The organism is Bowmanella yangjiangensis, from assembly GCF_018531185.1.
Classification (GTDB): Bacteria; Pseudomonadota; Gammaproteobacteria; order Enterobacterales; family Alteromonadaceae; genus Bowmanella; species Bowmanella yangjiangensis.
This window is the reverse complement of sequence record NZ_JAHDJU010000003.1, coordinates 1-57,671: the sequence shown is the minus strand read 5'-3', so window position 1 is coordinate 57,671 and position 57,671 is coordinate 1. Positions and strand designations below refer to the sequence as shown.

At 49.0% G+C, this 57,671-nt stretch carries 55 protein-coding genes (1 of these 55 running past the window's edge); 39 read left to right on the top strand and 16 right to left on the bottom strand.

Annotated elements, in window-relative coordinates:
* The 4 genes in view from KJY73_RS15830 to KJY73_RS15815 are tightly spaced (at most 60 nt apart) and all read right to left on the bottom strand, a layout consistent with a single transcriptional unit that may run on beyond the window.
* A protein-coding gene (locus KJY73_RS15830; protein ID WP_214344721.1) for a hypothetical protein crosses the window boundary here: on the bottom strand, positions 1–2,085 show its 5' portion. Its footprint begins 321 nt before the window's first position; only the first 2,085 of its 2,406 coding nucleotides appear in the window; the start codon lies at positions 2,083–2,085; its stop codon lies beyond the left edge, outside the window.
* Positions 2,086–2,145: 60 nt separating this feature from the next.
* Positions 2,146–3,423, bottom strand: a complete 1,278-nt coding sequence (locus KJY73_RS15825) for an anti-phage deoxyguanosine triphosphatase (protein WP_214344720.1) — start codon at positions 3,421–3,423, stop codon at positions 2,146–2,148.
* Between the two features lie 3 nt (positions 3,424–3,426).
* On the bottom strand, positions 3,427–3,981 hold the full coding sequence (gene yfbR, locus KJY73_RS15820; protein ID WP_232848740.1) for a 5'-deoxynucleotidase: 555 nt from the start codon (positions 3,979–3,981) through the stop codon (positions 3,427–3,429).
* 38 nt (positions 3,982–4,019) lie between these two features.
* Positions 4,020–5,246 carry a pyridoxal phosphate-dependent aminotransferase gene (locus KJY73_RS15815; protein WP_214344718.1) on the bottom strand — a complete coding sequence of 409 codons (1,227 nt, stop codon included), beginning with the start codon at positions 5,244–5,246 and terminating at the stop codon, positions 4,020–4,022.
* A gap of 231 nt (positions 5,247–5,477) precedes the next feature.
* Between KJY73_RS15815 and KJY73_RS15810 the strand changes: the two genes are divergently transcribed.
* Positions 5,478–5,996, top strand: coding sequence for a hypothetical protein (locus KJY73_RS15810; protein WP_214344717.1), 519 nt, complete (start codon positions 5,478–5,480; stop codon positions 5,994–5,996).
* 153 nt (positions 5,997–6,149) lie between these two features.
* Positions 6,150–6,944, top strand: coding sequence for a DUF2189 domain-containing protein (locus KJY73_RS15805; RefSeq protein WP_214344716.1), 795 nt, complete (start codon positions 6,150–6,152; stop codon positions 6,942–6,944).
* Positions 6,945–7,005: 61 nt separating this feature from the next.
* Here KJY73_RS15805 and KJY73_RS15800 read toward each other — a convergent pair whose 3' ends face one another.
* The 6 genes from KJY73_RS15800 to ubiG form a co-directional block, all read right to left on the bottom strand.
* The gene (locus KJY73_RS15800; RefSeq protein ID WP_214344715.1) at positions 7,006–7,350 is read right to left on the bottom strand and encodes a hypothetical protein; all 345 of its coding nucleotides are present in this window, start codon (positions 7,348–7,350) and stop codon (positions 7,006–7,008) included.
* Between the two features lie 158 nt (positions 7,351–7,508).
* Positions 7,509–7,769 carry a class I ribonucleotide reductase maintenance protein YfaE gene (gene yfaE / locus KJY73_RS15795; RefSeq protein ID WP_232848739.1) on the bottom strand — a complete coding sequence of 87 codons (261 nt, stop codon included), beginning with the start codon at positions 7,767–7,769 and terminating at the stop codon, positions 7,509–7,511.
* Positions 7,770–7,785: 16 nt separating this feature from the next.
* Entirely contained in the window at positions 7,786–8,916 is a 1,131-nt protein-coding gene (gene nrdB / locus KJY73_RS15790) for a class Ia ribonucleoside-diphosphate reductase subunit beta (RefSeq protein WP_206595136.1), read from the bottom strand.
* A gap of 63 nt (positions 8,917–8,979) precedes the next feature.
* The gene (gene nrdA, locus KJY73_RS15785) at positions 8,980–11,295 is read right to left on the bottom strand and encodes a class 1a ribonucleoside-diphosphate reductase subunit alpha (RefSeq protein WP_206595137.1); all 2,316 of its coding nucleotides are present in this window, start codon (positions 11,293–11,295) and stop codon (positions 8,980–8,982) included.
* 344 nt (positions 11,296–11,639) lie between these two features.
* Positions 11,640–12,353 (bottom strand): HAD family hydrolase, encoded by a 714-nt coding sequence (locus KJY73_RS15780; protein WP_232848700.1) that lies wholly within the window; start codon positions 12,351–12,353, stop codon positions 11,640–11,642.
* The gene (ubiG, locus tag KJY73_RS15775; RefSeq protein ID WP_232848699.1) at positions 12,310–13,053 is read right to left on the bottom strand and encodes a bifunctional 2-polyprenyl-6-hydroxyphenol methylase/3-demethylubiquinol 3-O-methyltransferase UbiG; all 744 of its coding nucleotides are present in this window, start codon (positions 13,051–13,053) and stop codon (positions 12,310–12,312) included. The genes KJY73_RS15780 and ubiG overlap by 44 nt, the downstream gene beginning before the upstream one ends.
* A gap of 294 nt (positions 13,054–13,347) precedes the next feature.
* On the opposite strand from ubiG, the gene gyrA reads away from it, so the two are divergent.
* From gyrA to pyrF, 9 genes are all read left to right on the top strand, one after another.
* Positions 13,348–16,023, top strand: coding sequence for a DNA topoisomerase (ATP-hydrolyzing) subunit A (gene gyrA / locus KJY73_RS15770; protein WP_214344713.1), 2,676 nt, complete (start codon positions 13,348–13,350; stop codon positions 16,021–16,023).
* 107 nt (positions 16,024–16,130) lie between these two features.
* Entirely contained in the window at positions 16,131–17,216 is a 1,086-nt protein-coding gene (serC, locus tag KJY73_RS15765; RefSeq protein WP_214344712.1) for a 3-phosphoserine/phosphohydroxythreonine transaminase, read from the top strand.
* Complete coding sequence (gene aroA / locus KJY73_RS15760; protein WP_214344711.1) at positions 17,216–18,499, top strand: 3-phosphoshikimate 1-carboxyvinyltransferase; 1,284 nt, start codon at positions 17,216–17,218, stop codon at positions 18,497–18,499. Before serC ends, aroA begins: the two co-directional genes overlap by 1 nt.
* A gap of 141 nt (positions 18,500–18,640) precedes the next feature.
* Positions 18,641–19,324, top strand: a complete 684-nt coding sequence (cmk, locus tag KJY73_RS15755) for a (d)CMP kinase (protein WP_214344710.1) — start codon at positions 18,641–18,643, stop codon at positions 19,322–19,324.
* A 96-nt stretch (positions 19,325–19,420) separates the two neighbouring features.
* The gene (rpsA, locus tag KJY73_RS15750; RefSeq protein WP_214344709.1) at positions 19,421–21,094 is read left to right on the top strand and encodes a 30S ribosomal protein S1; all 1,674 of its coding nucleotides are present in this window, start codon (positions 19,421–19,423) and stop codon (positions 21,092–21,094) included.
* A 73-nt stretch (positions 21,095–21,167) separates the two neighbouring features.
* On the top strand, positions 21,168–21,458 hold the full coding sequence (ihfB, locus tag KJY73_RS15745; protein ID WP_206596308.1) for an integration host factor subunit beta: 291 nt from the start codon (positions 21,168–21,170) through the stop codon (positions 21,456–21,458).
* A 130-nt stretch (positions 21,459–21,588) separates the two neighbouring features.
* Positions 21,589–21,843, top strand: coding sequence for a lipopolysaccharide assembly protein LapA domain-containing protein (locus tag KJY73_RS15740; RefSeq protein WP_206596307.1), 255 nt, complete (start codon positions 21,589–21,591; stop codon positions 21,841–21,843).
* A gap of 5 nt (positions 21,844–21,848) precedes the next feature.
* Positions 21,849–23,018 (top strand): lipopolysaccharide assembly protein LapB, encoded by a 1,170-nt coding sequence (gene lapB, locus KJY73_RS15735; RefSeq protein WP_214344708.1) that lies wholly within the window; start codon positions 21,849–21,851, stop codon positions 23,016–23,018.
* The gene (gene pyrF, locus KJY73_RS15730; RefSeq protein ID WP_214344707.1) at positions 23,019–23,714 is read left to right on the top strand and encodes an orotidine-5'-phosphate decarboxylase; all 696 of its coding nucleotides are present in this window, start codon (positions 23,019–23,021) and stop codon (positions 23,712–23,714) included. It begins immediately after the preceding gene.
* Positions 23,715–23,809: 95 nt separating this feature from the next.
* On the opposite strand, the gene rne is transcribed toward pyrF, so the two are convergent.
* Positions 23,810–26,815, bottom strand: a complete 3,006-nt coding sequence (gene rne, locus KJY73_RS15725) for a ribonuclease E (protein WP_214345293.1) — start codon at positions 26,813–26,815, stop codon at positions 23,810–23,812.
* A gap of 615 nt (positions 26,816–27,430) precedes the next feature.
* Here rne and rluC point away from each other — a divergent pair.
* Complete coding sequence (rluC, locus tag KJY73_RS15720; protein WP_214344706.1) at positions 27,431–28,378, top strand: 23S rRNA pseudouridine(955/2504/2580) synthase RluC; 948 nt, start codon at positions 27,431–27,433, stop codon at positions 28,376–28,378.
* A gap of 1 nt (position 28,379) precedes the next feature.
* Positions 28,380–29,027, top strand: a complete 648-nt coding sequence (locus tag KJY73_RS15715; protein ID WP_214344705.1) for an HAD-IA family hydrolase — start codon at positions 28,380–28,382, stop codon at positions 29,025–29,027.
* Here KJY73_RS15715 and KJY73_RS15710 read toward each other — a convergent pair.
* Positions 29,024–29,614 carry a Maf family protein gene (locus KJY73_RS15710; protein WP_214344704.1) on the bottom strand — a complete coding sequence of 197 codons (591 nt, stop codon included), beginning with the start codon at positions 29,612–29,614 and terminating at the stop codon, positions 29,024–29,026. The genes KJY73_RS15715 and KJY73_RS15710 overlap by 4 nt on opposite strands.
* Positions 29,615–29,737: 123 nt before the next feature.
* Between KJY73_RS15710 and yceD the strand changes: the two genes are divergently transcribed.
* The 19 genes from yceD to KJY73_RS15615 all read left to right on the top strand — a co-directional run bounded on the left by yceD (position 29,738) and on the right by KJY73_RS15615 (position 46,579).
* Complete coding sequence (gene yceD, locus KJY73_RS15705; RefSeq protein ID WP_214344703.1) at positions 29,738–30,265, top strand: 23S rRNA accumulation protein YceD; 528 nt, start codon at positions 29,738–29,740, stop codon at positions 30,263–30,265.
* A gap of 3 nt (positions 30,266–30,268) precedes the next feature.
* Positions 30,269–30,439, top strand: coding sequence for a 50S ribosomal protein L32 (gene rpmF / locus KJY73_RS15700; protein ID WP_088328389.1), 171 nt, complete (start codon positions 30,269–30,271; stop codon positions 30,437–30,439).
* Positions 30,440–30,450: 11 nt separating this feature from the next.
* A complete protein-coding gene (gene plsX, locus KJY73_RS15695) occupies positions 30,451–31,476 on the top strand; it encodes a phosphate acyltransferase PlsX (protein ID WP_206594458.1) in 1,026 nt (341 codons plus the stop codon).
* A 2-nt stretch (positions 31,477–31,478) separates the two neighbouring features.
* The gene (locus tag KJY73_RS15690; RefSeq protein ID WP_214344702.1) at positions 31,479–32,438 is read left to right on the top strand and encodes a beta-ketoacyl-ACP synthase III; all 960 of its coding nucleotides are present in this window, start codon (positions 31,479–31,481) and stop codon (positions 32,436–32,438) included.
* A 146-nt stretch (positions 32,439–32,584) separates the two neighbouring features.
* Entirely contained in the window at positions 32,585–33,508 is a 924-nt protein-coding gene (gene fabD / locus KJY73_RS15685; protein WP_214344701.1) for an ACP S-malonyltransferase, read from the top strand.
* 13 nt (positions 33,509–33,521) lie between these two features.
* Complete coding sequence (fabG, locus tag KJY73_RS15680) at positions 33,522–34,259, top strand: 3-oxoacyl-ACP reductase FabG (protein ID WP_206594455.1); 738 nt, start codon at positions 33,522–33,524, stop codon at positions 34,257–34,259.
* Positions 34,260–34,451: 192 nt separating this feature from the next.
* A complete protein-coding gene (acpP, locus tag KJY73_RS15675) occupies positions 34,452–34,691 on the top strand; it encodes an acyl carrier protein (protein WP_102795318.1) in 240 nt (79 codons plus the stop codon).
* Between the two features lie 75 nt (positions 34,692–34,766).
* Positions 34,767–36,005 (top strand): beta-ketoacyl-ACP synthase II, encoded by a 1,239-nt coding sequence (fabF, locus tag KJY73_RS15670; protein WP_214344700.1) that lies wholly within the window; start codon positions 34,767–34,769, stop codon positions 36,003–36,005.
* Between the two features lie 72 nt (positions 36,006–36,077).
* Complete coding sequence (gene pabC / locus KJY73_RS15665) at positions 36,078–36,890, top strand: aminodeoxychorismate lyase (protein ID WP_214344699.1); 813 nt, start codon at positions 36,078–36,080, stop codon at positions 36,888–36,890.
* Entirely contained in the window at positions 36,877–37,872 is a 996-nt protein-coding gene (mltG, locus tag KJY73_RS15660; RefSeq protein WP_408611392.1) for an endolytic transglycosylase MltG, read from the top strand. The genes pabC and mltG overlap by 14 nt, the downstream gene beginning before the upstream one ends.
* An 88-nt stretch (positions 37,873–37,960) precedes the next feature.
* A complete protein-coding gene (gene tmk, locus KJY73_RS15655; protein ID WP_214344698.1) occupies positions 37,961–38,578 on the top strand; it encodes a dTMP kinase in 618 nt (205 codons plus the stop codon).
* On the top strand, positions 38,575–39,465 hold the full coding sequence (gene holB, locus KJY73_RS15650; protein WP_214344697.1) for a DNA polymerase III subunit delta': 891 nt from the start codon (positions 38,575–38,577) through the stop codon (positions 39,463–39,465). The genes tmk and holB overlap by 4 nt, the downstream gene beginning before the upstream one ends.
* A 3-nt stretch (positions 39,466–39,468) precedes the next feature.
* On the top strand, positions 39,469–40,242 hold the full coding sequence (locus KJY73_RS15645; protein WP_214344696.1) for a TatD family hydrolase: 774 nt from the start codon (positions 39,469–39,471) through the stop codon (positions 40,240–40,242).
* A 120-nt stretch (positions 40,243–40,362) separates the two neighbouring features.
* A complete protein-coding gene (locus tag KJY73_RS15640) occupies positions 40,363–42,000 on the top strand; it encodes a vWA domain-containing protein (protein ID WP_232848696.1) in 1,638 nt (545 codons plus the stop codon).
* Positions 42,001–42,017: 17 nt separating this feature from the next.
* The gene (locus KJY73_RS15635) at positions 42,018–42,623 is read left to right on the top strand and encodes a sigma-70 family RNA polymerase sigma factor (RefSeq protein ID WP_214344694.1); all 606 of its coding nucleotides are present in this window, start codon (positions 42,018–42,020) and stop codon (positions 42,621–42,623) included.
* Complete coding sequence (locus KJY73_RS15630; protein WP_214344693.1) at positions 42,616–43,203, top strand: hypothetical protein; 588 nt, start codon at positions 42,616–42,618, stop codon at positions 43,201–43,203. The genes KJY73_RS15635 and KJY73_RS15630 overlap by 8 nt, the downstream gene beginning before the upstream one ends.
* A gap of 127 nt (positions 43,204–43,330) precedes the next feature.
* The gene (gene trhO / locus KJY73_RS15625) at positions 43,331–44,341 is read left to right on the top strand and encodes an oxygen-dependent tRNA uridine(34) hydroxylase TrhO (RefSeq protein ID WP_206594446.1); all 1,011 of its coding nucleotides are present in this window, start codon (positions 43,331–43,333) and stop codon (positions 44,339–44,341) included.
* Positions 44,342–44,418: 77 nt separating this feature from the next.
* A complete protein-coding gene (locus KJY73_RS15620; RefSeq protein WP_206594445.1) occupies positions 44,419–44,664 on the top strand; it encodes an EF-hand domain-containing protein in 246 nt (81 codons plus the stop codon).
* Positions 44,665–44,881: 217 nt separating this feature from the next.
* Positions 44,882–46,579, top strand: coding sequence for a sensor domain-containing diguanylate cyclase (locus KJY73_RS15615; protein ID WP_214344692.1), 1,698 nt, complete (start codon positions 44,882–44,884; stop codon positions 46,577–46,579).
* Here the strand turns inward: KJY73_RS15615 and KJY73_RS15610 are convergent.
* From KJY73_RS15610 to KJY73_RS15600, 3 genes are all read right to left on the bottom strand, one after another.
* On the bottom strand, positions 46,576–47,802 hold the full coding sequence (locus tag KJY73_RS15610) for an APC family permease (RefSeq protein ID WP_214344691.1): 1,227 nt from the start codon (positions 47,800–47,802) through the stop codon (positions 46,576–46,578). The two genes, KJY73_RS15615 and KJY73_RS15610, sit on opposite strands and share 4 nt — an antisense overlap.
* Positions 47,803–47,827: 25 nt before the next feature.
* Complete coding sequence (gene ppiC, locus KJY73_RS15605; protein ID WP_214344690.1) at positions 47,828–48,109, bottom strand: peptidylprolyl isomerase PpiC; 282 nt, start codon at positions 48,107–48,109, stop codon at positions 47,828–47,830.
* Between the two features lie 61 nt (positions 48,110–48,170).
* Positions 48,171–48,701: a TetR/AcrR family transcriptional regulator gene (locus KJY73_RS15600; protein WP_214344689.1), complete on the bottom strand. Its 531-nt coding sequence runs from the start codon at positions 48,699–48,701 to the stop codon at positions 48,171–48,173.
* A gap of 85 nt (positions 48,702–48,786) precedes the next feature.
* Here KJY73_RS15600 and KJY73_RS15595 point away from each other — a divergent pair, with 85 nt between their 5' ends.
* Positions 48,787–49,440, top strand: a complete 654-nt coding sequence (locus KJY73_RS15595; RefSeq protein ID WP_214344688.1) for a glutathione S-transferase family protein — start codon at positions 48,787–48,789, stop codon at positions 49,438–49,440.
* A 59-nt stretch (positions 49,441–49,499) separates the two neighbouring features.
* On the opposite strand, the gene ald is transcribed toward KJY73_RS15595, so the two are convergent.
* Entirely contained in the window at positions 49,500–50,630 is a 1,131-nt protein-coding gene (ald, locus tag KJY73_RS15590) for an alanine dehydrogenase (protein WP_206594439.1), read from the bottom strand.
* A gap of 126 nt (positions 50,631–50,756) precedes the next feature.
* Here ald and lrp point away from each other — a divergent pair, with 126 nt between their 5' ends.
* The 6 genes from lrp (at position 50,757) to serS (ending at position 57,500) form a co-directional block, all read left to right on the top strand.
* Positions 50,757–51,242 (top strand): leucine-responsive transcriptional regulator Lrp, encoded by a 486-nt coding sequence (lrp, locus tag KJY73_RS15585; RefSeq protein WP_214344687.1) that lies wholly within the window; start codon positions 50,757–50,759, stop codon positions 51,240–51,242.
* A 170-nt stretch (positions 51,243–51,412) separates the two neighbouring features.
* Positions 51,413–53,791 (top strand): DNA translocase FtsK, encoded by a 2,379-nt coding sequence (locus tag KJY73_RS15580; protein ID WP_214344686.1) that lies wholly within the window; start codon positions 51,413–51,415, stop codon positions 53,789–53,791.
* A gap of 79 nt (positions 53,792–53,870) precedes the next feature.
* A complete protein-coding gene (gene lolA / locus KJY73_RS15575) occupies positions 53,871–54,503 on the top strand; it encodes an outer membrane lipoprotein chaperone LolA (RefSeq protein WP_214344685.1) in 633 nt (210 codons plus the stop codon).
* A complete protein-coding gene (locus tag KJY73_RS15570) occupies positions 54,500–55,819 on the top strand; it encodes a replication-associated recombination protein A (protein ID WP_214344684.1) in 1,320 nt (439 codons plus the stop codon). Before lolA ends, KJY73_RS15570 begins: the two co-directional genes overlap by 4 nt.
* Positions 55,812–56,201, top strand: coding sequence for a fluoride efflux transporter CrcB (gene crcB, locus KJY73_RS15565; RefSeq protein WP_332874234.1), 390 nt, complete (start codon positions 55,812–55,814; stop codon positions 56,199–56,201). Before KJY73_RS15570 ends, crcB begins: the two co-directional genes overlap by 8 nt.
* 9 nt (positions 56,202–56,210) lie before the next feature.
* Positions 56,211–57,500 carry a serine--tRNA ligase gene (gene serS / locus KJY73_RS15560; RefSeq protein WP_206594434.1) on the top strand — a complete coding sequence of 430 codons (1,290 nt, stop codon included), beginning with the start codon at positions 56,211–56,213 and terminating at the stop codon, positions 57,498–57,500.
* Positions 57,501–57,671: the final 171 nt, after the last annotated feature.

Genomic DNA, 57,671 nt, shown 5'->3' with positions numbered 1-57,671 from the left:
TAGGTTTTTTAGCACAAATGGCAGTATATCTGGCACCAGACTCCGTGCCCCGTCGCCGATAAAGGCGATGGTATTGGCCGGGCTGGTCAGGGCCGTGAGAGGGAAAGCCATCAGGGCATCACCCATGCAGCCGCGCCCATAAATACTGGAAAAACCTACATCGGTGCGAATAACACTGCACAGCGCACCAAAGCCACATCGCCCTGCATCAAACAAACCTGTGTAGCGGTAATCCTGCTGCGTGATTAACTCTGTCAGTAGCTGGTTTAGCTGCGCGTAGAAATAATCTGGTGCCATAGGACTGCTGGGCAGTTGATTGAGTAAACTTGGCGGTGCTGATTGTGCGGTATGTAAGGCCTTTTGACGAAACGCCAGTACGGGCGGGGCAACCTTTAGGCGGCTGCGAACTTGATGTAAGAAGTCAGCAACATCCATACATAGACCCCGACTAACGTAAGGTGCCATATGTTCAGGGATGTTGGTCACCTGCACTGTGTCTAAGCGGGTTTTAAAATTACCAAAAGGGAAGGGGCTGGATGGCTGGCCCAGGCGGCTTTTAAGGAAGAACAGAATTTGCTCGTCTTTGCTGTTAAGTTCCCCGTCGGTATAAAGGTATTGCAGGGTTGGACGACTGGTACCATAGACCCCTAAGGTGCCCAAATACTGGGTGTTTTTGTGGCCATGTTGATATGCACTGACAGTGCCAGGGCGCTGCACAGAGTCAGCCAAGGCGATACCGGCCTGTTCGGCGATTACCTGCAGATCCTGCTGTTCCTGCTCGCTAAGCGGGCTATCAATCACCCATAAGACTTTTCGCATATCCTGATTGAGGATTTGCATAACCTCTTCGGGGACTTGGTTGGTTGTAGTTGATACCTCAGGTTCGGATGGGCCGTTAAGCAGATCGGCCGGTAAGCTGCGGCAAGTATCCAATACTCTGGGGGTGGGCAAGAGCACCACAGGGCCTGGTTTGTTGTAATACAAATATTGAGCCTGCCTGAGGTCTTCATCAAGCTGGGCGGGTTCCTGCATGTATACCCAGGGAATGTCCATCGCATCGAGGATTTTTCGTACATCTTCCTCAGCATTGATCATGCCTTGCGCGGCAAACCAGCCCGTGGTTTCCCCCTCACCACAAACTATAAACCCCCGTGCCCGGCTGCGTTTCAAATTCAGCAGGCTGCCTTTGAACTCCAGCATCATTCCGCAGGTGACCGTAATCAGATAGGGCGACTGGTGAAGCTGCCAGTTAGCCAGTGCGCTGCATGCCAGACTATGTTCATTGCAACCATTGATAATAGTGACTTGTCGATTCGCCAGAGCCGACTCCATGGCATCAATAAATGGCGCGATAATAGAGCCGGTAAAGTAGGCAAATAGCCAGTTGTCATCCACCCGGTTAGAGAAAAATTCAAGCATGAAGCTGGCTAGACTGATAGGGCGCTTGCCATAGTCGGCGGAGCTATGCACCTGCCTGGCTGGCAGCCCGCGGACTTTTCTGGCTAACAGCGGGTTGCAATGAAATCGCACCAAATATTCCATTACATCCACCAGAGTCTGACTGGCCAACACTGCCTGCCATTTTGGCTGGCGCTTATCCAAATAATGTTCGATGGTATCGGTAATGGCGTAAAGCAGGCTGTTGTCGGCAGGCGGAGGATTTAAGTACCAGGTTGATTGAGGCGTGCGTATCGCCTGAATTGTCAGCGCATTTAGGTGTTGATAAAAGGAATCCGTTTTTTCAACCAGGGTTGCCTGAGATAGGCCCGCCTGATTATCGAAAAGCAGCATATCTAATGAGTAAGCCTGCTGATTTTGTAGCAGGCTGGTCAAGTCTTCCAGACTTTCTGCAATATAGAGGGTTAGCGCCAAGGGCTTATCCAGGCTGGTCAGCTGTGACTGGGCTTTGTCCCTCAGTGCAGAGTAGAGAGGCAATGGCTCGATAGTTAACCTGTTGCCAGGATTATCGCCATAAATATGCAATTCTCTTATATCAGGCTGATTGAACAATGGGCGAAGGCCACCGACGATAGCGCTTATTACTTGCGCGTCTGTGCTGACAATGCCAATCCCTGGTTGATACATATAACCGTCCTGTTCGTGTGTTTAAATTATCATGCCTTGGCAGTATGAGTACTGCGTCATTTAGTTGCTTCGTGGTAAGAATAACTGCCCATAAAGCCTTGAGGCGAATTCATCTGTCATGCCCGAGATATAATCTGCAATAACCCGATGTGCCTGACCTTGTGATTGTCCTTTTAGCCAACGTTGGCGGGTATTTTCCGGTAACAGACGCAGAGGATCAGAACAGAAAGCGTCAAACAATGCCATCACCAATTGCTGGCCTTTGTATTCCATACGCTGTACTTCACTTTGTTGGATAACTCTGCGATAGACGTAACCTTTAAACTCCTCCAGTGCCTGGTGGTAGTCCTGAGGAAGTGCTGCGTTGTTTGCTAGCAGGGGATGGATAAACTCAGGGTGGGTGGTACGAATTTCAACGGCGGTGATAAAACCATTAACCAGTGCGCCAATAGCGTCTTTGCGCTCCCAATGTTCACCACTGAAAAGTTTGTCTGCTAAACCCAGTATGCTCTGGCTTAGCCATGCAATTCCCTGGGCCTTGATAGGTTCAGCAACTTCACTGATAAAACTTGTTTGATTGACTATGCCGGTCACTATGGCATCTTCCAGATCGTGGATGCTGTAGGCAATATCGTCAGCCAGTTCCATAATTGAACAATCGAACGACTTAAAACGTGTTTTGGCAAGATGCTGATTAAAAGAAAAAAATTCACAGAACCTGTCTCTATCTTGCTGTTCAAGCGGCGCCAGTAGCCAGTCAAAGGTGTCCTGGTCATCGTCGAACAGCCCTTTGGCCGGCTGCCAGTCTGTAAGTTGCTCAGATGCAGGTTGGCTGAGCCGTAATCTACTTTGTAGGTTTGGGTATTTCACCAGACCTAGCAGCGTACGACGGCAAAGATTCATGCCTGCATCCGGGCTATAGGGCTCGAGTTTAGTCACAATACGAAACGTCTGGCCGTTGCCTTCGAAGCCGCCGTGCTCACGCATCATATAGTTAAGCGCTGTTTCGCCGCCGTGGCCAAAAGGGGGATGACCAATATCGTGGGCAAGACACAAGGCTTCGATCAAATTATCGTTTAACGCCAACTGTTCACTTTGCTGGGGATACTTCTGACGCAGCTGTGCGGCTATGCCCTGACCAATCTGCGAAGCTTCTAGTGAATGGGTAAGGCGGGTACGGTGAAAATCGTTCATACCCACACCCAATACCTGGGTTTTTGCCTGCAAGCGGCGAAAGGCGGCAGAGTGTAACACTCTGGCTTTGTCACGCTGGAAGGGTGAGCGGTGATCCCCCTGTCTTTCAGGTTGCGTTTGTTGTCGTGCAAGCCAGAGGGACATTCACTACTCCTGGGTTATTTCGTCCAGACTTAAAGAGAAGCTTGGTACATAAGCTTCAAGGAAATAATTGACCTCATCGGACTGATAATCTTTGAGTATGTTATCCAGGCGACGCTTAGCCAGTTCAAATTCATGATTACCCGCGGACAGTTCTTCCAGGGTTTTTAGATAGGCGCAGATAATATCCGCAGCTTTGATAATGAACTTTTCATCACTTGTTTGGTATTGCCCGTCGATAAGTTCGGCATAATCCTGGCGAAAGGCATCAGGTGCCATCTCAATGAGTTTCTGTTCGGCAATTTGCTCAATCTTCTTATATTCCTGCTGAATAGCCGGATTGTAATACTTGACCGGAGTTGGCAGATCTCCGGTCAGTACTTCGGATACATCATGGAACATGGCAAGCGTGGCGATGCGAAAAGGATCCAGCGTGCCGCCATAAAAACGGTTGCGGATCATCGCCAATGCATGAGCCACCATGGCCACCTGCAAACTGTGTTCCTGCACGTTTTCGGTGCTTACGTTACGCATCAAAGGCCAGCGATTGATCAGTTTCATCCTGGCCAAGTGGGCAAAAAAGTGGCTTTGCGAACTACTCACTGGCCATTGTCCTGACGATAACCGGCAAAGAAACGCTCAACTTTACCCAGCGCAGACTGGAGAACATCGGCATGGGGCAAAAATACCAAGCGGAAGTAGCAGCCGTCTCTTAAGTTAAAGGCGCTGCCATGGACCAACAGTACTTTTTCCTGACGTAATAAGTCGAGGATCATTTGCTCATCATTACGAATGTTGAATCTGGCCGCATCTACTTTAGCAAAACAGTACATGGCACCTTTGGGCTTTACGCAAGAAATACCGGGAATCTGTTCCAGTAAGCGCCATGCCGTGTCCCGCTGCAGACGAAGACGGCCGTCGGCTTTGACCAGATCGTTAATACTTTGATAGCCGCCCAATGCAGTTTGTACCGCATGTTGGCAGGGCACGTTCGCGCACATGCGCATGGAGGCCAATAGATTGAGCCCCTCCATATAACTACGCCCCAACTTTTTATTACCGCTCAGTACCATCCAGCCAGAACGGAAGCCCGCTACCCGATAGTTTTTAGACAAGCCACTAAAAGTGACAAACAACAGGTCGTCAGCCAGTGAGGCAATACAGGTGTGTTTGGCTTCGTCGTAGAGGATCTTGTCATAGATCTCATCGCTGAAAATCACCAGGCCGTGGGTACGCGCTACCTCAATTATTTCCAACAACAGCTCTTTGCTGTACACCGCGCCGGTCGGGTTGTTCGGGTTAATCAACACAATAGCGCGAGTGTTTGGGGTGATTTTGGCCTTGATATCTTCTATGTCTGGAAACCAGCCAGCCTGTTCGTCACAGCGATAATGTACTGGTGTGCCAGAAGATAATGTAACTGCGGCTGTCCACAATGGGTAATCTGGCGCTGGCAGTAATACCTCATCGCCCATATTCAACAGGGCCTGCATGGCCATCACAATCAGCTCACTCACCCCATTACCAATAAACACATCTTCAATATCAATGTTTTTGACATTCTGCTGCTGGTAATACTGCATTACGGCTACACGGGCAGAGTAGAGGCCTTTGGCATCTGCGTAGCCTTGTGCGGTAGGAAGATTGTGGATGACGTCTTTAAGAATGTCGTCTGGTGCTTCAAAACCAAAGGGGGCAGGGTTGCCGATATTCAGTTTAAGTACTCTGTGCCCTTCATCCTCCAGCCTTTTCGCTTCGGCCAGCACGGGGCCGCGGATGTCATAACATACGTCATTGAGTTTGCTGGATTTTACAATCTGTTTCATGAACTGCAGGGGTTGGAAAACGGGCTTACAGAGTAATACAGACTTGCAGGCTTTGTCTGCAATGCGGTAAAGAAAATTTTTATCGATCTTATATCCTGTTGAATAAGTCTGATAGGGCTTTTTAACACGAATATTGCGTCTTATCCGACACATTGGCTTACATTCACTGATTTGGCAAAGGAGCCCACTACTGATACATACAAACTAGAAGATTTTGTTGGAGTAGATGCCATGCCGATACCGTTTTTGTGGTTGGGGGTGGGACTTGGGGCATTGGCTGCGGGAAAACACCTAGCCAGAGAACGCTCGAGGGACATTGTGCTGCACCATCCTGGCGAGTCTCAACAGTCTGCAGCCATACTTAATGGTGCAGTAGTGTGCTGTGGGGTATTTGGTGTATTTGATCATAGCGGTATATGGATGGACGGCAGCATTATAGAGCTAAACGGTAACGGCTTGATCCGGGCTGTGTCTCCCCAACGATTCTTAGCTAACCGCAGTGGCGATAAGATTTTTGTGGCATGTGATGCCGATGGCAATGTCCTCGCCGATCTGCATGCTGGAGAGCGTGCTGTCGCTAGAGTATTTGAGTATTCGGCTTACGATTTGATGCGAAATAACTGTCATCAGTTTGTGCTTTCTTGCCTGACCCCAGGTGTCGGACATGTCACCTTGTTCAATGAACTAAATATCAGCGTTTCCCGTCACTTTGGTCAGTCTCTAAGCTGGCGTCCGGCCCTCGGGGTGTAGACAAGTAAAACAAGCTAACAGTGTGAATTTTAGGCAGTTAGTGGCATAAATCAGGCAAAGTTACCGATCTCTGCTTATGCTTTTAAGGCACCTTGCTGTTAGCTAATCAGTAATGGCTTGGCCTTGTTAAGACAAATCATTGCCGGAGGTTTTATGTCCCACTCTTTTAAAGAAACGCCCCACAATGCTATTACCGATAGCGGTATTGCGCGGGTTATTCCTTGCAAAGAACTGGATTTGGGCGACCCGTTGAAATGGTTGGCGCTGGGATGGCGTGACTTAATGCGGGCGCCGCTATTAACTGCTTTTTATGGCGTCATATTTACTGCGATTCCCTGGTTGATTACCTACATGGTGGCGTTAACCGGCTGGCACTTAATCATATTGCCTTCGATTGTCTGTTTTATGTTGATTGGGCCTTTTCTAGCGGCTGGCTTATACGACGTCAGTTGGGAGCTTGAAAAAGGTCATAGCCCGTCACTCTGGCACAGTATTAAGGCCATTAAGCGCAATGCGGTGAATGAATGGGGACTGGGCATTCTGCTGTTGGTACTGATGATTTTCTGGTTAAGGGTGGCATCACTCATTCATGCCTTGTATCCCCCATATTTAGAGGAAAACTTAGAAAATCTGCTGCCTTTCCTGGCACTGGGTACTGTGGTTGGGGCCGGTTTTACTATGTTGGTGTTTTTTATCAGTGCCTTTACTCAACCCATATTAATGGAAAGACGGGTCAATTTGGCCACAGCTGTGCTAACCAGTATGAATGCAGTATGGGTGAATAAAGTCCCCATGATGATTTGGGCCCTGATTATTGCCACCGCAGTGGGAATTGGTTTTGTGACCGGCTTTGCCGCCTTTATTATTCTGATGCCGCTTATTGGGTATGCCACCTGGCATGGCTATATCGATACAATCGAGCTAAAGCGTGAACGCCATTATGAATAGAAGTTGTCAGGCTCTGGGCTGGATGAAGCATCTCGTGTGACATCCAGCCCGGCCGGCAAACTTAACTTGCAAGGCTATCTTCCTGAATTTCATGGGCAAGATAAATGGCTGGATCATCTTCCAGCCACTCAATATATTCTTGCATAAACCTTTGCCAGGCGTCGCTTTGGTAAATTGCCAGAATGTCTTGTTCGCGGCTATCTAGCTCAATGATAGCCATGATGTCATAGCGTTTAGGAGTTCCATCTGGCGTTGATTGAGCAAATCGACGTTCGGTTCTGAACACGCGATAACTTTTTATGCCTGGCAGGCTGCGTACATAGCGCAGTTTTCTGTGACGCAAGAATGCCTCATATCTATCTTCCATACCGGGCTTGGTGCTGTGAGCGGTAACGAGAATTGTCATAGTTGACTCCTTTTTGCTAGCTATCCTCAAGCGTCTTACTTGAGGTGCGCATTCAGCCTGGAGCTTTCCACTAGGGTAAGGTCAATAAATAAACCGCTCGTTGTGTTGGTTGCGCCGGATTGGCTGGGTTTTGTTCTGGCAAGAGGGAGTGGAAAAGACTAGCTGAGTTTAATTTTTAGATCTGACTTGGCTTTGCAGCAACAGGGCAGTATTTCGTCATCGTCAATATAGGCCAGGGGATCGGTAATGTATTCCACCTGGCCTTCAATTAATTTAGTACGACAGGCTCCGCAAAACCCTTCGCGACAATGAAAATGGACTTCAACCTTGTGCGCTTCAAGATTCTCCAGCAGCGTCTGGTCCTTGTGGCACGCTAACTGCGTATGTTCATCCAGATGGATAATGTACAGCTTGTCCATTTTCATTGATTGGCCATCAGAGATCGAAGTCTCCGAAATCATCCACGCTTACTTCACTGTCGATTTGCCCCACCAGATAGGAGCTGATTTCAGACTCTTGTGGAGCAACCTGCACGTTATCTGAATTGAGGTAATTGTTCATCCATGGCAGCGGGTTAGACTTCACCTCAAAGGGGGTATCCATACCAATGGCAGCCATTCGGTGATTGGCAATGTATTCCACATACTGGCACAGAATGTCCTTGTTCAGCCCAATCATAGATCCGTGCTGGAACAGGTAGGCAGCCCATTGCTTTTCCTGCTCAACGGCATTAAGGAAGATATCCCGGGCTTCTTCTCGGCACTCTTCGGCAATTTCCGCCATTTCAGGATCGTCCTTGCCTTTAGCCCACAGATTCAGAATATGCTGAGTGGAGCTTAAGTGCAGGTTTTCGTCGCGGGCAATTAACCTGATGATCTTGGAATTACCTTCCATCAGCTCGCGTTCTGCAAAGGCAAAAGTACAGGCAAAAGAAACATAGAAACGCACGGCTTCCAAAGCATTAACTGAATTCATGCACAGGAACATCTTCTTCTTCAGTTCACGCAGATTAACTGTATAGCTTTGGCCGTCAACCTGATGCACGCCTTCGCCCTGGGTTTGCCATAACTGGGTGGCAAAGATCAGGTCATCATAGTAGCGGGAAATATCGGTGGCCCGGCGCTTAATCTCTTCGTTTAATACGATGTCTTCAAATACTTCACTGGGATCGGCAAATAAATTGCGCAGTATGTGGGTATAAGAACGAGAGTGAATGGTCTCAAAGAAGGACCAGGTCTCGATCCAGGTTTCCAACTCAGGCAGTGAAACTATCGGCAAAAACGCAATATTGGGGCTACGTCCTTGCACAGAATCCAGTAGTGTCTGGTATTTCAGATTAGAGATGAAAATGTGTTTTTCAGGCTCACTGAGCTTTTGGAAATCAACGCGATCCTTACTGACGTCTACTTCTTCCGGGCGCCAGAAAAAACTGATTTGTTTTTCGATCAGCTTTTCAAAAATCTGATGTTTTTGCTGATCATAACGGGCCACGTTCACAGGATTGCCGAAGAACATGGGCTCAGCGAGTGGGTTAGTGCTTTGTTGGTTAAAGGTGGTGTATTTCATCGGCTCAATATCAACAGGTTATTTAGCACAGAGGCCGGTCAATGACCGGCCTTTCCATGAGGGTTAGATTTTACAGGCGCCACCGGCACAACCGTCGTCTTCTTCGACAACAGTTTCTACCACGGCATCTGATTTACCGGCTGTCAGGTCTTCCTGAGTATCAGCCGCACCATCACGGGTGTTATGGTAATACAGGGTCTTGACGCCCAGTTTGTAAGCGGTCAGCAGGTCCTTGAGCAACAACTTCATCGGTACTTTGCCGCCTTCGTATTTGCCTGGATCATAGCTGGTGTTGGCAGAGATGGTCTGATCCACGAACTTCTGCATAATGGCGACCAGTTGCAGATAACCGTCGTTGGATGGAATATCCCACAACAGCTCGTACTGGTTTTTAAGACGTTCGTACTCAGGCACCACTTGTTTAAGTACACCGTCTTTACTGGACTTCACGCTGATATGGCCGCGAGGCGGTTCTATGCCGTTGGTGGCATTTGAGATCTGCGATGAGGTTTCGGACGGCATCAGGGCCGACAGGGTACTGTTACGCAGACCATAGTTCTGGATATCGGCGCGCAGTGCTTCCCAATCGTATTGCAAAGGTTCATTACAGACCGCATCCAGATCCTTTTTATAAGAATCGATGGGCAGAATACCTTTGGCGTAGGTGGTTTCATTAAACTTAGGACAGGCGCCTTTTTCTTTGGCCAGGCCCACTGACGCACGCAACAGATAATATTGAATGGCTTCAAAGGCTCTGTGTACCAAACCGTTGGCACTGCCGTCTGAATAACGCACACCATGCTTGGCCAGGTAGTAAGCAAAGTTGATAACGCCCACACCCAAAGTACGACGGCCCATAGTGGCATTGTAAGCCGCAGGTACAGGATAGTCCTGATAGTCCAGCAAGCTGTCCAGTGCGCGTACGGCAAGGTCGGCTAACTCTTCCAGTTCATCCAGGCTGTCGATAGCACCAAGGTTGAATGCAGACAGCGTACAGAGTGCAATTTCACCGTTTTCGTCGTTAACATGTGCCAACGGCTTGGTTGGCAGGGCAATTTCCAGGCACAGGTTGCTCTGACGTACCGGGGCAACGGCCGGGTCAAATGGGCTATGAGTGTTACAGTGATCAACGTTTTGCAGATAAATACGGCCAGTGCTGGCACGTTCCTGCATAAACAAACTAAATAGCTCGATGGCCTTAATTTGCTTCTTACGAATAGACGCGTCTTGCTCGTACTTCACGTACAGCTTTTCAAATTCTTCCTGATCAGCGAAGAATGCATCATAAAGTCCTGGCACATCGGAAGGGCTGAACAGGGTGATGTGTTCGTCTTTGATCAGGCGCTGGTACATAAGCTTATTAAACTGGACACCGTAGTCCAGGTGACGAACGCGGTTTTCTTCTACACCACGGTTGTTCTTCAACACCAGCAGGGATTCAACTTCCAAATGCCACAACGGATAGAAAAGTGTTGCTGCGCCGCCGCGAACACCGCCCTGAGAGCAGCTTTTTACCGCGGTTTGGAAATATTTATAAAACGGCAAACAACCGGTGTGGAAAGCTTCGCCACCGCGAATAGGGCTACCTAAAGCACGGATACGGCCGGCATTTATACCAATACCCGCACGCTGACTGACGTATTTAACAATGGCGCTGGCAGTGGCATTAATGGAATCTAGGCTGTCACCGCACTCGATCAATACACAAGAGCTGAACTGACGGGTAGGGGTGCGTACTCCGGCCATGATCGGAGTCGGCAGAGAAATCTTGAACTTGGACGCCGCATCGTAAAAACGCTTGATGTAATCCAAACGTGTTTCTTTGGGGTAATTGGCAAACAAACAGGCAGCGACCAACATGTACAGAAACTGAGCGCTTTCATAGATCTCGCCGGTAACCCGGTTTTGAACCAGATATTTACCTTCCAACTGCTTAACGGCGGCATAGCTGAAGTTCATATCACGCCAGTGATCCAGATAAGCATCCATCTGTTCAAATTCGCTCTGGGTGTAGTCCTCAAGCAGATGCTTGTCGTACTTACCCATGTCGACCATACGTACCACATGCTGGTAAAGCGCTGGCGGTTCAAACTGACCGTAGGCCTTCTTGCGCAAATGGAAAATGGCCAAGCGGGCAGCCAGGTACTGATAATCTGGACTGTCTTTACAGATAAGATCTGCCGCTGACTTGATCAGTGTCTCGTGAATATCAGAGGTTCTGATGCCATCGTAGAATTGAATATGAGCCTTAATTTCTACCTGAGAGACCGACACATTGTGTAATCCCTTTGCAGCCCAGGTGATGACTTTATGAATTTTGTCGAGATCAATTGGCTCTTGTTCGCCAGAGCGTTTGGTAACGAGAAGCGTATTATTCATGCCGGTAGCCGTCTTATTGTTATCAGTTAGCGCAAAATGCCTGCAAACAACCCCTTGTTTGCAGAAGAAAACAGCGAATCCAGTGGTTTGCCATGTGATTCGCACTGACACAAGATAGTGAGGTTTTTGTCTTTATGCAACCCAATATCTGGTGGTTTAATGGCCGAACAAATCAATAGTTGCTATGAGGTTAGTAGCGACTCACCGAAGAGTCGCTATAAAGACTTTGATGATAGGAATGCAAGTAAAAAATCAGAGAATTTTGCGCGGCTAAATTTTTTATTTCTTAAACTCGCTGGCTTTATTATCTGACGATATATAGTGCTTATCAGTTGATATTGGCACTAGATCTTGTGTTGAACAGTTTTTGTTAGGGTGTTTGGATGCGAGATGCGCAGATCGGTCACCCATTGCTCAGGTTGTTCACTCTGGCAGATATAGCCGTACTCGGCTAATACCGCCGTCATACCGGCTGCTCTGGCCGCTTGCATATCGCGCTCGGCATCACCCACATACCAGAGTTGTGACACTGGAATATTCAATTCAGATGCCGCCACTAATAAGGGTTCAGGGTGCGGCTTTCTGACCGTCAGGGTATCGCCACAGATCAGCGTGCCTGCTGTATTAAACTCACTGAATTGTTTTAGCAGCGGCAGGGTCAGATGAGTGGGTTTATTGGTAACGATTCCCCAGGGAATATTCTGGCTATCCAGGGTTTCGATAAGTTCGCCGATACCTTCAAACAGGCGGGTATGTTCGAAAAGCTGCTCGGCGTAATACAACAAGAAGCGCTTTCTAAGCTCCTCAAAGGCCGCTGAGCCAAATGCGATATCTGGAAACCCCAGTTTGAGCATACCCATGGCGCCATGAGAGGCGATAGGGCGGTAGTGTTCACGGCTTTTAGTCGAGCAACCATGTTCGTCAAGCAAACGATTAAGCGCACAGGCTAAATCGTCTGCGGTATCCAGCAAGGTGCCATCCAAATCAAATAGCAGCCCCTTGGGGCTGACCAGCTCATGCTGCATCGGGGTTATGGCAATGCAGTAAATAATTGACATCCACATTGCTATTGGACAGGTAATACTGACCGCTGAGTGGATTTAGGTGCAGGCCTTCAATATGACGGCATAGCAGTGGTGTTTTATCTATCCAGTTCATCAGTTCTGAAGGGCGGATAAATTTGCTGTGCTGGTGTGTGCCTTTTGGCACTAGTCCCAATACATATTCAGCCCCGACAATTGCCATCAGATAAGACTTGATATTGCGGTTTAAGGTCGAGAAAAACACCTGGCCACCGGGTTTAACTAGTTTGGCACAAGCGCGCACGATAGACTCGGGATCCGGCACGTGCTCGAGCATTTCCATGCAGGTCACCACATCAAACTCACCGGCGTGAGCCTCGGCGAAATCTTCCACCGTAATCAGTTCATAAGTGACCGATACCCCTGACTCCAGGCCGTGCAGCTTAGCCACTTCCAATGAGTCTTTGGCCATATCGATACCGGTAACCTGTGCGCCCATCTTTGCCATGCTTTCTGCCAGGATCCCGCCCCCGCATCCTACATCCAGAGCCTTTTTACCGAACAGCCCGTGACTATGCTGGGCAATAAAGTCCAGTCTTAATGGGTTTATCTGATGTAAGGGTTTGAACTCACCATCCAGATCCCACCAACGACTTGCCAGGGCCGAAAATTTGGCGATTTCTTGTTCGTCGACATTTTGATGTGGGGTGGCCATTGACGCGGACTGCTGAGACATAGAACTAACTCACTGGAAGAATTTGGCGCCTAGTATAATCAGCCACTCCTGGGATACCAATCCTCTTTTACATTGGTAAAGAAGCAACATCCGGTTGTGAAGATGTCACAGGGGTTTGCTCGAATGCCTGTTATCTGAGCAAGCAGCGGCTATTTATTTTTTATTTTAAGTGGTAGGATTGGGCGGTTAACAAACCTCGAATAAAGCTTGAATTCCTGGGTTTTTGTCTGTCGCTCGTGACAAACAGAGATCCGCTTGGGAAGACGTAGATTAAAGAAGGGAACAGGGCTGTATATGACCGACCGCGCCAAAGAAATTCTCCCCATAAATATTGAGGAAGAACTTAAGAATTCTTATCTTGATTATGCCATGAGCGTCATTGTGGGCCGGGCCCTGCCAGATGTGCGTGATGGCCTCAAGCCAGTACACAGGCGTGTTCTGTTCGCCATGAACGAGTTGAAGAATGACTTCAACAAGCCTTATAAAAAATCGGCCCGTGTGGTCGGTGACGTTATCGGTAAATATCACCCTCACGGCGATTCAGCGGTATACGACACTATAGTACGTATGGCGCAGCCGTTTTCACTGCGTTATATGCTGGTTGACGGACAAGGTAACTTCGGTTCGGTGGATGGTGACTCCGCCGCAGCGATGCGATACACCGAAGTCAGAATGGCCAAGATTGCTCATGAGCTATTGGCTGATTTGGAAAAAGAAACCGTTAACTTCGTACCTAACTATGACGGTACGGAGCAAATCCCCGAAGTTTTACCGACTAAAGTCCCCAACCTGTTGGTGAACGGTTCTTCCGGTATTGCGGTAGGTATGGCGACCAATATTCCGCCACATAACCTGACCGAAGTCATTACAGGCTGCATAGCACTTATCAATAATCCTGACATCAGCATTGAAGAGCTGATTGAATTTATTCCGGGGCCGGATTTCCCCACAGCAGCCATGATCAGTGGCCGTAAGGGCATTGAAGAAGCCTACCGTACCGGTCGCGGCAAGATTTATCTGCGCGCTCGTGCTGAAATAGAAACTGAAGATAACGGCAAAGAAACCATTATCGTCAGTGAAATCCCTTATCAGGTAAACAAAGCCCGGCTGATCGAAAAGATTGCCGAGCTGGTTAAAGAGAAGAAAGTTGAAGGTATTTCGGCCCTGCGTGACGAGTCCGACAAGGACGGTATGCGTATCGTTATTGAAGTAAAACGTAACGAGTCTGCCGAAGTTCTGTTAAACCATTTGTATGCCCAAACCCAGTTACAAACCGTGTTTGGTATCAATATGGTGGCCTTGGATAATAACCAGCCCAAAGTCTTCAACCTCAAGGAAATGCTTGAGGCCTTTGTGTTGCACCGCCGTGAAGTGGTAACACGCAGAACCGTATTTGAACTTAAAAAAGCCCGTGACCGTGCGCACATCCTGGAAGGTTTGGCAGTTGCACTGGCCAATATCGATCCCATCATTGAACTGATTAAAGCCTCTCCCAGCCCGGCGGAAGCCAAGGCTGGCTTGGTTGCGCAGGGGTGGTTACTGGGCGATGTATCCGACATGCTGGAAAGAGCAGGTGTGGACGCGGCGCGCCCAGACTGGTTGGAGCCTCAGTTTGGTATTCGTGACGGTAAATATTACCTCACCGAAGCCCAGGCCCAGGCCATTTTGGACCTGCGCCTGCACAAACTGACCGGACTTGAGCATGACAAGATTCTGGCTGAATACAAAGAGCTTCTGGAGCTGATTGCTGAGTTGATGCATATCCTGGCCAGCCCAGAGCGTTTGATGGAAGTGATTCGCGAAGAGTTGGAGAAAATTCAGGCCGAGTACGGTGACGAACGTCGCACCGAGATTACCGCTGCCAGCCATGACATTGATATTGAAGACCTGATTGAACAGGAAGACGTAGTCGTGACCTTGTCACATGAAGGCTACGTTAAGTATCAGAAGCTTAAGGAATACGAAGCGCAGCGCCGCGGTGGTAAAGGCAAGTCAGCCACCAAGATGAAGGACGAAGACTTCATTGAGAAGCTGCTGGTTGCTAATACCCATGACTATATTCTGTGCTTCTCTACCCGCGGCCGACTGTATTGGATTAAGACCTATCAGTTGCCACTGGCCAGCCGTAACGCCAGAGGACGTCCTATCGTCAACATCCTGCCATTGGAAGAAGGCGAGCGTATTACCGCGATGCTGCCAATTGCTGAGTTTGTGGAAGATAAATATGTGCTGATGGCTACCGCCTTCGGTACGGTGAAGAAGACCGACTTGACCCAATACTCACGTCCTCGTTCCAACGGTATTATTGCTGTGAATCTGAACGATGGTGATGAGCTGATTGGTGTAGCACTGACCGACGGTCAGAGCGATATCATGCTGTTCTCTGATGCCGGAAAAGTGGTGCGCTTTAATGAGAAACAGCGCGACGCAGAAACCGGTGAAGTGAAGCTTGATCCGGAGACCGGCGAAGAAATGTTGTCGCTTCGTCCCATGGGACGTACCGCAACAGGGGTTCGGGGCATTCGCCTACAGGACGGTCAGAAAGTGGTATCTCTGATTGTGCCGCAAGGTGAGGGGGCCATCCTTACTGTGACCGAAAACGGCTATGGTAAACGAACGCCATTGGATGATTACCCGGCGAAGAGCCGTGCTACTCAGGGCGTGGTTTCGATCAAAGTGTCTGAGCGTAATGGTGCCGTGGTAGGTGCCGTTCAGGTCGACGAAAATGATGAAATTATGCTGATCAGTGATCAGGGCACGCTGGTGCGTACCCGGGTCAGTGAAGTGTCTGTGATTGGTCGAAATACCCAAGGGGTGAGATTGATCCGCACCGGCGAAAATGAGCATGTAGTTGGCTTACAGCGTATCGACGAAGTCGAGGGTGAAGAAGACTACATGGAAGAAGACGGGCAAGAACCCGCATTACAGGCAAGTTCGGACGAAGGCCAAGTGCCGGGCGACGACGAATAGACGACAGAAATCCAGTCGAGGGACAGCAATGTCCCTTTTAGTCTGTATAGCGACGAGCGGCCTGAGATAATCCTTACGCCGCTCGTTTGCTTTTTAAGAGTGTAATAATGAACAAGGTGTATAACTTTTGTGCAGGCCCTGCCATGTTACCTGTAGAGGTCATGCAGCAGGCACAGGCTGAATTTGTCGATTGGCAGGGACAGGGTTGCTCGGTGATGGAATTAAGCCATCGCAGCAAAGATTTTATTCAGGTAGCCGAGCAGGCAGAAGCCGATTTACGCGAGTTACTGGCGATACCCAGTAACTATAAAGTGTTATTTACCCATGGTGGCGGCCGCGGTCAGTTTTCTGCCGTTCCACTTAACCTGGGCGGTAAGCAGGAGCAGGCCGATTATTTGGTCAGTGGCTCCTGGTCATCGGCGGCGGTAGATGAAGCCAAACGTTATCTGATACCCAATGTAGTTGCCAGTAGTCGCTGGCAGGACGAACGCCTGATAGTTCCCGAGCAGAATGAATGGCAACTCAACCCCCATGCAGCTTATTTGCACTATTGTCCGAATGAGACGGTAGATGGGGTCGAGATGTCAGAGATCCCGGATATCGGCACAGTGCCGCTCGTGGCGGATATGTCATCCAATATTCTGTCTAAACCTGTGGATGTCTCTCGCTTCGGTGTGATTTATGCTGGCGCGCAGAAAAACATCGGGCCTTCTGGTCTGTCAGTGGTGATTGTCAGAGACGACTTGCTGGATCAGTCCATGGCGCATACGCCCTCTATTCTGAACTATAAGATTTTGGCCGAGCAGGGCTCCATGTTTAACACGCCGCCAACCTATGCTTGGTATTTGGCTGGCCTGGTCTTTAAGTGGTTAAAAGCCCAAGGTGGTGTTGAGGCCATGGAAAAACGCAATGCCGAAAAAGCGGCATTGCTGTATGGCTATATCGACGGCAGCGATTTCTATCAGAACCGAATTCATACTGCCTATCGTTCACGTATGAATGTACCTTTCCAGTTGGCTAATCCTGAGTTGGATAAAGCTTTCTTACAGCAGTCTGAACAGGCTGGTTTGAAAGCGCTGGCCGGGCATCGAAGTGTCGGTGGAATGCGAGCCAGTATTTATAACGCTATGCCCATTGAAGGTGTACAAACGCTGGTTGATTTTATGGCTGACTTTGCCCGGAGGAACGGTTAATGGAGCAATTGGTATTAAACCCCATCGCTCGTATTGACGGTGAAGTGAACTTACCCGGCTCCAAAAGTTTGTCGAACCGTGCCTTGTTACTGGCTGCCATGGCAGAAGGTCAGACTGAGCTGACCAATTTGCTGGATAGCGAAGATATCCATCATATGCTTAACGCCCTGACTAAGCTCGGTGTGAGTTATCAGCTAAGTGCAGATAAGACGCGTTGCACGGTGCAGGGATTAGGACATGCATTCAAAGTTGCCGCCAAGCAAAGCCTGTTTTTGGGCAATGCCGGTACCGCCATGCGTCCTTTGTGCGCGGCATTGGCGTTATCCGATGGTGAGTTTGAACTGACGGGTGAGCCACGTATGGAAGAGCGTCCTATTGGTGCGCTTGTCGATGCACTCAGACAAGCCGGTGCGGATATTCAGTACTTGAAAAACCAAGGCTTCCCACCTCTGCTGATAAAAGGCAAGGCCCTGTCTGGCGGTACCATTCAGGTGGATGGCAGTGTCTCCAGTCAGTTTCTGACGGCGGTATTGATGGCGGCACCCTTGTTCGAAGGCGAGACGCAAATTGAGATAGTCGGTGAGCTGGTGTCAAAACCTTATATCGACATAACCCTGGACACCATGGCTAAGTTTGGTGTGCAGGTGGAAAATCACCAATATCAGAAGTTTGTGGTTACCGCTGGCCAGCGTTATCGCGCGCCTGGCACTTTCCTGGTGGAAGGCGATGCCTCTTCTGCTTCTTACTTTCTGGCGGCGGCCGCAATTAAAGGCGGCAAAGTCAAAGTAACAGGTATAGGGCGTGATAGTATCCAGGGTGATAAGGACTTCGCGTTAGTACTTGAAGCTATGGGTGCCAAGGTTCATTGGGGGCCAGACTTTGTGGAAGTGCAAGGCGCACCGTTGAAGGCCATTGATATGGATATGAACCATATTCCTGACGCTGCCATGACCATTGCCACCACCGCGCTGTTTGCCACGGGTACTACGGCGATTCGCAATATCTACAACTGGCGAGTAAAGGAAACCGATCGTTTACATGCTATGGCCACCGAATTACGTAAAGTCGGTGCTCATGTGGTGGAAGGTCACGATTTTATCGAAGTAACGCCGCCTTCGACGCTTAAACGCGCAGAAATCGATACCTACAATGACCACCGTGTAGCAATGTGTTTCTCACTGGTTGCATTGAGCGATACAGCGGTGGTGATCAACGATCCAGGCTGCACTGCGAAGACTTTCCCAGACTATTTTGAACGCCTTTCCCAGATAAGCCATGCATAGCTAAAGTCCTTTCCCAATGGCATAGAGGCGCTGGCCTTAGGGTTAACGCCTTTATGCTGATTGGGTAGTTTCGTTGCTTATCCCTCCTTTACGCGTATAATTGCGCGCGTTTTTTACAACGAAGACAGTTTTGGAGATTCGATGCAAGTAGCGCCTGTCATTACCATCGACGGACCGAGTGGAGCAGGAAAAGGCACCATTAGCGCCATGTTGGCTGAAAAGTTGGGATGGCACTTCTTAGACAGCGGAGCGATCTACCGTGTTTTAGCCGTTGCCTCTTTGCATCATCAAATCGATGCAACGGATGAAATGGGCCTGATACCTCTCGCGTCCAGTCTGGACGTCAGCTTCGAAACCCAGAGTGATGGCGTTACCCGAATCATTTTGGAAGGCGAAGATGTGACTGACAGTATACGCACCGAAGAAGTTGGCGCAGTGGCGTCGCAAGTCGCTTCTTTGCCCCGTGTGCGTGAAGCTTTACTGAGGCGTCAGCGGGCATTTCGCGATGAGCCCGGACTAGTTGCCGATGGCCGGGACATGGGAACCGTCGTATTTCCCGGCGCGCAGGCTAAAATATTCCTGACCGCCAGTGCCGAAGAACGAGCAATGCGTCGCTTTAACCAGTTGAAAGATAAGGGGCTCGATGTTAGCATTGAGCGCCTTTTAACCGACATTCAGGCTCGTGACGAACGTGATACTAATCGTTCGGTGGCGCCTTTGATGCCGGCTGAAGATGCATTAGTGCTGGATTCTACTCATATGAGTATTAGCCAAGTGCTTGAAGCTGTTATGCAATATGTTCAGGAACAATTGCATAATAAATGATGAAACAGCTCGAATGTAAGGATGCGTCGAGCCAATTGGAACAACCCCACATTAGCGGGACTGCTGAGTGGATGTCAATACTTGAATAATCACACTATGACTGAAAATTTTGCTCAACTTTTCGAAGAAAGTTTAAAACAGCTTGAAACTCGCCCAGGTGCCATTGTTAAAGGTACTGTAGTTGCTATCGACAAAGACATCGTTTTAGTAGATGCGGGTCTCAAGTCTGAAAGTGCCATCCCTGCCGAACAGTTCAAAAATGCTGAAGGCGTTCTGGAAATCGCAGTAGGCGACACTGTGGATGTAGCACTGGACGCTGTGGAAGATGGATTCGGTGAAACGATCCTTTCTCGTGAGAAAGCCAAGCGTCACGAAGCCTGGGTTGAGTTGGAAAAAGCATACGAAGAGAAAGCGACCATCAAGGGTATCATCAATGGCAAAGTCAAAGGTGGCTTTACTGTTGAAGTTAACTCTGTACGCGCTTTCTTACCTGGTTCTTTGGTTGATGTACGTCCAGTGCGTGACACTATTCACCTGGAAGGCAAAGAGCTGGAATTCAAAGTTATCAAGTTGGACGCCAAGCGTAACAACGTAGTGGTATCTCGCCGCGCGGTTATTGAAGCTGAGAACAGTGCTGAGCGTGAAAGCCTGCTTGCCAACCTGGAAGAAGGTTTGGAAGTTAAAGGTATCGTTAAGAACCTGACCGACTACGGTGCATTCGTAGATCTGGGCGGTGTTGACGGTCTGCTGCACATCACCGACATGGCTTGGAAGCGCGTTAAGCACCCAAGCGAAATCGTAAATGTTGGTGACGAGATCCAAGTTAAAGTCCTGAAGTTCGATCGCGAGAAGTCTCGTGTATCTTTGGGCATGAAGCAAATGGGCAGCGATCCTTGGAGCGAAATTGCTCAGCGTTACCCAGAAGGCACTAAGCTGTCTGGCCAGGTAACTAACCTGACTGACTACGGCTGCTTCGTAGAAATCGAAGACGGCGTTGAAGGTCTGGTACACGTTTCTGAAATGGATTGGACCAACAAGAACATCCACCCATCTAAGGTTGTTAACCTGGGTGATGTAGTTGAAGTTATGGTTCTGGAAATCGACGAAGAGCGTCGTCGTATTTCTCTGGGTCTGAAACAGTGTAAAGCCAATCCTTGGGAAGAGTTTGCGAAGACTCACAACAAGGGCGACAAAGTTACTGGTAAGATCAAGTCTATCACTGACTTTGGTATCTTCATCGGTCTGGACGGTGGCATCGACGGCCTGGTTCACTTGTCTGACATTTCTTGGAACAAAGCCGGCGAAGAAGCCGTACGTGATTACAAGAAAGGCGACGAGATTTCTGCCGTTGTACTGCAAGTTGACCCAGAGCGTGAGCGTATCAGCTTGGGCGTGAAACAAATCGAAGAAGATCCTTTCAATAAGTATCTGACAGATAACAAGAAAGGTGCTATCGTTGTCGGTAAGGTTACCGCTGTTGACGCCAAAGGCGTGACTGTTGAGCTGGCTGAAGAAGTTGAAGGTTACATTCGTGCAACCGACCTGATGCGTGACCGCGTTGAAGATGCTTCTGAAGTTGTCAAAGTCGGCGAAGAAATCGAAGCCAAGTACGTTGGTGTTGATCGTAAGAACCGTATCGTTAACTTGTCTGTGAAGGCAAAAGACGAAGCGGAAGAGAAAGAAGCGATCGACAAAGTGAACCAGCAGGAAGAATCTGGTTTCGGTAACGCTATGGCTGAAGCTTTCAAAGCAGCAAAAGGCGAAGAGTAAGGAGTCGGGGAGGCCGATAGGCCTCCTCAACAGATCGGTAACTGTATGATTTGTCCTAGATCACGAGGTTAATATGACCAAATCTGAACTAATCGACAGACTTGCTGATAAAGCCCGACATATCCCGGCCAAGGACGTGGAAGCGGCGATAAAAGAAATGCTGGAACAGATGGCGCAAACTCTGCAGAAGGGTGAGCGTATCGAAATCCGCGGATTCGGCAGTTTTTCACTGCATTATCGAGCGCCTCGCGTTGGTCGTAACCCTAAAACTGGTGAAACAGTGAAGTTGGACGGCAAGTACGTTCCTCACTTTAAACCTGGCAAGGAATTGCGTGAAAGGGTAAATGACGGGATGACTCACTAATAGAAAAGGCATCCCATTTGGGGTGCCTTTTTTGTCATTGTCAGTCAGTGCTTTATCATCGAGTCAACGTTGTTTGACGTTATTTTTTACCAATGAAAACCAACCCTGATTGCCTATATGGGAGTATGACTTGAAGCTGATTTTGAGCCTGTTGCTGGCAGTGTTGATTTTTCTACTTGCCTTAGCCATCGGCGCACAAAACGACCAATTGGTTCAGGTTAATTATCTCATTGCACAATCTGAGTTGCGGCTGTCCAGTTTGATGGCTGTGATGTTTGTTGGTGGTGTTGTGGTCTGTCTGCTTTTCTGTATTTTCTGGTTTATCGGTTTTCGTTGGCGTGACCGACGCAAAGCCAAGCTGGTTAACAGTCAAAGAGACAGCTAATTCCCATGCTTGAGCTGCTTTTCCTCCTGCTTCCTGTCGCAGCCGGCTATGGTTGGGTTATGGGGCGTAATAGTTTGCGCCAGGCCCAGCGTAAGCAATCCAGCATCTTATCCCGGCATTATTATAAAGGGTTGAATTTCCTGCTATCAGATCAACCAGATAAGGCCGTTGATACCCTAATTAAAATGATCAATGTCGACAGTGACACTGTCGAAACCCATATTGCAATGGGTAATTTCTTCCGTCACCGGGGGGAATTAGACCGAGCCATACGGGTTCACCAGAATCTGGTTGATAAAGAGCAACTGAATGATGCGCTTAAGCAACAAGCATTAAAAGAGTTAGGCCGCGATTACTTGCTAGCTGGCTTTTTGGAACGTGCTGAAGCGGCTTTTTTGCAGTTGCTGGACAGTGACAAGTACTTTATGGATGCCCAGCAGCAACTGTTTAATATTTATCAAACTACCAAAGAATGGGACCGCGCGATTGATCTGGCCGAACGCATGGTGAACTGCCATGGCGATAGTCTCGAACTATGTGAACGCGTAGCGCATTTTTATTGTGAGCAAGCCGCGGTTCACCTTAAAAAGCAAGCATTTGAGCAAGCTGAGAAGAGTTTACAAAAAGCCGTGTTATCGGATGAACACGCAGTACGTCCCTGGCTGATGTTGGGGCAAATGGCTATTGCACAGCAAGACTATTTGCAAGCGCAGGAGTACCTGCAACAAGTGCCGGTCAGGGATGTAACCTGGTTAAGTGAAGCCGTTCCTTTATTGCAAGAATGTGCAGATAAGCTGGATGATACGACTGTACTTGAAGTTTTGCTGGAAACCTATCATCAGCAATGTGCCACAGCTTACCTGGCGAAAGTAAAATTGATGGCAAGCAAAGGGCAGGAGAGCCAAGCTGCCGATTTTCTACTACAGCAGTTGCATAAAAAGCCCACCATGAAAGGGTTTGAAACCCTGATGAATTTATACCAGCACCAAAGTACCACTGAGCAAGTAGGTAACAGCTTAGCTATGCTTCAGGAACTGGTGCAGGAACAGATTAAACAAAGACCCAAGTATCGTTGTACCGCCTGTGGTTTCTCTGGTCGCCAATTGCACTGGTTGTGTCCATCCTGCAAGAAGTGGGGACTGGTGAAGCCAATAAAAGGTTTGGATGGAGAGTAGATGAAAGATCCTAAAATAGTGGTTGCACTGGATTTTGATAACCAGAAACACGCGTTGCATTTTGTTGATCAAATCGACCCACAGAGCTGTAGGTTGAAGGTGGGTAAAGAGATGTTTACCTATTTTGGTCCTGACTTCGTTAAGCAGCTTATCAGCAGGGACTTTGATGTATTTCTCGACCTGAAATTTCACGATATACCGAATACTGTAGCCAAAGCCTGCGTCGCTGCAGCTGAATTGGGTGTGTGGATGGTGAATTTGCATGCTAGCGGTGGGACTAAAATGATGGAAACCAGTCGCGCTGCGTTAGAACAGTTTGGTGAGCAGCGTCCATTGCTGATTGCGGTTACTGTACTTACCAGCATGTCTGAAGCGGAGTTAAGGGCGACGGGGGTAGATAAAACCCCTGAGCAGCAAGTGTTGCATCTGGCTGGATTAGCAAAAGGTGCTAGGTTGGATGGGGTAGTCTGCTCAGCCCAGGAAGCGGTTGCATTAAAACGCAGCCTAGGACTTGATTTTAAACTGGTTACACCAGGTATACGTCCTGCTGGTGCCGCTATCGGTGACCAACACCGGGTAATGACGCCTGAACAAGCCGTGCAGGCTGGAGTAGACTACATGGTTATCGGCAGACCTATTACTCAGGCCGCCGACCCGGTGGAAGCGCTAGCGGCAATTAATCGCACTATCGCTTAGACAGCCAAGATATTTAGCTCGTTAAACTCTTTTCAACGCAGAGTCGAGAACATTAAAAAAGGCCGCAATTGCGGCCTTTTTCTGTGACTGGCAGATTACTCCGCGACACTTTCCGGTTTAGTTGCAGGTGCATCAGCACGTGTACTGTAGTTTGCTCGTGTCGCTGCTTTCCCTGATGTCTTCAGTTCAGGTCTGCTGGCGATTTCCAAGGCTTGTATTTGGATATCGGCAAACCCTTCCGGCAGGCTCACGGGCTTAGCCATTGGAGCAGAGGTGAAATGGAACTGTGGCGCTTTACCACCAACGGCAGCAGGTTTAGCTTGTCTTGTTTTGGCTTTAGGGGCAGCTTTTTTCTCAGCAACCTCAGCAACCTCAGCAACCTCAGCAACCTCAGCAACCTCAGCAACCTCAGCAACCTCAGCAACCTCAGCAACCTCAGCAACCTCAGCAACCTCAGCAACCTCAGCAACCTCAGCAACCTCAGGCTTCACATCGTTACTAGCATTATCTTCCAAGGCAATTTCTACTTGCTGTGGCGCTTTGCTGCGACGGGTTCTGCGCTTGGGCTTTTCAGCTTGTTCCTCTGCGGCGTTAACGTCCTCGGCCGGAGCCTCTGCCAAATCACGGGCTGATTCCTGAACCTCCGGGGTTTGAGCTACTTCAGCAGGCGCTTCTGGCGCTACAACGTCAGCAACCGCCGCCTCAGGTTGAGAAACAACATCCAATGCCAGTTGGTCCTGCGCAGGTGAAGCAGTTTCACCTTCCTGTTCTAGCTCCTGATCCTTACGACGTTTTTGACCAGCAGCGCGAATATGGCGAGGCGAGCGACGGCTGCGATTGCGTCCACCATCGTCCTTCTGCTGATCTTTATCCGCACCTGGTTCTTCACTTTGTACTGACTCGTTGGTCTCAGCTTGCACAACCACTGCCACATTTTCCACGTCTGCAACAGGTGCTATAGCGGGCTTAGCAACGACAGTTTCAGTCGCTTCGACCTGCACTGGCTGCTGAAGCAGCTCAGTATCTTGTGCATTGTTGGTCTCGTTGGCTTGAACGCGAACAGAACGGCGCTTATCTCGACGTTGACGACGTTCTGCCAATTGTTCTTGCTTAGGCTGACGCTGCGGCTCTTTGTGCTGCGGTTTGTTATCTGTCAACTGCTGGTTGTCAGCATCCTCAGCTTTGTTGCGTCTGTTGTTTCTGCGTTGATCCCGTGGCTCATCACGACGTGAATCTTTGCGGGCCTCATCACGGCTGCTCTGATCGTCGCGGCGATCGTCACGCTTTTCTTCATTGCGGGCACGTTTGTTATCGCGACGACCATCTTCAGGTCGGTTTCTGTCACGACGAGGTTTCTTGCCACGCTGCTGATTATTACGGTTACCGCGATTGCCTGATTCGTTGGGTTTGCTTTGCGGCTGCTCTGATGCAAACAGCGACTTAAACCAACTTCCTAGTTTTTCCAACAGTGATGGTCCCTGTGGGGCGGCTTGCTTAGCGACAGGGGCGGCTTTGGGCGGAGAAATCAGGGTTTTCAGCGCAGGCTCTTCACGACTAGGTTGTTCCTGACCAACCTTAGGCTGATCGATACTACGAGTTTCGTCCAAGGTCACATTGTAACTGGCTTCACTGATCACATCGTCACTTCTGTGACGGGTCACCCGGTAATGGGGTGTTTCCATATTAGGATTGGGGATGATCAGTAAATGCACTTGATGGCGCTGTTCAATACTACGCACCGCATTGCGTTTTTCATTCAATAAATAAGTGGCAACGCTGACCGGCACCTGGGCTTCAATTTGACCGGTGTTGTCCTTGATTGCTTCCTCTTCCATGATACGCAAAACAGACAAGGCCAGAGATTCGGTACCGCGTACTGTACCTACGCCATCACAACGAGGGCATACATGGTGAGCCGATTCACCCAAAGAAGGGCGCAGACGCTGACGGGACATTTCCAGTAAGCCGAAACGTGAAATACGGCCTAGCTGCACTCTGGCGCGATCAGATTTAACCGCATCGGCCAGGCGCTTTTCAACTTCACGTTGGTGACGCACTGGGGTCATGTCGATAAAGTCGATAACGAACAAGCCACCTAAGTCGCGCAGACGTAATTGACGAGCAATCTCATCCGCTGCTTCCAGGTTGGTGTTCAGAGCGGTTTCTTCAATATCCCCACCTTTAGTGGCTCGTGCAGAGTTGATATCTACAGAGGTAAGGGCTTCAGTTTGATCGATAACAATGGAGCCGCCGGACGGTAAACGGACTTCCCGTTGAAAGGCCGATTCAATTTGCGTTTCAATCTGGTAATGACTGAAAAGGGGGACATCACCTTTATACAGTTTAATGCGACTGATAAAGTCGGGTCTCACCAACTCGATATGTTGTTTGGCCTGCTCAAAAATCTGCTCGTCATCAATCAGGATCTCGCCGATATCTCGACGCAAATAGTCACGAATGGCACGCACTATAACATTACTTTCCTGATGAATCAGGAAGGGCGCCTGACGAGATTTTGAGGCATCTTCGATAGCTTGCCAGTGGGTTAGCAAAACGCTCAGATCCCATTCAAGCTCTTCATAAGATTTTCCAACACCTGCCGTACGTACAATCAGTCCCATGCCATCAGGCAAAGACAACTTATTCAGTGCTTGCTTCAGGTCAGTGCGTTCATCTCCTTCGATGCGACGGGAAATACCGCCTGCACGAGGGTTGTTGGGCATCAATACCAGGTAACTGCCGGCCAGGCTGATAAAGGTGGTCAGGGCTGCGCCTTTCTGTCCACGTTCTTCTTTATCTATCTGAACTATAACTTCCTGACCTTCTTTGATAGCGTCCTTGATATTGGGGCGGCCTTCAAAATTGTATCCTTTAGGGAAGTAGGTGCGGGCGATTTCTTTGAGAGGAAGGAAACCATGGCGTTCTGCGCCATAGTCAACAAAGGCTGCTTCTAAGCTGGGTTCTACCCGGGTTATCCGACCTTTGTATATATTCGCTTTCTTTTGTTCATGTCCTGGACTTTCTATATCCAGATCGTAAAGTTTCTGCCCGTCTACCAGGGCAACACGCAACTCTTCGTGTTGAGTTGCGTTGATCAACATTCTCTTCATTTCGTGACTCGATAGGTATCGATCACTATCGAAATACAAGATCCCACCAGCGTCTCACAGCGTTTTAACAGTGCAGTCTCCCGACTGGGTGGTGGCTCAAGCCAAATCAAATTGTGTGGTCTTAAATACAGACTAGTCGGTCAGACATTATGCTGGCCTGACAGACATTTAAACTGGTTAATACTTTGCTTCGATAGCAATCTAATTCTTAAAAAATTTGTTTTGTTGCTTGGGCTCTGTCATTGCCGTGATGCACGAACTTTTACACTCTTCGTGCCCGGTATGCTCGCTTACTCATCATCTTGATGAGAATCTGTTGTTCAGCGTTCAGAACCCGGTCTGTTTTTAGTCAGACCTGATCATCTTTTTTGGATCAAAAGCGCGGCAATTATCGCATTAAAGAAAGATTACAGGCAAGGCAATTCATTTATTAAATGAGTTGTGCTTTTTCAACGTTTTACTGACTGTCGAAGACCAATAAATGGCGCTACCCCTTGTTCTGAGTGGAAAACATCTGAAAGCGGTAGCTGTCTTTATGCAGACCTAAAAATTCTCATACGAAAATTTTCATCACCAAATACACAAATAGGGTAAAATGGCCCTCCTATGACAGAACAAAATTCATCAAAAGTACAACTTATTCAGGTCGATCCCGAACTGGAAGGACAACGAATAGATAACTTTTTACGCACTCAGCTTAAAGGTGTGCCTAAAAGCCTTATTTATCGGGTTTTACGTAAAGGGGAAGTCCGGGTAAATAAGGGACGTATCAAACCTGACTATAAGTTACAGGCCAACGATATTGTGCGTATTCCTCCGCTCAAGGTGGCCGAAAAGAACGATGCCCCTTCGGTTAAATTAGACAAGGTGGCAACCCTTGAATCCCATATCTTGTTTGAAGATGACCAACTGATTGCTATCAATAAGCCATCTGGTATGGCAGTGCATGGCGGCAGTGGGCTGAGTTTTGGCGTGATTGAAGCGCTGCGTGCATTACGCCCGGACCAGAAGTATTTGGAGTTGGTGCATCGTCTTGACCGTGACACCTCAGGGTGTTTGCTAATTGCTAAGCGACGCTCAGCACTTAAATCATTGCACGAACAACTGCGCGATAAGACAGTCGATAAGCGTTACCAGGCATTGGTAGTGGGTGAATGGGCTGACAACCGGCATAAAGTCAGGGCGCCCCTTAAGAAGAATATTCTGAAGTCAGGGGAGCGCATGGTCTCGGTTTCTCCTGATGGCAAAGAATCTGAAACCCGCTATCAGGTGCTGGAGCGTTTTAGCGGTGCCACCTTGGTTGAAGCCTTTCCGGTTACCGGGCGTACTCACCAGATACGGGTGCACTGCCTGCATGCCGGACATGCTATTGCTTGTGATGATAAATATGGTGACGAGTCATTTAATCGTCATATGGCGGGGCTAGGCTTAAAAAGATTGTTTTTACATGCCTTTACGCTTTCATTTATTCATCCTAAAAGTGGCGAACGTTTGAGCTTAAAAGCCCCCTTAGATCCTCAATTAACTGCTGTGTTGAAGCAACTGCGTAAATAAGATGTATAAGCTGGTTATTTTTGATTGGGACGGCACCTTGATGGACTCAGGTGCCAGAATAGTGTCTGCCATGCAAACGGCAGCGCGCAGAGCAAACTTGCCTGTGCCGACAGACGATGCGGTAAAAGATATTATCGGTATTAGCCTGCTACCTGCCATGCAGATATTGTTTGGCAAGTTACCTGCGCAACAACAAGATTTGTTGTTCGAAAGCTATAAACAAGAATATGTAGAGAAAGATAAAACGCCGACCCCCATGTTTAACGGCGCAGGTGATTTACTTGATCGCTTATCAGGGCAGGGGACCTTGTTGGCGGTTGCCACAGGTAAAGCACGACGAGGCTTGAATAGGGTTTGGCAGGAGACCAATACCGGCCATTACTTTCAGGCATCCCGTTGCGGCGACGAAGCGGAGTCGAAACCTTCTTCAGATATGTTAGTGCAACTGCTTAACGAACTTAATGTAGAGGCCAGTCAAGCGGTCATGATTGGTGATACTGTTTACGATATGCAGATGGCGCAGAATCTCAATATGGATCGCATAGCCGTTAGCCATGGTGTGCATAGCGCAGAGCGCTTGGCTGGACATGCACCTCGCGCTATTGTGGACTCTCTGGCGGAACTACAACGTTTGCTGTGCAGGGGTTAATCCCCGATGCATAGAGGGTCTATGCCCGCTTGTTGCAGCATTTCGGTCAGGGCGATTAACGGTAGCCCCACCAGACTGTTCGGGTCGCGTCCTGAGAGTCGCTCAAATAAGCAGATACCCAGCCCCTCACTCATGAAACTGCCGGCACACTGATAGGGTTGCTCTTTTTGGAGATAAGCCTCTATCTGCTCGGCACTGAGTTGCCTGAATTGCACATCGAATGTCTCAATCTGCAACTGGCATGTTTTACTCTCACTGTTAAATAGGCATAAACCGGTATAGAACCTGACTAATCGACCGCTGGCCCGACTTAATTGTTCTACCGCAACGTCATGATTAAGGGGCTTGCCGATGATTTCACCATCCAGTGATGCAACCTGATCTGAACCTATGACTAACCCTGGCTCTGTCAACATGTTGGCAACCGATTCGGCTTTAGCGCGTGCCAGACGGCTGACTAACATGTCTGCGGTTTCACCTTCCAACTGGCTTTCATCAGTATGAGGAGCATGACAGCTAAAGGGAATACGGAACTTTTCCAGCAGGCTTTTCCGATACGGTGAGGTAGAGGCGAGAATCAATTGCATGCCCAAAAGTCCTTCAATACAAAAAAAGAAGGATTGTAACCAGGTCTTAGTACTTTACCCAAGGCCTTGTAGGCATAGATTTTCTTTGACTAAGCTTGTCCGTGGCTATATCATGCGCGCCCTATGCAGAAAGTGAAATTGCCCAAACAACTGGATCCAGTCAAAAGCGCCATGAAGCGTTCCGAGTATTTCGGCGTGATGGTGCCTAAAGATATGGTTCGATTGCAACAGGCAGTCGCTGAGGCAAACCAGGACATTGAGATTGAGGTCAGATTCAACAAAGACGCGCAGGGTCTGACTTTTTTTGAAGGCTACCTGGCTACCGAAGTTTCGCTTATCTGCCAAAGGTGCCATGGTACCTTTGCTCATCATTTGGATGTGTCATTTTGCTTCAGTCCGATAAAGCCTGATCAAGACACAGATGAGATACCGGAGGCTTATGAGCCGGTAGAGGTCAATGACCATGGAGAAGTCAATTTACTTCAACTCTTTGAGGATGAACTTATTTTAGCCTTGCCTATTGTGGCCTTTCACGCAGAAAAAGACTGCAAGGTAAGCGAGGATGAAATGAGCTATGGAGTAATTGAACCGGTGGCTGAGCGTCCAAACCCCTTTGCGGTGTTGAAAGAACTTAAGCGAGATCAGGAGTAGGTAATGGCGGTACAACAGAATCGTAAAACCCGTTCTAAGCGTGGCATGCGTCGTTCGCATGATGCTTTGACTGCGGAAACTTTGTCTGTAGATTCCACGTCAGGCGAGACGCATCGTCGTCATCACGTAACGGCTGACGGTTACTACAAAGGCAAAAAAGTCATCGCTAACTAAGCGAGCTGACTTTGACTAATCTAACCATCGCGTTAGATATGATGGGGGGCGATATCGGCCCCCCTGTTACTATTGAAGCCGCTGTTCATGCGGTGACGGAATTCCCACATCTTCATCTAATTCTATGCGGTGATCCTCAGTTGTTGAGTGATGGCCTGGCTAAATATCCGCAAGCGCCTTCTTCACAACTACAGATTGAAGCTACCGAGCAGACGGTGGGGATGGATGAAAGACCCAGTGCTGCGCTGCGCAGCAAAACCAAGTCTTCTATGCGCAGAGCATTGGAGCTGGTTGAAACTGGTCAGGCAGATGCTTGCGTCAGCGCGGGCAATACTGGTGCCTTGCTGGCAATGGCCTATTACGTGCTCAAAACTTTACCTGGCATTGATCGGCCGGCGCTCATTTCTTCATTACCTACCATCAGTCACCGTAAAGTCTATTTGCTGGATTTAGGGGCAAATGTAAATTGTGACTCAGAGATTCTGTTTCAGTATGCGGTGATGGGCTCAGTGCTGGCCCAAGAAGTGGAAGGTATTGAGCGTCCCAGGGTTGCCTTGCTCAATGTTGGTGAAGAGCAGATAAAGGGTAATGATCAGGTCAAGCACACAGCGCAGATTTTATCCTCGGTACCCAGCATTAATTACATTGGCTATATCGAAGGTAATGATATTTTTACCGACAAGGCCGATGTGGTGGTGACCGACGGCTTTGTTGGAAATATCGCCCTTAAAGCCTGTGAAGGCTTAGGAAAATTGATTTTCACCGAAGTGAAACGGGTTTCGGGTAAAAATTTGCTGACCCGGATAATGGCCCGTATGGCATTACCTATTCTGAAAAAGATTTACGCCAGGGTGAACCCCGACCAGTATAACGGTGCGAGTCTGATAGGATTGCGCGGAATTGTCGTTAAGAGCCATGGTAATGCCTCCAGCGAAGCTTTTCTGTACGCCATTAAAGAGGCGATGCAGGAAGTTACCAGACAGGTTCCGAGCAAAATAAAACATAAAATAGAAACTCTTCTAATGGAAAGGCCTTAAGCATGTATTCGAGAATCATCGGCACCGGCAGTTATTATCCCAGCCAAGTTCGTACCAATGCCGATTTGGAGCAAATGGTCGATACCAATGACGAATGGATTACCGACAGGACAGGTATAAAGGAACGCCGCATTATAGGTGCGGATGAAACCGTAGCGACTATGGGCGCAGAAGCCTCTCTCAAAGCCATCGAAATGGCAGACATAGACCCGCGCAGCATTGATATGATTGTTTGTGCGACGACCAGTCATGACAAATCTCTCCCCAGCGCCGCATGTGACATCCAGAAAATACTTGGATTGGATGGTATTCCCGCGTTCGACGTGGCCGCTGCTTGTGCTGGTTATTGTTACGCGCTGAGTGTTGCCGACCAGTACATTAAATCGGGCATGGCCAAGCGTATTTTGGTTATCGGCTCTGATTGTTTAAGCCGATTGGTGGCGCCATTTGACCGTACCATGGTGATTTTGTTTGGCGATGCCGCTGGAGCTACGATTTTGGAAGCCAGCGAAGAGCCAGGAATTCTTTCTACCCATATTCATGCCGCCGGTTCATACAATGACCTGCTTTACGTAGGCAATCCCACCCGTGGTGACGAACAGTCTGTGCACGATAACTGGGGGGTAATGAAAGGCAATGAAGTGTTCAAGGTGGCTGTCACTAAACTCAGCGAACTCGTCGAACAAACCCTGGCGGCAAATAATATGCAGAAGTCAGATTTGGACTGGTTAGTGCCACATCAGGCGAATTTCAGAATTATCAAAGCCACAGCGAAGAAGCTGGAAATGCCAATGGATCGTGTTGTGTTGACCTTACAGGATTATGGAAACACGTCAGCCGCGACTGTCCCTACCGCGCTAGATACGGCGATTCGTGATGGACGCATTCAACGTGGTCACAACCTGCTGCTGGAAGCCTTCGGCGGTGGATTTGCCTGGGCATCGGCCTTGGTTCGTTACTAAAAATTTCATATTCATCGCCCGGTTCGGCGTTTCGATAAAGATGTAGATAAGTGTGTAGGATGGCTGTTGCCACATTTTCCTATGCATTTGTCTACCCGTAACAAAGGTTCGAGCCAGGCGAGCAGCGCAAATCAGGAGAGTAGAATATGGCAAAATTAGCATTTGTCTTTCCCGGTCAGGGATCTCAAAGTGTCGGCATGCTGGCCGAGTTGGCAAGCGAAAATCCGCAAGTGCAGGACACTTTTGCCCAGGCAAGCGAAGTATTAGGTTATGACCTTTGGGCGCTGACTCAAAATGGTCCCGAAGCTGATTTGAATGCGACGCATCGCACTCAGCCTGCGTTGTTGGCAGCGAGTGTCGCTGTTTGGCGCGTATGGCAGGCTAAAGGCGGGGAACAACCACAAGTCCTGGCTGGTCACAGTTTAGGTGAATATTCCGCGTTGGTTTGTGCTGGCGTACTGGACTTCCAGGATGCCATCAAATTAGTGCAACTGCGTGGTGAGTTAATGCAGCAGGCAGTTCCTGCCGGAACTGGCGCTATGTACGCCATTATTGGTCTGGATGACGACAAAGTTATTGCTGCCTGTGAACAGGCGGCGCTAGGTGACGTGGTTTCTGCGGTAAACTTTAATAGCCCTGGCCAAGTCGTGATTGCTGGTCAAACTGATGCGGTTGCCAGAGCAGGTGAGGCTTGCAAAGAAGCGGGCGCTAAGCGTGCATTGCCGTTGCCTGTCAGTGTGCCATCTCACTGTGCGTTGATGAAGCCAGCGGCAGAGAAACTCGCTGTTGAGCTTAAAAAACTGCAAGTTAATGCACCTGTCATCCCTGTGGTGAATAATGTTGATGTAGCACTGCCGACGGACCCTGAGCTGATTCGTGATGCCTTGGTTCGTCAGTTATACAGCCCAGTAAGATGGACAGAGTCTGTACAGAAACTAGCTGAAATGGGTGCTGAAAAAGTATTGGAAGTTGGGCCAGGTAAAGTGCTGACCGGTCTAATCAAACGAATTGACAAGAGCCTGGATGTTGATGCCATCAACACACCTGACTCACTGAATGCAAGTTTATAAGAAGGAAGAACACATGTCTGAACTACAAGGCAAAGTGGCCCTGGTAACCGGCGCGAGCCGTGGGATTGGTAAAGCCGTGGCCCAGAAGCTGGCGGCCCAAGGGGCAACTGTGATTGGCACGGCCACCTCTGAAAATGGTGCAGCTGCTATTAGTGAATATTTGGGCGCCAATGGCAAAGGCCTGGCATTGAATGTCACTGACAGTGCGCAGCTTGATGCTTGTCTTGAGCAAATTCGCGGCGAGTTTGGTGAAATCGATATTCTGATCAATAACGCTGGCATCACTCGCGATAATTTGCTGATGCGCATGAAAGATGACGAATGGTCGGATATTATGGAAACCAACCTGACGTCGATTTTCCGACTGTCCAAAGCGGTATTGCGTGGCATGATGAAAAAACGTGCAGGTCGCATTGTTAATATCGGTTCTGTGGTGGGTAGTGCAGGTAATGCCGGGCAGGCTAACTATGCTGCCGCAAAAGCTGGTGTGATTGGATTCTCCAAATCATTAGCCCGAGAAGTGGCGTCCCGTGGTATTACCGTCAACACTGTCGCCCCTGGTTTTATTGATACCGATATGACCAAAGCGTTGACGGATGAGCAACGTGAAGCCATCTTTAAGGACATTCCTGCTAACCGTTTGGGGAATCCGGAAGAGATTGCCGCAACCGTTGCCTTCCTGGTATCGGACGGTGCCGCTTACATCACTGGAGAGACAATCCATGTGAATGGCGGGATGTTTATGGCTTGATTATGTAGCCAACTGCAGTAATCTTACGAGTTTGTGCAGGTAAATTTCCTGTACCTGTTAGTGTTTGTTAATTGAGCGCATTTGTGGTTTGACCAGAAAAAAACTTCATACTCTTGCTTGCAAGGCCTGGAGTTGCTGAATACACTACTGCCAAATTCACATCTAGCCTCACTTTAAGGGAAAACTAGAATTATGAGTAATATCGAAGAACGCGTAATTAAAATCATCGTAGAACAATTGGGCGTTAAAGAAGAAGAAGTAAAGCCTGAAGCGTCCTTCGTTGATGATCTGGGTGCTGATTCTTTGGATACCGTTGAGCTGGTGATGGCACTGGAAGAAGAGTTTGATACTGAGATTCCAGACGAAGAAGCCGAGAAGATCACTACTGTTCAATCTGCTATCGACTACATCAACGCTCACAAAGACGCGTAAGAAGATAGAAAAACGGCTCGTTCAGAGCCGTTTCTTTTCCTACCTATCAAGACTATATCCCTTGCGGAGGCCATAGTGTCAAAACGTCGTGTTGTAGTAACAGGTCTTGGCATGCTTTCCCCTTTGGGCTTAAATACCACCTCTACCTGGAACGCCTTGCTGCGGGGTGAAAGTGGTATTGGCAATATCGAAAGCTTCGATGTAAGTAACTTTTCCACCCGCTTCGCTGGGGCGGTAAAAGGCTTCGATGTTGAGCAGTACATGCCCAAAAAAGAAAGTAAGAAGATGGACTTGTTCATCCAGTATGGAGTGGCTGCCGGTATGCAGGCACTGAAGGATTCCGGTTTACAAATCTGTGAGGCTAATGCTGGCCGCGTAGGTGTAGCCGTGGGTTCTGGTATTGGCGGATTGGGATTAATCGAAGAGAACCACAGTAAATTGCTGTCTTCCGGGCCTCGTAAGATTTCTCCATTCTTTGTGCCATCCACCATCACTAATATGATTTCCGGCTTTCTGTCGATTATGGAAGGTCTCAAAGGGCCGAATCTGAATATTGTCACTGCGTGTACAACCGGTGTGCATAATATTGGTATTGCGGCCCGTACTATTGCATACGGTGACGCTGATGCCATGTTGGCCGGTGGAGCAGAAGCCGCGATTACCCCGCTGGGGCTAGGTGGGTTCGCCGCCGCCCGGGCTTTATCAGCACGTAACGACGATCCCAAAGCGGCAAGCCGTCCCTGGGATAAAGATCGTGACGGATTCGTGATGGGGGACGGTGCTGGCGTGGTGATGCTCGAAGAGTATGAACATGCTAAGGCACGTGGAGCAAAAATCTACGCCGAGCTGGTCGGTTTTGGTATGAGCGGTGACGCTTACCATATGACTTCTCCACCTTCAGAGGGGCAGGGCGCAGCAGCGGCTATGGCGCATGCCCTGGCTGATGCGGGTGTGAATGCCGACCAGGTTGGCTATATTAATGCCCATGGCACCTCGACACCTGCTGGCGATGTCGCAGAAGCGCAGGCGGTGAAGTCGATTTTCGGCGCGTCCGCCAGCCAGGTTATGGTCAGTTCAACTAAATCCATGACGGGCCATTTGCTTGGTGCGGCGGGGGCTGTTGAAGCCATTTTTACTGCGTTGTCTTTGGTGCATCAGGTGGTTCCACCTACTATTAATCTGGACAATCCGGACGAAGGTTGTGACCTGGATTTTGTTCCCCATACTGCACGTGACGTGAAGATGGAGTATGCCTTGTGTAACTCCTTCGGTTTTGGTGGTACCAACGGCTCCTTGCTGTTTAAAAAAATCTAAGCGCTTAACAACGTTGCGAAAGCCTGTTAGTTTCTGACAGGCTTTTTTTTTGCTAAAGGAATAATAGGTTCCATGACATCCTCTTTGCTGATCAATGGTCAGCCCGCGGATCAACTTGCTGTTACCGACAGAGCCACACAATATGGTGATGGGGTATTCAGTACCCTCAGAATCAAGGACGGCGAGTTGCAGTTTTTGAAGGCTCATTTGGACAGATTAAAGACCGGACTTGAGCGTCTTGGTATTGATTTTAGTTGCTGGGACAGGCTGCAAGACTGTTGTCTGGAGCAAGCAATTGGACATTCAGAAGGGGTGCTAAAGATTCTGATAAGTCGGGGCTCAGGTGGGCGAGGCTACCTTCCGCCTTCTCCTGCTCAAGCAACCTGGATACTCAGTTTGCATCCCATGCCAGCGCATTACGCCCTATGGCGTCAGCAGGGAATAACCCTGCAATTGTCTCCTCTTCAGTTAGCCAAACAACCTTTGCTAGCCGGTATAAAGCACTTAAATCGTCTTGAGCAGGTTTTAATTCGCCAGCATGCCGAGGCGCAAGGCTGGCAGGATGCGTTGGTGTGCGATACCGACGGTATGTTGGTCGAATCTTCCGTGGCCAACCTATTCTGGCAAGTGGGGAATAGCTGGTATACCCCTGATCTACACTTTGCGGGTGTTGACGGCATTATGCGTCAGCAGTTGGTTAAGGCCTTAGAATTACGTGGCAATCTTGTTTATCAAGTGCGCAGCGCACCTTCATGCCTGTTGCAAGCCAAGCAATTGTTGCTGTGTAACAGTTTGATGGGGGTGGTGCCTGTGAACAGTTATGCCGGTCATTTTTACCACAAGGACGATGTGGCGCAGTTAAATAAGGAATGTGGTTTTGTCTAAATGGAAGCTGATTCTGTTGTTAATGGCCGTTGGCTTGGGCAGCGGTGTATTTTGGGCTTACCAGCAATATTATCAAACGCTTAATACCAAGCTCACTTTCAATCAGCCCACCTTGTATGAACTCAAACGAGGGCAGAATCTGCATCATTTGCTGGTTTATCTGGAGGATGAGGCGGGTTTGCCCGAAAGTTGGCCAGTGAAGCTATTGGTCAGGTTTGAGCCAACACTGGCAGAACTTAAAGCCGGTACCTACGAATTGTCTCCAGGCATGAACGTACAGCAGGTATTACTGCTGCTGGCCAGCGGTAAGGAAAAGCTATTCGAGATCCGTCTAGTGGAAGGCTTTCGTTGGCGGGACTGGCAAGGACAAATGCAAGCACATCCACATTTGCTAAGTGCTCAACTTACTGAGCTTGAAGCGCAGCTAAAGCCAGAGGGAGGGAGTCTGGAAGGTTGGTTGATGCCGGATACCTATCATTTCACTCGTGGAATGCAAGCCAGCGTGCTTGTGAAACGGGCCTATCTGGAGATGCAGAAGTTTCTCCTCGAACAGTGGCCAAAACGTAAACCCGATTTACCCTATGCAAGCCCCTATGAAGCCTTGATTATGGCGTCCATTGTCGAAAAGGAAACAGGCCTTGCCGAGGAGCGTCCACGCATTGCCGCTGTGTTTGTTAACCGCCTGAGAAAAAACATGCGTTTGCAAACCGATCCTACTGTGATCTATGGGATGGGGGATGCCTTTGACGGCGATATACGCCGTCAGGATCTGCGTACAGCGACACCTTATAATACCTATGTAATTAAAGGACTGCCGCCCACGCCCATTGCCATGGTCAGTCGTGATGCCCTGATGGCAGCGCTGCATCCCATTGACAGCGAAGAGCTGTACTTTGTGTCTCGCAATGACGGCAGCCATGTATTCTCCACTAATCTTGCCGATCACAATGCTGCGGTGCGACAATACCAGTTGAAAAAATAGCGCTGTGTTGAGAGTAAACATGACATTGCCTGAATAGGGCAGTGTTAAACAGTGCGTTTGAAATAGTTAAATTAATCATTGAGTGCGCATGTCTGGGAAATTTATTGTAATTGAAGGCCTGGAAGGTGCAGGTAAGAGTTCGGCGATTGCCATCGTCAAAACCTGTATTGAACAGGCCGGGCATAGTCTGGTTTGTACCCGTGAGCCGGGTGGCACGCCAATGGCCGAAGCTATTCGTGAATGCGTGAAGCAGGACTGGCAAGAAAAGGTCACCATAGAAGCTGAATTGCTGTTGATGTACGCTGCCAGAGTGCAATTGCTGGAAAACGTGATTAAACCGGCCTTGCAACAAGGTCAGTGGGTGTTGGGCGATAGGCATGATCTGTCATCGCAGGCCTATCAGGGCGGTGGCAGAGAGATCCCGGATGACATGCTGGCAAGCCTCAGGGCTATAAGCCTGAAAGGATTCAAGCCGGATTTAACCTTGTATCTGGACGTTGAGCCTGAAGTTGGTTTGGCCCGCGCCAGAGGGCGAGGGGAGCTGGATCGTATCGAGCAATCTGGCTTGGCATTTTTCACCCGCACCCGCGATCGATATCTGCAATTAGCTGCTAAGGACTCAAGTATTAAGGTCATTGACGCGATGCAGGATATGCCTGCGGTTCATGGGCAGATACTTCTGGAACTGCAGGGCTTTTTAGCATGACCTATCCCTGGTTCGAGAGTCTGTTCCAGCAACTTGCCGGACGTTACCGCGCCGGTCGCTTGCATCACGCTCTGTTAATGTTAGGACCACAAGGGTTAGGCAAAGCGACGCTGGCCAAAGACGTTGGCGCCTACCTGCTTTGCCAGCGCACTGAAAGCAGCCGCTGTGGCCAATGCCAGGCTTGTCAGTTAGTGGACGCCGGTAATCATCCCGATTTACATCAAATTCAAAGCGAAAAGCAAATAGGTGTAGATGATATCCGCAGCGCCATTGAAAAGCTAAGTGGTAAATCGCAGTTAGGTGGTGCCAAGGTGCTGGTTATTCATCAAGCTGACAGCATGACCGAGTCTGCGGCGAACGCTTTGCTGAAAACCCTGGAAGAGCCTACCGCACATACATACATGTTGCTAACGGCCAACAGTGCTGAACGCCTATTACCCACGATTAAAAGCCGCTGTGAGAAGCTGTTGTTGCCTGGTGCAAGCCAAGCGCAAACCAGCCAATGGCTGGCAGAGCAATACCAGGGTGACATTGAGCCGCAGCTGCTGACGTTATATGGCGCGACCCCTTTGACATTATTGGCGGTGCTTCAGGAAGAAGCAGGACAACGCTTTGCGGATTTCAGTCAAGATCTGCAACAAGTGTTGAATGGTCAATTACCAGTACTGACCATGGCTGAGCAGTGGCAGGACAACCCAGGCCGTTTACTAAGCTGGTTACAATTGTGGTTAAAAAATGCCATGCAACAGGGCCAATATGCCCAGGATGGGCTCTTTGCAATGTATAGCCAGTGCATCACTGCCAGTCGCCAGGTAACGAACCCCGGTTTAAATAAATTATTGTTATTGTCCAGCGTACTGGGCAGTGTCCGTTCGCTCAGGAGTTAAGTGTTGTTTATTGATTCCCACTGTCATCTGGACAGATTAGATAAATCCCCCGAAGAACTCAGGGCTGTAATGCAACGTGCCAGGGATAACGGCGTAAAGCATTTTTTATGTGTTTGCGTAGCTGTTAACGAATACGAAGCCATGCTGGATGCCGTAAAGGATTTTACTGATGTGTCGGTATCCTGCGGCGTGCATCCTCTGCATCAGGAAGACGCCTGTAGTTACGATGAGTTACTGCGTATGGCGAGTCGTGATGAAGTGGTGGCCATTGGCGAAACAGGCCTGGATTATCACTACAGTCCGGATACCAAGGCGGTCCAACAGCAGTCTTTTATTGACCACATTAAGGTGGCAAACGAGCTGAATAAGCCGTTGATCATTCATACCCGAGATGCCCGACAGGACACTATTGCACTGCTAAAACAATACAAAGCACCGCATACCAAAGGGGTGCTGCATTGTTTTACTGAGGATTTGGACATGGCGCAGCGGGCTATGGCGCTGGGCTTTTACATCTCTATTTCCGGTATAGTGACCTTTAAAGCCGCCAAAGAGCTGCAGGATGTGGTGAGGGAAATACCGCTGGAGCGATTGCTGATTGAAACCGACTCGCCTTGGTTGGCGCCGGTGCCACATCGCGGTAAACCCAATGAGCCGGCTTATGTGAAGGATGTGGCGCAATTTATAGCTGATTTAAAGGAAATTCCGCTCAGCAAACTGGCCGAAGTCACAACAGGTAACTTCTATCAGTTATTTGACCGGGTGCAATCAGCCTGATTTGCCCCGGCGGGTATCAGCGATTCTGGTTAGTGGCTAAGCGGAATCGCAAAATAAATAACCCGAATCGTCAATAGCATCGTTTATAGGGAAAAATTCGCCCCTTAATGGATGTTATTTATGCCACATTTTCCCTATACCACCCGAGCTTGTTGCTTATTGACCGGCTTGCTGCTTAGTGCTTGTGCCAACGAAGCGCCTGAGCAACAAGCTAACCCTGCTACTGAACGTAAAGTGCGGTCGGTGCCTGCTACTGAAGTCGAACAGCGTGTCATGGCTGATGCTGCGCTCTATGCCCCTTCACCTATGGCCCGTATGCAAGTGATGAGCGCGCCAAGCCGGGAGCGCTATCTGGATACGCCTGAAAATGCCCTGATGCTGACCAGCGAGCAACCGGTATCAACGTTTTCCGTTGATGTGGACACCGGCAGTTACACCAACGTCAGACGCATGCTGAATCAAGGTTTCTTACCACCTGCCGATGCGGTGCGGGCAGAAGATTTTATTAATTACTTCACCTATAGCTATCCAGCACCTGATAACAGTGAGGTGTTTAGCATCAATACTGAGCTTGCGGCATCACCCTGGAACCCCAAACGCCATTTATTCAAAGTGGGTTTACAGGGACAGATGTTAGACAAGCAACAACGTAAAGCCGCTAATCTGGTGTTTTTACTGGATGTATCTGGCTCTATGAATGCGCCTGATAAGTTACCGCTTTTGATAAGCAGCCTGCGATTGTTAACATCCCAATTAGGCAGTCAGGATCGCGTCAGTATCGTGACCTATGCTGGCAGCAGCCAAACGGTGCTGGAACCTACGCAAGGTAATCAGCGTGGTCGTATTCAGACTGCACTGGATACGCTGTCTGCTGGGGGCGGGACCAATGGTGAAGGCGGCATTCTTCAGGCTTATCAGTTAGCCCGCAGTAGCTTTATCAAAGAGGGGGTGAACCGCGTGATTCTGGCGACCGACGGGGATTTTAATGTCGGTATGTCAGATTTGGAGGAACTTAAAGCCCTTATCCGTCGGCAGCGCGAAAGCGGTATTGCTCTGACGACCTTAGGTTTTGGTAGTGGCAATTATAATGATGCTTTGATGGAGAGCTTGTCTAACTTGGGCAATGGACAACATGCTTATATCGATAGTATCAATGAAGCACGTAAGGTCCTGGTCGATGAGCTGACCTCCAGCATGGAGATCATCGCCGCTGATGTGAAAATTCAGGTGGAATTTAACCCAGCACTTATCAGTGAGTATCGTCTGGTGGGATATCACAATCGCTTACTAGAGCGAGAGGATTTCAATAACGATAAGGTTGATGCCGGTGAAATTGGTGCTGGGCATCGTGTCACCGCTATTTATGAAATTGCGCTGGCTGGCTCTGGCGGTGAACAAATTGATCCGCTTCGTTATCAGTCATCAGGGGCGCAAGGGAGCTTTGCCAAAGAGCTGGCGCAGATTAAACTCAGATATAAGCTACCATCTGAGACAAAAAGCCAGCTGGTGAGCAAAGTGGTTAGCCTAGATCAGCTATCATCTGAAGAGGTACAAGGGGATTTTGCCTTTGCAGCCGCTGTTGCTGGCTTTGCTCAGATGTTAAAAGGGGGCAAATATATGCAGGACAGTGATTACCAGACACTGCTCGCCTTGGCGCAGCGAGGCAAAGGAAGCGATCCTCAGGGGTATCGTCATGAATTTATCAATCTGCTTAAAAGCGCAGAATTGATAAGCCAGTCATCAGCGTTTACTGAATAAACACGATAGGACAGCCTATGTCATTTGCCCAGCCCCGGTATGACGGTACATCACTAGCATCAGGTCAGCAATCCGACGAGGAACTAATGCTGGCTTATGCTGCTGGTGACTTGCAGGCTTTTTGCCAGCTTTATGAGCAGCATAAAAATCCCTTGTGGCGATTCTTTGTTCGCCGGGGCATGGCAACAGAGTGCGCGGAAGAGTTGGTGCAAGAAGTGTGGCAACGGGTTATTGCCTCTGCGCCTGGTTATCAGCCGTCGGCCAGGTTTACCACTTGGCTGTACCAAATTGCGCGCAATTTGCTTGCCGATCAGCACCGTAAGGCCCATCGTCGTTTTACCTTAGTGAGTGATGAATCTGAGGCTTTGGAAAGCATGGCGTCGCAAGATTATCCTGAGGCTATTACCGAGCAGGGGAGGCTGGCCCTTCGCCTTAAGCACTGTTTGGGTAAGCTGCCTGCCTTACAACTGGATGTGTTTCTGCTTAAAGAGGAAGCCGGACTTACCATGGAGCAGGTGGCTACTATTATGGGGGCTGGTTTAGATGCCTGCAAAAGTCGCTGGCGTTACGCGGTGGCAAACCTGAGCAAATGTATCGGTATGGGAGCGCCAGCAGATGACTGATGATGAAAAGCGTCTCTCTGCGCTTTATCAGAGTCTGGATAAAGAGAATTCTCCAGAACATGTGGATGCCCGCATATTGGCTATGGCTAAGCAAGGTGCGCTTGTGCATACCGTGCCATTGGATGCCAAGCAACCGTCCCGCTGGACAGCCTGGCGTTGGCCGTTGTCCAGTGTGGTGTCGGCTGCCTTGTTAGTGGGGATCTTGTTTTTCACTACGTCTCCATTATTACCGCCCGAGGAGCAGGCGGTATCGGCCTCCTCATACGATATGGTACCGAGCGCCCCCCAACAGGCAAGACGCGAATATCAGGCGATGCCCGAACAAAAACGTCAGTTAGCTCAGAGTATTGAACGCGAAGCTGCAGCAGTCAGAAGTAAGACAGCCAGTGTATTGCCTGCCGCGCAAATCAGTGAACGCCTTGCCGAGGTCGATAGGTTGGTGGCATCAGGAGAGTTACAGCAAGCTGGCACTTTGCTGATGAGCCTGGTAGAGGAAGCGCCAGAGGCGAAAGCGCGCTTGAGCGAGGGCCAGCTTGCGTTGTTGCAAGAAGCACTACATCGCAGGTCTACTAATCAATAGAGTGGCACTAATCCCCTTTAAATTTTATGGCTTTTCCCCTAAAATGCGCGCCGTTTTAGGGCATCCTGCATAGGATGTTGTTGTATTTGGCTCTGGATTTACGTTCCAGCCCGCTAGAGGAAGTGTTATGTCTCAGATTGTTGTTTGCGCGTTGTACAAATTTGTCACGCTGGAAGATTATCAGGCGATTCGTCAGCCCCTTACCGAGTTTATGGAAGCTCACTCAATCAAGGGTACCTTATTACTCGCTCATGAGGGCATTAATGGTACCGTTTCTGGTACACAGGAAGCCATTGATGCGCTCTTGGCCTGGTTAAATGCGGATGCGCGTTTAAACCCTATCAGCTACAAGATCTCATTTGATGAAACCCAGCCGTTTCACCGTACAAAGGTTAAACTGAAAAAAGAAATCGTGACCATGGGTGTGGAAGGCATTGATCCTCGTCGCACCGTGGGTACCTATGTAAAGCCGTCTGATTGGAATGCGCTGATAAGCGATCCCGATGTCATTACTATTGATACGCGCAACGATTACGAGATTGAGATTGGCACTTTTAAACATGCGATCAATCCCAACACCCAGACTTTCCGCGAGTTCCCTCAATACGTGAAAGAGCAACTGGACCCCAGCAAGCATAAAAAAGTGGCGATGTTCTGTACTGGCGGTATCCGCTGTGAAAAGTCCACTGCCTATCTGAAAGAGCAGGGATTTGAAGAGGTATATCACCTGGAAGGCGGTATTCTTAAGTATCTGGAAGAAGTACCTAAAGAAGACAGTTTATGGGAAGGAGACTGCTTCGTTTTCGACAATCGGGTAGCGGTAAATCACGACCTGCAGCGCAGCCACTACGACCAATGCTATGCCTGTCGCTTGCCTATCACTGAAGAGGAAAAGCAGCAGCCGGAGTACGAGTCTGGGGTTAGTTGCCCGAAATGTTTTGGTAAACATAGCGAAGAGCAATTGGCCCGTTTTCGCGAGCGTGAAAAGCAGGTTTCTCTGGCTAAACAGCGTGATGAAGAGCATGTTGGTGCAGATGCCCGTATTGCCATGGAGCAACGTCGCCAGCAAAAAGCTGATGAGCGCAGAGCCAGAGCGCTGGCGGCAAATGCTGCAAAAAAAGCCGAACAGGTGAAGTAAAGTCGGCTAGTGGGTTGTTCACAGATGAACTCCGGGGGTACACTAGCCCCCATATCGTCCTAATTCGAGGAAGTGTTATGTCAGGACAATCCCTAACCGAAGCCCAAGTTGCCGAAGTCCGCAAGGAGTTCGACTTTTTTGACAATGATCACAACGGTATGATCGATCTGGGTGAATTTATCGAGCTACTTACCGTACTTTCACCTAAGACTAAGGTCAAAGTGGTAGAAGAAGCGTTCAGTATGATTGATGAGAATGCTGATGGTCACATCGACTTCGACGAGTTTCTAACCTGGTGGCAGCAAGGCTGGTGGGAATACTGATTTTTATCAGTGACAGATAATGAAGGCGCTATTAAGCGCCTTTTTTAATACCTAAGGATTAGGTATTTCGTTTAACTGCATGAAATATGCGTCACTTTGCTTGATAAGCCGATTAACAACTGAATATTTCGGAATACTTTGGTGTTCTTGAAACAGTCCGGTAACATATTGAAAAGCTAGTGTTTTGAAAAGCTTATCCCAGTCAAGGAAGGTGAATATGATGCAGTTTTGTCGTTATTTATGCATTTCGTTCTGCTTGCTATTCACTTTTTCCAGCCAGGCATCATCTGTTGTTATTAAAGACTCGCCACTCAATCTGACTCACTTTGAGCTCGGCTACTTTGTTGATGAGGCTCAGACATTGGCTATAGAAGATGTAGCTGAGAAGACCTTCAGTCCTACCGGAAATTATACGACGCTAGGGACGAGTGCCAGAGTTACCTGGTACAAGCTTGAACTTCGCAATGAGGCAAAGAATACCCAAGAGTTTTATATCCATTTGCCTTATGCCTATCACGTGCGTTCTGTGGCTTTTTATGAGTTCCGCCATGACACACTAGTTCGTAGCGAGTGGCTGGATATGAACGATGCAACAGACAGCCCGCTGATGTATCGGGGCACAGTGGTCTATCCGGTGAATATAGCATTTGGCGATACGCTAACCTTATATGTACGTAGCCATGTGTATTCCCATCAATGGTTTGCATTGAATTTGCATGATTCAGAGGGCTCCAAGCGAGCACTCATTGGTGCCAAGACCGACATAGCATTGATGGTTGGTATGATGCTGGCTTTGGTTTTCTACAATGGTCTTTTGTACTTCGCGACCAGCAAAAAAGAAAATATTTACTATTCCTTCTATCTGATTTCCGGCTTGCTCTGGATCGCTTTGTCCTACGGGTTATTAGCTAATTTGTTTGGGTGGTATGGGGATGAGGTGTTCACTCTCAACCTCAGTTTGATCACCATGCCGATTTTTCTGTTGCTGTTTGTCATGTCCATTTTTGAGACCAAGCGTTTCTACCCCACAGAACACCGTTTTTTACAGTTTATGCTGGTGTTGTTATCAGCCACCTTGATTTATGGCTTTGTTGACATATCTGGTGCACTGAAGCCCGCCAGCAGTCTGGCAGCCTTGATGATGGTGATTACTTTCTCGGTGAGTATTTCCTTGTATAGAAAAGGTAATCCGCTGGTGAAGTACTTTTTGATAGGGCATAGCTTCTTTGTACTGTTTAACGGTATGGCGGTACTCTTCTATAAAGGTTTAATCACCCCCAGCTACATCAGCCACTTTGGGGTGGGTATTGGCATAGTGCTGGAAGCCCTGACGCTGGCATTCATAATCTCGTATCGGATAAAAATCCTTGAGGATATACGCCATTCTCAAGAAGAACTTAAACGGCAGGCTGCCACCGATCCTTTAACCAAACTATACAATCGCCGCTACTTTTACTCTGAGGCTGACTATTTGCTTGAGGTGGCAAAAACACAAAATGAGCCTTTGTCCGTATTAGTGACCGATATTGACCATTTCAAACGTGTGAATGATACCTATGGGCATCAGACCGGCGATAAAGTGATAGTAGAAGTTGCCGCTACCCTTAAAAAGTACTGTCGTAGTAAGGATCTGATTGCTCGCTTTGGTGGCGAAGAATTCGTCATGTTGCTGCCAGGTGTAGATGAGCAGGAAGCGCATAAATGTGCCAAACGGATACTGGAGGCGATTCAGTCTTTGGTGCTAATTACCGACGAGCAAGATACATTGAAGTTCACGGTTAGTATTGGCGTCGTTGAGATAGATCTCAGTTGTGAAACAGTGGAAATGGCGGTAAACAGGGCCGATAAGGCGTTATATCAAGCCAAGCATTCAGGTCGAAACCGCATCTGTATACAACAGAAAACACCGGACTAATGGCCTTCCACGGCCTCTGCAAAGACCACAATGAGTAACATAATGAAGGCCAAACCCAAATAAGAGGCAACTCGTTTGGGCGCGTGTTCGCGCAAGGCACTTTGTCTGGCCGCAAGCAGTGACTGCAGCAGGTAGTAAAAGGCAAAGGCGCGGGATGCATAGCTAACCAGTTGAAAGATGTTAGCGCTCCAAAGCAAAGTCACGCTGAATAAGGTGATAACAGGGTAGAGGTTACGTGCATTAATTCGCGAACGGCTTTGCTGCTCAACGACTCCGCCCGCACCTATGGTATCAGCAATCGCGGCACTAAACTGGCTCATGGCCGCTGCCACAATTAACATGACAGGTAAAACCAGGGTGATCTGTGCAGATACCGTGATGATAGCCGTTTCGCTGGGTTGAGTTCCGACAAACTGCCCCATATAGGGCATAGCTAACACCACAAAACCAATATAGATAAGTCCTGCCAGTATTTGCGCAACCGACATGGAGCGAACCCGCACATTGAGCGGATATTGGGAGGCTAAATATTTACTGGTTTCAAATCCTTGTACAATCAGCAGCATACCGCCCAATTGACAAAGGCTTTGCCACCAGGGCTGATCTGGACTGCTTAAGCCATGCCAGTGATAGCCTTGCTGGACATCCTGCCATAACAAGCCTCCAAGCAGCGCGGCAATGATCGCCAGTTTGATGCTGACAGAATACTCTTCCAGCCTTTCCAACCCATGTAATCCTCGCAGCAAGCCATAAAAACCAATACTTAGCAGTACCATGCTGGCCAGAACATCGGCATTAAACTCACTATAAATATCAAGACCCGTTAACAAAAAACCGGCCATCAGACGGATATAGAAGGTAATGGAGATAACATAGGCAATTGCCAAAGCAACGTCAGCAAACCGTTCCAGTCCCATCAGCCACTTATCTGGCGCATCCTGATTTAGTGAAGAGGTTTGCATGCTGTAACGCATGGCGCTCCCCAACCACCAGGACAGCAGCACTATCACTATTATTGCAAGCCATGCCCAGTGTCCGGCAATATTAGCCAGTAGTGGGACTACGACTAAAAAGCCGCTGCCGATTATTGATGCCAATGGTGTGACTGTCGCTTGCCAAAAAGCCGAATTTTTTACGGCCGGTCGCAATAGCCAAATGACGAGCAGCACACTCAGCGTGACTAAGCTGGCATCAAGTAAACTGAAATCCGGTGTCTGTGTCATAAGTCCAATGCAACGTGGTGGCGTTTTAGCGCTTGTAAAGCACTTTAATTAAGTGATAGCCGAAGCCTGTTTTAACCGGGCCTTGTACTTCCAGTTCCGGCCCTTTGAATACGGCTTTATCAAAAGCGGGGGCCATGTCGCCCTGAGCAAATTCACCTAAATCGCCACCGCGCTTGCCGGAGGGACATAACGAGTGTTTTTTGGCTAATTGCTGAAAGCTGGCGCCTTGCGCAAGTTTTTGTTTTAGCGCCAGACATTCTTGCTCGGTCTTCACCAGAATGTGCAATGCGGCGGCTTTTCGTGCCATGGAAAGTCCTTAGAACAATGATAAATTAAAGCGCCATTATCCGTTATTCCTCAAGCGGGTTTCAAACTGAGCTTAGGTTTCGACAACTGCTGAGTATTTCTTCTACCAAACTTTCATTGTTAAGTGCCCGACCGATGGCTACACCGCCTACCATCAAGACTGCTTGTTGCAGCGCTTTCTCACGGCAAAGTCCGCCAGACTCCAGCATATTCACCATACCTTGAAACATTCTGGTGTAGGTATCCCGCACCGTTTCATCGCGCTGACTGATATCGGTCACCAAAAAAGCCAGGGGACAGCGTCTGCCTTGGCCTTTAACGTGCTCTTCAGACAAATATCCTTCGGTTAGCTGGGTATGACTGGGTTGTGGTGGGAGCCTACTTATACTGTTTTTGGCGGCGGTTAGGATGGCTTCGCTATACAGGGCTGACTTGGAGCCAAAGTGTGCATAAAAAGCCCCCCGGGTAAGTTTTGCGTCTGTCATAACCTGGTCAATACTGACTTGCTCGAAACCATACTCGGTAAATAGCTTGGCGGCACTGACTAAAATTCGCTCACGGGTTTGTTCTTTATGGCTTTTTTGCCAGGCCATGGTGTTGCTCCAAATTCAGAATATGTTCTTGAACATATTTAGGCTTTTCCTATTCTGAAGCAAGAGAATTATCAACGGAGGTGTTATGACTAAAGTACATATATATTCGGTGGCATTTAGCAGTTTTGGTCGCGTGGCTCAGTTGGTCTGCGAAGAAAAACAGATCCCCTACAGCATGGGAATGGCGGTGAATGGTGAGGAAGTGCCTTTTAAAGGCGAGCAGCATCATGTGTGGCATCCCTATGGCAAGATACCTGTGCTGCTGGTGAATGATAAAGCACTGTGTGAGTCGACCAGTATCATCCGTTATCTGGATGCGCAATTTCCTGGAGTGAAATTGACCCCGCAAGACCCTTGGTTGGCTGCGAAACTGGATGAACGGGTACAACTACTGTCGAATTATATCAACCATGCGCTTATCCGCGACTATATGCTGGAGCTGATTTTCCCTAAAGGACCTGATGGCACACCTCGTTTGGATGTTATGGAAGCTAACAAACCGGCCGCGCTGCGAGCCTTGTCTTTGGTTGAGACCTGGTTGAGCGAAGAAGCGGGTTACTTGTTTGGCAGCACCTTCAGTCTCGCTGATGCTATGGCATTACCGTCACTCTACTACGTGACACAGCTAAAAGCGCCTTTCAGCTTGGTGAACGAGGACAGTGCTATATTCCGCTATGTGCAGAGAATGAAAGAAACCCATGCCTCTTGTGCCAAGGTTTTAGTGCCTAAGCAAGGGTAATTGCTCAGAGTATAAAATAAAAAAGGCGCTCGATAGAGCGCCTTTGCTATTGCTTGTAATTAGGCACCCAGTGCCGTACGAGCATCTGTGTAAGTTAGACCCAACTGGCTACCCAATGCATCAACTACAGCTTTGTAAGTTACTTTGCCTTCATGCACGTTCAAACCATTTAACAGGTGAACATCATCCAACATGGCCTGCTTTGGACCTTTATTGGCCAGTGCCAGACCAAAGGGCAGGGTAGCATTGTTCAATGCCATGGTAGAGGTACGTGCAACGCCGCCGGGCATGTTGGCAACACAGTAATGGACAACACCGTCAACCACATAAACCGGATCCTGGTGAGTGGTGGCGCGAGCCGTTTCAAAACAACCGCCCTGGTCAATGGCTACGTCTACCACTACAGAGCCTTCTTTCATATTGCGGATATGCTCAGCGGTCAGCAGTTTAGGGGCCGCAGCGCCAGGGATAAGCACAGCGCCAATAACCAGATCGGCTTTAGATGAGTAATGCTCAATGGCATCTACGGTTGAGTATACGGTTTTCAGTTGACCACGGAAGATATCATCCAGCTCACGTAAACGGGTCAGTGAGCGATCCAGAATGGTGACGTCAGCGCCAAGACCAATGGCCATTTTCGCAGCATTAGTTCCTACCACGCCACCGCCGATAATCAGAACCTTTCCTGGTGCAACGCCAGGTACACCACCGAGCAGGGTACCGCTACCGCCGTGCGCTTTTTCAAGATAATGGGCGCCAGCCTGGATGGACATACGGCCCGCCACTTCTGACATAGGGGCTAATAAAGGCAAGCCATTGCGGGCATCGGTTACGGTTTCATAAGCAATACAGGTTGCGCCAGAGGCGATAAGTAGTTCTGTCTGTGTTGGATCGGGCGCAAGGTGCAGGTAGGTATAAAGGGTTTGTCCTTTGCTGAGCATTTTACACTCATTGGGCTGCGGCTCTTTAACCTTAACAATCATTTCAGCTTTGTCGAAAATGCTCTCGGCATTGTCGCTGATGCTGGCGCCAGCGGCGATGTATTGGTCATCAGTGAAACCAATGGCGCTGCCCGCGTCCTTTTGCACAACCACATTGTGGCCATGAGTAACAAATTCTTTTACTGCAGCAGGGGTCAGTCCTACACGGTATTCATGATTTTTTATTTCTTTAGGTACACCGATCAACATGTTCTATTCAACCTTCACAGGAAAATGGGGTTGTGAAGTATATGAAAAGATTTGCAGAAGAGTATGCTGAAAAATTGTTAATTGCGGCATATAATCCTGAGAAAAGGCATTTTATCGGAACTTTGTATGCTGGTGAAAACCCCTAAACACCTTGACCGTATCGACCGGAATATCCTGGTGGAGCTGCAAAAAGACGGCCGTCTTTCGAACGTTGAGTTGTCTCGTCGTGTTGGCTTAAGTGCCACGCCCTGCCTAGAGCGGGTAAGACGTTTGGAGCAGCAAGGTTATATAACAGGCTATCATGCTAAGGTCGATCCGGCCAAACTGGGTGCGGCCATGCTAGTCTTTGTTGAGATAACCTTAACCAAGACTTCTTCAGATATCTTCGCAGAATTTTCTGCTGCAGTTCGCAAACTTGACGATATTCAGGAATGTCATCTGGTCGCCGGTGATTTCGACTTCCTGCTTAAAGCCAGGGTCGCAGATATGTCCAGCTACCGTAAATTGCTAGGTGACACCTTACTTGGCTTGCCTGGTGTGAGTGAATCTCGTACTTACGTGGTGATGGAAGAAGTGAAACATACCGGCACCTTGAAAATTAATCTTAAATAATCCCTCCTGATGTTGGCGATTAGCGACACCTAGAACAAGATTTGTGCAACAACCAAAATACTGGCAATAAAAACAGGGTTTATGTGCCGCTGCGCTAGGATTTTGCTAACGTGGCTGGTATCTTTGCAGGTTGTTTGCAGTGGCATTTTGAATATAACAATTAGATGATTATGGCGCGACTCTCTGGTATCCAACGGATTATGGAAGTGGGCATGATAGTGTGCAGCATGTTTGCGCTGTACCTGTTGCTCGCTCTGGCCTCTTTTGACCCTGCCGACCCTAGCTGGAGTCAGGCTGGCTTTCGTGAAGACGTGCAAAATGCAGCCGGCCCTATCGGTGCCTGGTTTGCGGACATTCTCCTCAATAGTTTTGGTTACATTGCCTACGCATTTCCATTTGGTATTGCCTTACTCGGATGGTTTTTATTCCAACAAACCAAAGATTTGTTGGAGTTGGATTACCTGACCATTGGCCTTCGTTTAATTGGCGGTATTTTGTCTATTATCGGCGCGACAGCGCTGTTCAGCCTCAATGCAGACGATGTATACGTATTCTCCGCCGGTGGTTTTGTGGGTGATGCCATCAGTGGCCGCCTGTTACCTTATTTTAATCTGGCTGGCACCACGCTGCTGTTACTGTGCTTTTTGTGTACAGGTCTGACCCTGATGACCGGGTTGTCCTGGTTGGCTCTGGTTGATCATATTGGTGACTGGGCCATCAGTGGTTTACGCTGGTTGGGCCGACTGCCTGCAATGCTTCAGGATATGCAAGTTCCCAGCTTGCCTAAACGGACTAAGGCGACAGCGCCTGAACCAGAAGATATTGCTGAATCCCCAATGGCTTCTCGTCAGGAACCCGTGGTTGAACCGGTATCCAGAAGGGAACCTGTTATCGAGCCGGTATTCACGATGGATGACGAACCAAGCTTTGATGATGTCGCTTTCTTTGATGAACCGGAGCCGGTAAGAGCTGCGCCAACACCCGCACCCGTTGTAAAACCTAAGCCGGCGAAAGACAAACCTAAAACCCTGGCTGAATTGGAAGAAGAGTATGCGGTGGAAGGGGAGCGTCCATCGTTTAATCTGCTGGATCGTCCTGACAAAGTAAAAAACCCTATTTCCCCGGAAGAATTAGAAGCTGCATCGCGTTTGGTGGAAGCCAAGTTGCTGGACTTCAATATCGAAGCCAAAGTGGTGGGGGTATACCCAGGACCAGTGATTACCCGTTTTGAGCTGGATTTGGCTCCGGGTGTAAAAGTTGCCAAAATTTCTTCACTTTCCAAAGACCTGGCCAGAGCATTATCTGCTATTTCGGTGCGGGTGGTGGAGGTGATCCCAGGTAAATCCGTGATTGGTCTGGAACTGCCGAACAAGCACCGTGAAATGGTGCGTTTGTCCGAAGTTATTGAATGCGACGTTTTCCAAAACTCTGCCTCTAACCTGACCATGGTGCTGGGTAAAGACATCGCCGGCAAACCTGTGGTGGTGGATCTGGCCAAAATGCCGCACTTACTGGTGGCCGGTACGACAGGTTCGGGTAAGTCGGTGGGCGTCAACGTGATGATTTTGTCATTGTTGTACAAGTCCAGCCCGGAAGATGTGCGGTTGATTATGATCGACCCGAAAATGTTGGAGCTATCGGTCTACGAAGGTATTCCGCATTTGCTCGCCGAAGTGGTTACGGACATGAAAGAGGCGGCCAATGCCCTGCGTTGGTGTGTGGGGGAAATGGAGCGTCGTTATCGTTTGATGTCTGCGCTGGGCGTGCGTAACCTTAAAGGCTATAACGCCAAAATTGCAGACGCTATAGAGGCTGGCGAGCCGATTAAAGACCCACTGTGGAAACCTGAACAGAGTATGGATCCCGAAGCGCCGGATCTGGAGAAGTTGCCCAGTATTGTGGTGGTGGTGGATGAATTTGCCGATATGATGATGATTGTCGGCAAGAAAGTAGAAGAGCTGATTGCCCGTATTGCCCAAAAGGCGAGGGCAGCCGGTATCCACTTAGTGCTGGCCACGCAGCGTCCGTCAGTAGATGTTATTACCGGTCTTATTAAAGCCAACATTCCCACCCGTATTGCCTTTCAGGTGTCATCTAAGATCGATTCACGAACTATCCTGGACCAGCAGGGCGCCGAAGCCTTGTTAGGACAAGGGGATATGCTGTATTTGCCACCAGGTACCGGCGTGCCGACCCGGGTACATGGTGCCTTTGTGGATGATCACGAAGTCCATGCGGTGGTGGCAGACTGGCAGAAACGTGGCAAGCCAAATTATATCGATGAAATATTAAGCGGAGAGGGTAGCGCTGAAGTGCTGCTGCCCGGAGAGCAGGCGGAAGGTGATGATGCCGAATCCGATCCCTTGTATGACGAAGCGGTGGCCTTTGTTACCCAAAGTCGTCGTGCCTCAGTATCCAGCGTGCAGCGCCAGTTCAGAATTGGCTACAACCGTGCAGCCCGAATTGTCGAGCAGATGGAAATGTGCGGCGTGGTGAGCGCACAAGGCCATAACGGCAACCGTGAAGTGTTGGCACCGCCACCAGTTTGATGCAGCGACAGCTGTTGTTCAGGCAATGGTCAGTTTAGCTTGTCACAATGTGACTGTGTGAATTACTCAAGAAGTGTGTATGAAGAAAATTTTTCTAAGCAGCTTATGTGTTTTGGCGTTTCCTGTACTGGCCAATGATGCCGCGGATAGTCTGAAAAGCAGGCTCCATGAACTGCAAAGTTTTCAGGCCAATTTTTCTCAGCAGGTTGTTGATGGTCAAGGACAGCAGGTGCAGGAAGCCACAGGCAAGCTGCAACTGCTGCAGCCGAATAAATTACGCTGGGAACTGTTTTCGCCAGATGAGAGTTTGTTGATCGCCGATGGTCAGACGGTTTGGCATGTTGACCCCTTTGTGGAACAGGCTATCGCTATGGACCAACAGGCAACAGTGGCCGACAATCCGCTGATTTTACTGGCACAGCCAGATAGTCAGCATTGGCAGGATTTTAGTGTGACAGCAGAGGGGACCAGCTACCAGATACGTAGTCACAGCGAAGACAGCCAGATTGAGACCCTCACTTTGAGGTTTGAAGGACAAACTTTGGTTTCCCTTAGCCTGCTGGACAGACAGCAACAAACCAGTACTCTGGATTTTTCCGATATCCAGCAAAACAAGGGCTTACCGGACGCGTTGTTTATCTTTACCCTTCCCGAGGGATTTGAGCTGGATGACCAGCGCCAGGTACAGACCGGAAGTTTGCCAAAACCATGACCCAAGAGCTGGACTTTGGCCAGGACAATCCTTACCAGCCACTGGCCGCGTTGATGCGGCCAAAGCGCCTGGAAGACTACGCCGGCCAGCAGCATATTCTGGGGGAAGGAAAGCCGCTGCGCCGCGCTATCGAGCAGGGCAAAGCCCATTCCATGATCCTCTGGGGCCCACCTGGCACGGGAAAAACCACCCTGGCTGAACTGATCGCCAATTATTGTGATGCCCATGTAGAGCGCATCTCTGCGGTGACCTCAGGGGTAAAGGAGATACGTCAGGCTATTGATAATGCCCGGCACCAGGCCCAGGCGCGAGGCAAAAAAACCTTATTGTTCGTTGATGAGGTACACCGCTTTAATAAGAGCCAGCAGGATGCTTTCTTACCCCATATTGAAGACGGTACCGTCATTTTTATCGGCGCGACGACCGAAAACCCGTCTTTTGAACTTAATGGCGCCTTGCTGTCCAGAGCCAGAGTGTATCTGCTTAAGAAACTGGAAGCAGAAGACTTAACGCAGATGTTGTCTCGGGCTATGCAGGATAGCCGTTACGCTGGCATTACCTTGGCTGACGATGCACAACAGTTGTTAACTCAACTGGCTGATGGCGATGGCAGACGTTTGCTTAATTACCTGGAGCTGGCGGCTGATTTTGCCGAGCAGGGGTTGGTGAGCGTCGATACAGTGCGTGAAGCGGTAGGCGGTAAGGTGGCCGCCTTTGATAAGGGCGGGGATCAGTTTTACGACATGTTGTCTGCCTTACATAAATCCGTAAGAGGCTCGTCACCAGATGGGGCATTGTATTGGTATGCACGAATGCTGGAAGCGGGTTGCGATCCATTAGTGGCGGCCAGACGTTTGCTGGCAATAGCGTCCGAGGATATTGGTAATGCTGATCCTAGGGCGTTACAGGTCTGTCTGAACGCCTGGGATATCTTTCATCGGGTTGGCCCGGCCGAAGGAGAGCGCGCCATTGCCCAGGCGCTGGTGTATTGTGCCTGCGCGGCCAAGAGTAACGCCCTGTATATGGCCTATAAACAGGCTCGCAGAGACGCCAGAGAGCTGGCTAATTTTGAGGTGCCTCACCATCTTCGCAATGCCCCAACCAAACTGATGAAAGAGCAGGGCTATGGCAGTGAATACCGTTATGCCCATAATGAGCCGGGGGCCTATGCCGCTGGTGAATCTTATCTGCCACCGGAGCTTGCAAATCAGCGCTATTATCTGCCTAATGAGCGCGGTCTGGAGAAGCAAATTCGTGCCAAATTGGATTATTTGCGCGAACAGGATGAGCAAAGTGAGCAGCAACGTTATAAGTAACAGTTTTGCTTTATATGCGACTATTGCCGCGGGCGGCGCTATGGGCGCCTGTTTACGCTATTTTATTTCGCAACTGGCTTTGCAGTGGTTTGGTAAAGGGTTTCCCTTTGGTACACTGGCGGTCAATATTCTCGGCTCCTTGATGCTAGGCGTTGTGTATGGTCTTATCGAGAGCGAGTATGTGGCAGGCCACCCTTGGCGGACCTTTTTGAGCATTGGTTTTATTGGCGCCCTGACCACATTTTCCACGTTTTCCCTGGATACCTTATTGCTTATGCAACAAGGTGCATGGATGAAAGCCGTGGGCAATATTTTGTTAAACCTGCTGTGTTGCCTGTTGGCTGCATGGTTGGGTATCAAGTTGATCATAAACAAAGGTTAATCACACAGCATGTTAGACCCGAATTTTTTGCGCAGCGATATCGAGACAACCGCACAGCGCCTTGCCACCCGCGGCTTTACCCTGGATGTGGCGACCTTTAAATCCCTTGAAGAAAAACGCAAAGATCTGCAGATCCGTACGCAGGAATTGCAGAATGAGCGCAATGTGCGCTCCAAAAATATAGGTAAAGCCAAAGCCGCTGGTGAAGATATAGCCCCCTTACTGGCTGAAGTGGGCAAGCTGGGTGACGAGCTGGACAGTGCGAAAACTGAACTGGATGCGCTGTTAGAGGAAATCAGTCAATTGTCTCAGGCGCTGCCTAATCTGCCACATGAATCTGTGCCAGTCGGTCGCGATGAAGAAGAGAACAAAGAAATCAGCCGTTGGGGTACGCCACGCCAGTTCGATTTCGACATAAAAGATCACGTTGATGTAGCCACGGCGTTGGACAAAGGCCTGGATTTTGAAGCTGGGGTTAAGCTCAGTGGCGCGCGTTTTGTGGTTATGCGCGGCAAGATTGCCCGTCTGCATCGTGCGTTAACGCAGTTTATGCTGGACCTGCATACCAGTGAACATGGTTATCAGGAAATGTACGTACCTTATCTGGTCAACGCCGATAGCTTGTTTGGTACCGGCCAATTGCCTAAGTTTGGCGAGGATCTATTTCATACCAAGCCTGCTACTGAAGAAGGGCAGGGTTTGAGCCTGATCCCTACCGCAGAGGTACCGCTCACCAACCTGGGACGAGATGAGATTTTCCCGGCAGAACAACTGCCACTGAAGATGACGGCTCATACACCTTGTTTTCGCAGTGAGGCTGGCTCCTATGGGCGTGACACCCGTGGTCTGATTCGCCAGCATCAGTTTGATAAGGTTGAGTTAGTGCAGTTGGTTAAGCCGGAGGAGTCTTTCGAGGCACTGGAAGAGCTTACCGAACATGCCGAGAAGGTCCTGCGTTTACTGGGTTTGCCATACCGTAAGATGCTGCTTTGTACCGGTGATATGGGCTTTGGTTCATGCAAGACGTACGATCTGGAAGTATGGCTACCCGCGCAAAATACCTACAGAGAGATTTCTTCTTGCTCCAATATGCTGGATTTCCAAGCGCGCCGTATGCAGGCACGCTATCGTAACCCGGAAACCGGCAAGCCCGAACTGCTGCACACCTTAAATGGCTCTGGTTTGGCGGTAGGACGGACTTTAGTTGCCATTTTGGAAAACTATCAGCAGGCCGATGGCAGTGTGGAAATCCCTGATGTGCTGCGCCCATATATGGGTGGCATTGAGGTTATTCGCTAAGCCTTCAACGCTATCGAGTACTAGAAGCGGGCCTCATGGCCCGTTTTTTTATTGTCAGTCTTAAACCACCTCCTATGGAGGTGGTGATCGTCCAGTCGGGGCTGTGCCCGTAGAGTGCTCATGCTAGATACTGACTTTTGTTTGTTACCAGCAAATAAAAGGAGTAAATAG

What these genes read in the sequence shown, in the direction of transcription:
- KJY73_RS15825 (WP_214344720.1), bottom strand. Translation starts at nt 3,423, where the DNA reads ATGTCCCTCTGGCTTGCACGACAACAAACGCAACCTGAAAGACAGGGG.
- yfbR (WP_232848740.1), bottom strand. Translation starts at nt 3,981, where the DNA reads ATGAAACTGATCAATCGCTGGCCTTTGATGCGTAACGTAAGCACCGAA.
- KJY73_RS15815 (WP_214344718.1), bottom strand. Translation starts at nt 5,246, where the DNA reads ATGAAACAGATTGTAAAATCCAGCAAACTCAATGACGTATGTTATGAC.
- KJY73_RS15810 (WP_214344717.1), top strand. Translation starts at nt 5,478, where the DNA reads ATGCCGATACCGTTTTTGTGGTTGGGGGTGGGACTTGGGGCATTGGCT.
- KJY73_RS15805 (WP_214344716.1), top strand. Translation starts at nt 6,150, where the DNA reads ATGTCCCACTCTTTTAAAGAAACGCCCCACAATGCTATTACCGATAGC.
- KJY73_RS15800 (WP_214344715.1), bottom strand. Translation starts at nt 7,350, where the DNA reads ATGACAATTCTCGTTACCGCTCACAGCACCAAGCCCGGTATGGAAGAT.
- yfaE (WP_232848739.1), bottom strand. Translation starts at nt 7,769, where the DNA reads ATGGACAAGCTGTACATTATCCATCTGGATGAACATACGCAGTTAGCG.
- nrdB (WP_206595136.1), bottom strand. Translation starts at nt 8,916, where the DNA reads ATGAAATACACCACCTTTAACCAACAAAGCACTAACCCACTCGCTGAG.
- nrdA (WP_206595137.1), bottom strand. Translation starts at nt 11,295, where the DNA reads ATGAATAATACGCTTCTCGTTACCAAACGCTCTGGCGAACAAGAGCCA.
- KJY73_RS15780 (WP_232848700.1), bottom strand. Translation starts at nt 12,353, where the DNA reads ATGTCAATTATTTACTGCATTGCCATAACCCCGATGCAGCATGAGCTG.
- ubiG (WP_232848699.1), bottom strand. Translation starts at nt 13,053, where the DNA reads ATGTCTCAGCAGTCCGCGTCAATGGCCACCCCACATCAAAATGTCGAC.
- gyrA (WP_214344713.1), top strand. Translation starts at nt 13,348, where the DNA reads ATGACCGACCGCGCCAAAGAAATTCTCCCCATAAATATTGAGGAAGAA.
- serC (WP_214344712.1), top strand. Translation starts at nt 16,131, where the DNA reads ATGAACAAGGTGTATAACTTTTGTGCAGGCCCTGCCATGTTACCTGTA.
- aroA (WP_214344711.1), top strand. Translation starts at nt 17,216, where the DNA reads ATGGAGCAATTGGTATTAAACCCCATCGCTCGTATTGACGGTGAAGTG.
- cmk (WP_214344710.1), top strand. Translation starts at nt 18,641, where the DNA reads ATGCAAGTAGCGCCTGTCATTACCATCGACGGACCGAGTGGAGCAGGA.
- rpsA (WP_214344709.1), top strand. Translation starts at nt 19,421, where the DNA reads ATGACTGAAAATTTTGCTCAACTTTTCGAAGAAAGTTTAAAACAGCTT.
- ihfB (WP_206596308.1), top strand. Translation starts at nt 21,168, where the DNA reads ATGACCAAATCTGAACTAATCGACAGACTTGCTGATAAAGCCCGACAT.
- lapB (WP_214344708.1), top strand. Translation starts at nt 21,849, where the DNA reads ATGCTTGAGCTGCTTTTCCTCCTGCTTCCTGTCGCAGCCGGCTATGGT.
- pyrF (WP_214344707.1), top strand. Translation starts at nt 23,019, where the DNA reads ATGAAAGATCCTAAAATAGTGGTTGCACTGGATTTTGATAACCAGAAA.
- rne (WP_214345293.1), bottom strand. Translation starts at nt 26,815, where the DNA reads ATGTTGATCAACGCAACTCAACACGAAGAGTTGCGTGTTGCCCTGGTA.
- rluC (WP_214344706.1), top strand. Translation starts at nt 27,431, where the DNA reads ATGACAGAACAAAATTCATCAAAAGTACAACTTATTCAGGTCGATCCC.
- KJY73_RS15715 (WP_214344705.1), top strand. Translation starts at nt 28,380, where the DNA reads ATGTATAAGCTGGTTATTTTTGATTGGGACGGCACCTTGATGGACTCA.
- KJY73_RS15710 (WP_214344704.1), bottom strand. Translation starts at nt 29,614, where the DNA reads ATGCAATTGATTCTCGCCTCTACCTCACCGTATCGGAAAAGCCTGCTG.
- yceD (WP_214344703.1), top strand. Translation starts at nt 29,738, where the DNA reads ATGCAGAAAGTGAAATTGCCCAAACAACTGGATCCAGTCAAAAGCGCC.
- rpmF (WP_088328389.1), top strand. Translation starts at nt 30,269, where the DNA reads ATGGCGGTACAACAGAATCGTAAAACCCGTTCTAAGCGTGGCATGCGT.
- KJY73_RS15690 (WP_214344702.1), top strand. Translation starts at nt 31,479, where the DNA reads ATGTATTCGAGAATCATCGGCACCGGCAGTTATTATCCCAGCCAAGTT.
- fabD (WP_214344701.1), top strand. Translation starts at nt 32,585, where the DNA reads ATGGCAAAATTAGCATTTGTCTTTCCCGGTCAGGGATCTCAAAGTGTC.
- fabG (WP_206594455.1), top strand. Translation starts at nt 33,522, where the DNA reads ATGTCTGAACTACAAGGCAAAGTGGCCCTGGTAACCGGCGCGAGCCGT.
- acpP (WP_102795318.1), top strand. Translation starts at nt 34,452, where the DNA reads ATGAGTAATATCGAAGAACGCGTAATTAAAATCATCGTAGAACAATTG.
- pabC (WP_214344699.1), top strand. Translation starts at nt 36,078, where the DNA reads ATGACATCCTCTTTGCTGATCAATGGTCAGCCCGCGGATCAACTTGCT.
- tmk (WP_214344698.1), top strand. Translation starts at nt 37,961, where the DNA reads ATGTCTGGGAAATTTATTGTAATTGAAGGCCTGGAAGGTGCAGGTAAG.
- holB (WP_214344697.1), top strand. Translation starts at nt 38,575, where the DNA reads ATGACCTATCCCTGGTTCGAGAGTCTGTTCCAGCAACTTGCCGGACGT.
- KJY73_RS15640 (WP_232848696.1), top strand. Translation starts at nt 40,363, where the DNA reads ATGCCACATTTTCCCTATACCACCCGAGCTTGTTGCTTATTGACCGGC.
- KJY73_RS15635 (WP_214344694.1), top strand. Translation starts at nt 42,018, where the DNA reads ATGTCATTTGCCCAGCCCCGGTATGACGGTACATCACTAGCATCAGGT.
- KJY73_RS15630 (WP_214344693.1), top strand. Translation starts at nt 42,616, where the DNA reads ATGACTGATGATGAAAAGCGTCTCTCTGCGCTTTATCAGAGTCTGGAT.
- trhO (WP_206594446.1), top strand. Translation starts at nt 43,331, where the DNA reads ATGTCTCAGATTGTTGTTTGCGCGTTGTACAAATTTGTCACGCTGGAA.
- KJY73_RS15620 (WP_206594445.1), top strand. Translation starts at nt 44,419, where the DNA reads ATGTCAGGACAATCCCTAACCGAAGCCCAAGTTGCCGAAGTCCGCAAG.
- KJY73_RS15615 (WP_214344692.1), top strand. Translation starts at nt 44,882, where the DNA reads ATGATGCAGTTTTGTCGTTATTTATGCATTTCGTTCTGCTTGCTATTC.
- KJY73_RS15610 (WP_214344691.1), bottom strand. Translation starts at nt 47,802, where the DNA reads ATGACACAGACACCGGATTTCAGTTTACTTGATGCCAGCTTAGTCACG.
- ppiC (WP_214344690.1), bottom strand. Translation starts at nt 48,109, where the DNA reads ATGGCACGAAAAGCCGCCGCATTGCACATTCTGGTGAAGACCGAGCAA.
- KJY73_RS15600 (WP_214344689.1), bottom strand. Translation starts at nt 48,701, where the DNA reads ATGGCCTGGCAAAAAAGCCATAAAGAACAAACCCGTGAGCGAATTTTA.
- KJY73_RS15595 (WP_214344688.1), top strand. Translation starts at nt 48,787, where the DNA reads ATGACTAAAGTACATATATATTCGGTGGCATTTAGCAGTTTTGGTCGC.
- ald (WP_206594439.1), bottom strand. Translation starts at nt 50,630, where the DNA reads ATGTTGATCGGTGTACCTAAAGAAATAAAAAATCATGAATACCGTGTA.
- lrp (WP_214344687.1), top strand. Translation starts at nt 50,757, where the DNA reads ATGCTGGTGAAAACCCCTAAACACCTTGACCGTATCGACCGGAATATC.
- KJY73_RS15580 (WP_214344686.1), top strand. Translation starts at nt 51,413, where the DNA reads ATGGCGCGACTCTCTGGTATCCAACGGATTATGGAAGTGGGCATGATA.
- lolA (WP_214344685.1), top strand. Translation starts at nt 53,871, where the DNA reads ATGAAGAAAATTTTTCTAAGCAGCTTATGTGTTTTGGCGTTTCCTGTA.
- KJY73_RS15570 (WP_214344684.1), top strand. Translation starts at nt 54,500, where the DNA reads ATGACCCAAGAGCTGGACTTTGGCCAGGACAATCCTTACCAGCCACTG.
- serS (WP_206594434.1), top strand. Translation starts at nt 56,211, where the DNA reads ATGTTAGACCCGAATTTTTTGCGCAGCGATATCGAGACAACCGCACAG.